The organism is Paenibacillus sp. ov031 (genome assembly GCF_900143165.1).
In the GTDB taxonomy this organism is placed as follows: domain Bacteria; phylum Bacillota; class Bacilli; order Paenibacillales; family Paenibacillaceae; genus Paenibacillus; species Paenibacillus marchantiae.
In genome coordinates, this window is the sequence record NZ_FRDO01000002.1 from 634,386 (window position 1) to 692,056 (window position 57,671).

Here is a 57,671-nt window from a genome sequence, read left to right on the forward strand (position 1 = left end):
ATGTGTATTCCGGTGTTAATCTGGATATGGCTTTCGAAACGCGTAGCGAAGCAGGCGAGTATCTCAAAGAAGAAGGATTCAAACCACAAGCTCAAGCTTAACTCATACAAAAAAACACGAGGCGTGTATGTACGCACTCGTGTTTTTCTGATCTTATCAATCTTTTCTGCCTTTCATTGTAAGCGGTGCATTCTTCATCATGGGGTACGTGCTCAGAAGCAAAGCACCTCCAATGACCCCCAGAGCGGTGAACAATGTCATGCGATTGACTCCCGCAATCCACAACATAAACTCACTAAGATCGCTCAAAGTAAATACCAGCGTGACGATTAAGCTAAATCCAAAGAACAGACTGAAAAAATTGCGCATCCCCAATCTGATCCAACAGACGGTTGAAAAGATGGACAGTCCCAGCACGAGAAAACCAATCATCAGATCGATCCACAAATAGGAGAAAAAATGATATTCGCTTGAGTACAGCATGCCTGGTTGATAAAAGGTTACGCGAAGTGTTCCATATTCAAGGAGAAGATGCGTAATAAAATAGATTATATTCAGGATGGTAATTGTGCCTATGACCATCCAAACCGAAATGATATAGAAGGATTTCATGAACTGAATGCGTGTACTCCCTATACCTATTGCAACTGGAAACAATGTAACGATTCCCGCAATCGCAAAAGCACAGATCCCTCCATACATTGGACCACAAAGTTGTGTAGTATAAGCAATATCGAAGATGAATCCAATGGCCAGATAGACTACAGTAAGCATAAGGGTGATGAAGGAGAAGATCATCAAATACCAGCGCATATCATCCAGAATCAGCCGATTCGTACCTTTCACCGAGTTCATCGCTTAATCCCCTCCTGATTACGCGTCCTGTTAACCAAATAATCCTGTAATGTCGCCTTCTCAATGGAAAGCCCCTGCGTATGAGCGATGTCTTTCCACGTTTTCGAGTATGGCTCATCAATCATCACTTTCAAGGTCGATCCCATCTGGGAAGATTCTATGACCTTCACGTCTGCGGTGACTCGATTGATATCTTCTATTCTCCCTGTTAGAAGAACTCCTTTTTCGCGCATCTCTTCCATCGACTGATTAAACAACACTTCCCCTGCTTGCAGAACGATAAGGGACTCACATAAAGGCTGAATTTCCTCAATATGATGGCTTGATATTAGAATTAGACGCGGGTTATCTTCATAAGTCTCTAGTAAAGCATTGTAGAAATATTTACGTTTCTCAGCATCAAGTCCATTGGTGGGCTCATCAAGAATCGTTACCCTTGCGTTACTGGCAAGACCCAATATCATCTGAGCGGCGGTCTTCATGCCTTTTGAGAATTTGACGATCTTCTTCTTCTCTGGTAATTCGAAGATGTCGATTAGTTGCTCGGCAAGAGCCTGATTCCACTGAGGATGGAAGTATTGACCGAATCGAACCATGTCCTTGATCGTCCAATTTCTACCCAGGGGATGGTTCTCCTGGATATAACACAGGTTCTCCTGCGCAGCCAAGTTATTGTATGGATCCTGGCCCATCACTTGGATGGTTCCAGCATCAGGTCGGTTATGGCCTGCGAGTAGACTCATCAGGGTTGTTTTGCCGGCACCGTTTCTTCCCCACATTGCACTGATGATCGGCTCATTTTCATGCAAAGTAACGTTGTTCAGAACCGGCGTTTTTGTTTTCTGATAGCTGTAGTTCATCTGCTCGATATGAATCATAACTCACTCTCCTTATCCTTCTTGCCGCGGATCAAATCAACAATCATGTCATCATTCATGTGAATCCGTCTGGCCTCTTCAAGTAAAGGTTTGATATATTCTTCGTAAAAATGCTGCTTTCGTTCAACAAGCAATGCTTCCCTGGCTCCCTTTGCAACAAACATTCCAACACCTCGCTGTTTGTAAATGATACCTTTGTCCACGAGCGTTTGAAGCCCTTTGCGTGCTGTGGCTGGATTGATATTGTAAAAGCGAGAGAGCTCATTGGTAGACGGAACCTGTTCCTCTACCTTCAATCTGCCGTCTACAATGTCATCCATAATCATCATGGATATCTGATGAAAAATGGGCTGAGATTCATCCAAATTCGATTTCATGCGATTCCAACTTTCATTCATCGTTAATTAGTTAGTCGGTTAGTTACTCATGTGACTAACTATAGTATACGGAAACCAATATGTAAATAGGCGAACCACTAATTAATCAAATTTTTCATTTTGGCTCGATTGTATTGATTAATAAGACCGTCCAGAACTACAGATTGCTGGATGACTTCAGGATGAAGCAGACTACCGTATTCCGACTGTAAGCGGTGAAGCTGTTGTCTGGCTTCTTCGATCTGTGACATTAACTCCAAGCAATCCATAGTACCCCTCCTTTTTGTCATATTTTAGTTTATTATGCCAATCGATAGGCCGCAAGGGGTACGACATACTTATTCTTCCACCAGACGCAAAAAAAGACGCCTCTGAATGAATATTCAGAAGCGTCCCTTACCAATTTTTTAAGTTCCGAATCCGTGGTCAGCAGTTCTCATAATGCCGGGGTCTGGAACTTCCTTGACTGAGACAGGTTCCGTAGCAGGAGCTACAATGTAAATAATAATACTACATGTAGCTATCAGCAAAGCCAACTTTCTCTTCATTGAGTTTCTGCACCTCACTAATGATCAATTTGTATTGCTGTTTCGCCGTCTCAGTTGCAAACTCCCTATATTGCTCAAACAGTCCGACACCTCTAAGCATACCTCGTCCACTGCTAATTTCAATAGAGAATCGCAAACTATCCAGAACAAATTGTATTCCTGTGAAATACTCGTCTTTCTTTAAATAATACGCAGCGAGATCTGCTAAAAGACGTAGATATCGATCATCTGTAACCTGTCTGCTAACCTTTCCAATTCGGTTGCTCTGTTCCTGGTACGTAAAGTATGATTCATACTGTTCGAGCACATCATCAATATTTTTATCATAGCGATTGGCAGCAGTCACAATATCACAAAGCGCCGGGAAAATTTCATTTTCTTTTGTTGAGATGTAATTCAAATATTCAGGCAATACATCAAACTGTCCGCTCATTAATTGATATATATAACGGTTTCCCTCAGCCCATTCCTGAAACTGATTCATAACTACCATCTCGTCTTGATTAGGGTTCTTCACCCAACTGTTATCCGTGTATAAAGAAACATATTTAAGCGCGCCTTGATAGTCTTTAAGTTGATAGCACGCACTACCTGAAGCCAAATAAGAATACAGAATGTAAAACACAATCGGTCTTTTGGTTTCTTCCTGTTTCCTTCTCCCATTAAGCTCATAATGGATGGTTGCTTTCACCCTAAGCTTCTCGGACAGCTCCTGAACTTTATTCCATCTGTGCAAAGCACCAAAGGCATTAATCAGTTCGTTGAGCGCATCCAGTTGATAGCGTTCATCCAACCGATCCACATAGTATTCGAATTGGGCCGCGATGATTAGATTTCGTTGCTGATCATTGCTCAGCCCCAATCTGAATAGACGATACTGACATAGTGCAAGCCGTTCAGAGTGTTGCATTTTCTCACTCTCGGCTATCGTTTCATATAGTAGAACGGCCGGTTTGAATTTACCAGCATGGTAGAATTCTTCAGCCAGATCAAATAACAAAGGAATATAAGATAGATTATCCATCATCAACCGGATAACATCTTCAATACAATTCAATTTATCCAATTCTGCACATCGATGAAGGAATGGTCCCAGTCTTCGCCAGTCAGGGGCAGCATGGACAAAACACTCATCTATATACAATTCATAGAAGTAACCTTCTTCAAGTCTCATAGCTGAAGTGATTCGATCCAGCTGCTGCATCGCAATCGGACGATTCTTATTCAAAATGTTGCTCAGCGTACCCGAGTTAATTCCTGACGTTTCCGAAAAAAGACTAATGGACATCTGCTCACGCTTCAGATAACTCTCTAAATGATCGCGTATCGTGGTTGTCGGCTCCAAACTAACACCACCCTCCAAAATAAAAAACCATAAACAGGATTAACGGTATGCAAAAGTAATTATATGTAATAATTAAGCAAGGGTCAATAAGATAAATTCAACTAATTTGTATTAATTACAAAATAATCCTTTTGTTAAAATAGAGGCCCTACCCTTATTTTATACCGGGAACGAATAAGCATCAAATAAAGGATAAAATAAAAACACGAGCGCTATATACGCTCGTGTTTTACATGCAATACAGCAGATCATTCTGCTATGTATTGATTGGGGTTTAAGGCAGCACATTGCCAGCTGCACGATAGATTTCGTACCACTCTTGGCGTGTAAGGTGAACATCGCCAGCTTTGATGCAATCCTGCAAACGCTGGATGTTCATTGTACCTGTCACGGGCTGCATTTGCGCCGGGTGACGCAGCAACCAAGCAATTGCGATGGTCGTGTTGCTCACTTCATATTTTGCAGCAATCTCATCGATCTTCGCATTCAGTTCCGGGAACTTATCGCTGCCCAGGAATACGCCTTCGAAGAATCCGTATTGGAACGGGGACCATGGTTGAATCGTGATATCATGCAGGCGGCAATAATCAAGAATACTGCCATCACGGTTAACCGCGGCATCGTTCTCCATATTTACGTTGATTCCACTGTCAATCATCGTGGTATTGGTAATACTCAACTGCAGCTGGTTGGCTACCAGTGGCTGTTTAACGTATTTTTTCAACAGTTCGATCTGGTTCGGATTCTGGTTGGATACCCCGAAGTGACGCACTTTGCCTTCGCGTTCCAGCTGGTCAAAGGCTTCAGCCACTTCTTCCGGTTCAACCAAGGTGTCCGGGCGATGCAGCAACAAAACATCCAGGTAATCGGTTTTCAAGCGCTGCAGAATGCCATCCACCGAATTCAAGATGTGCTCTTTGGAGAAATCAAACATGCCTTTGCGGATACCGCATTTGGATTGAAGGATCATATTTTCACGAACCTGGGGATTCATCTGCACAGCCTCTGCAAAGATCTCCTCACACGCCCCGTTTCCATAAATATCAGCATGATCGAAGAAGTTCGCGCCTGCTTCCATGGCGGAATGAACAAAATGTTCAGCTTCTTTGCTGCTTAATGAATTAATTCGCATGCAGCCAACGGCTACAACCGGTATTTCGAGTGCGCTGCTGCCAAGTTTAATTGTTCTCAAGATGATTTCCCTCCATATTCGAATAGTATCGTACATTCATTCTCATGATCTTTGCCAACTAGTATATACTTGTCTTCCGTCTATGATTGTGACACAGAACTGCAATCGGTTTCAATGGAATTTTAGAATTCTTATATGGAATAATGGAGGTTTTTTTCTGCATCGATCACTCACCTATACTTCTTCCGGGACTATCACTTCAATATGCCGAGGCAATACACTGATTTGAATGGGCAGAGAGGGCCCTTCTTCTCCATCCACATTTGTGCGAATGGCTTCTGTAGAACGGACGTGAACTTCTTTTGCTGTAAAATAATCAACATCCTTATGGTTCTTCAAGTTGCCAAACAACAGGGACGTTCCGAGTGTTACCGTATTAAAGACATTCATGCTACGGATCACAAAACAATGAATTAACCCATCATCCACCGCTGCTTCCGGGGACAATTTCTCAAAACCTCCAACCGAATTGGTCAGTGCCGCGAGAAAAAGTGGAGACTCCCCTTCCCAAAACTGCCCGTCATACTCAATAGTTAGTGGCTTAGCCGGTGTATTCATCAGGTCTTTTAATCCTTCTTTCAAATAAGCGAATGAACCCAGCTTCGACTTCTCTTCCGATGATACCGAAAACAACGCCTCTGCCAATGAACCGGCTGCCACCACGTTGGCAAACAGACGATCATTGATTTTACCGAGATCCACCCTATGGATCTGCTCCGAACGTAACTGCCGAATGGCTTCCTCCGGATCAAGCGAGATATTCAGCGCACGCGCAAAATCATTCACCGTACCCAGCGGCACCACACCCAGTCTGGGACGATGCTCCTGATCCATCATGCCGTTAATCGTCTCATGCAGCGTCCCATCCCCTCCGATGGAAATGACGAGATCACAGCCATCTTTGCAGGCACTCAGACAGTAGTTGGTCGCATCGCCCTCACCAGCCGTCTCATTGACCACCACTTCATACTGCTGTGATTCAAGAATTTCTTGTACCTGGGACACATATTGCTGAGCCTCTTCTTTACCCGACGATGGATTACTAATGATCATGGCTTGGCGCATACCTGCATCTTCTCCTCCAAATGGCTTTCTTACTTCATCTATACCCTTTCTGTTATGGAGTTGAATAGCATCTGGGGGAGTTGTACAATTTTTTTTGAAAAAGATGGCTGGAAGAGTGCAGTATGGGGTTTGTATCATATAGAATAGAAGTAGATGTTCTACCTGTCATGAATTTCTTGTTCCTTTTGCCCTATGATGGGTTAATAACTATAGATGTGTTTTTATTCGTGCCTGCATAAGTTAAACTGATCTATTTACACTTACCACTCCGATGGCAGAACTACCTTCCGATCACTGTTATCCCCGGATTTCTTTGATTCCCTTTTTCTAAAGGGAGAAATCCCGTGATAAAGGTGAAGCGTATGCTTTCGATGTAGCTTTCTTCCAGAAAGCTTTCAGCTTCGCTTCTTCAGGTTATTTCTGCCCTCTCCGTTATCGTGTAAATATTGTACTTACCTTATATATCATCGAAAAAAATCAATCTGTTCGGAGTATTTTAAAATCGGAATCGGAGGGAATTCATGCAATGAGAAGAATGACTCTACTATTTCTAGTATTCATCCTGAGTCTTGGGGCGGCTGGGCAAGCGATGGCCTATACCACGGCAGACTTGGGCGAAGGAATCATCAAAGATCCTGCACTGGAGAACGGACTGAAGCTGATCCTGAACAAACCGGTAGATGCCCCTCTAACCTCCTCCGACCTGGAGCAGTTGCAAGTAGTGGATCTGAGCAATGCAGGCATTCAAAGCCTGTCCGGTCTGGAATACGCCACGAATCTGACTCACCTCCGGTTATATGGCAATGAGATTGAAGACCTAACACCGCTGGCGCATCTGACTCGGCTTCGCGAGGTTGACGTTCGCAATAATTACATTACATCGATTGATGCACTGGCTGATTTGAAAGACCTGGGACGGCTGTATATCAGCAACAATTCCATTTCTTCCATAGAAGTTGTACGTGGATTCACCCGATTACATACGTTTCACGCCAGCGGTAACCAGATTACTAGTCTCTCCGCACTGGCGGATGCAGATGATCTTCAATGGCTTGAAATCTCGAATAATACGATAACGGACCTTACACCACTGGCGGATAAAAGAAAACTGAAACAGCTCAATGTGGCCAACAACCACATTCATACACTGGATGTACTGGCTGATCTGCCGAATACACTTCAGAAGCTGAATGTGGCAGGCAACGAGATCTCCGATCTGATGCCCTTGAAGCATATGACACGCCTGCAGACGCTGGACTTCTCCGGGAATCAGGTTCAGCATCTGGCACCCTTGGAAGACCTGGTAGGGTTGAAAGAACTGAATGCGGAGTCCAATCAGATCTATGATCTGGAGCCGTTACGCCAGCTATCCAAGCTGGAAGTACTGAAACTGTCCAATAACCGGGTGTGGAATCTGTCACCGATTGCCGGTTTTACTTTTACAAGAAACAGCTCTGCAAATACAAATACGATAACGGATATCTCGGCTTCCACTTCCTTATCCTCCGGTACGCAGACCTCGGTCTCTGAACCGGAACCTGCCGGACTTACGGTGCAAAATAATTATCTGGATGTTGCGAACGGTAGTGACACGATGCGCCTGCTAAACCAGATGAATGTGCGGGAGCAGAAGCGTACTCCACAGGGTAATTTCCAGCGGCTTATTGAAGGCTCTACCACAGCCTATGTCGGGGATCGTGCTTACGCACTGGAGGCTGCACCTTTTATCGATGAGGGACGGACCTATGTACCACTCCGTTTTGTCTCCGAACAGTTGAATGCCAGCGTGAACTGGAATCCGGATACACAAGAGGTTCAGATTGCGCAGAATGATACAACGATTCATTGGACGGTGGGCAACAAACAGGTGGTTGTGGACGATACGCTTGCTATAAACGATGCACCCCTGCTGATGAAGGATGGAAAGGCGTTTGTCCCGGTACGTTTTATTTCGGAGCAATTCAATACGACGATTGCGTATATCGGAAGCAGCAAAACGATTCTGATCTTCGAAAACAAAGCGCAGGACGAAAATGTACAACCTTAATTAAGCAAAGCATGATCAAGCACCGCGCACTTATCTCAACTTATCTTAATGCACAATTCAATTCATATGCCCTCCATGTAGATTGTTACATGCACAGCGAAGTCCCCGTCTGAACATCAGCGGGGATTTTTGATGAGCATTAAACTAGATACGATCACGCGGAATGCGATTATTTAATCGAAAAAACGGATGCTGCCCATGGTCTGCCTGTATTCACTGGGACTCATACCAGTCCATCTTCTGAACTGACGACTGAAGTGCGCAAGACTGGAATATCCGAGCATGGTAGCAACCCGAGTGAGGTTAAGATCAGGCTGGTGTATCAGCTGCTTGGCCTCGTGGAGCTTCAGTTCGGACAAATATCTGCGCGGGGAGATGCCGTATACTTTCTGAAACGTCTCCAGAGCATATCCAGGGCTGATTTGAAGCGAGGCCGCAATCTCTTCAATCCGAATCTCCTTATCCCCCAGACCTTCCCGCTGGATATTCCCGGCATTGAAGCGGCTTTTGATTGCCTCAGCAATCAGTGTTGCATAGTGCGCCACAGTAGGCGATACGGCTTCTTGGGAACGGGAGAAGCTTTGCTCTGCCAATATCGCCAAAATCTCCAGCAAACCAGCCTGCATACGGAACAGATCTGATGTTGTATATTCTTCTCTGTGCTGAAGCAGATCCACCCATTTCATCATAACTTCCGTTAATCGCTGATTATCCTCGCCGCCACATGGGAACAACATCTGCACATGTCTACTCATCTCCTGGCGAAACAGAACCTCATCTACATTGAAATGGGCAATAAAGTAGGTCAGCCCCTGCTCCTGATTACATTCATTGGTATGTTTGCATCCAGGCGGGATAAGCAATATATCTCCTGCGTGGAGATCATAACGGATGTTCTCCAGTATCGTCGTCTGCGATCCTTCCAGAATCAGTATCAATTCAAAGGCCAAATGCGATTCCAGCGGCACTTGCCAGCCTCGCTTTACCTTCTGCATGTGAGCACCAAACAGCTTGACGTTCCAGTCCGTCGCAGGCAGCCATCGGCTCTCCGGAGATAGATAAGAACGGTATGGTTCAGGAATGATCATGCATTTCACCACCTTGGATTAGGGCAAATTTTACGCGGTTCAGCGTATCTTCTTTTGCAATGGGACTTGATATACTGACTGTACATCATACCTAAGATTCAAGCGAGGAGGAAATTCCAATGTCCCTGACATTACATGGTTATTCCACTACACCAGATCATGCATGGAAAGAGATCTCTTATACATCTACAAATAAAAACGCTAACTTAAAGCTCACAGGTGAACAGCATCAGCTTGTAGAAGGATTTGGCGGTTGTTTTAATGAGCTTGGTTATATTGCCCTGTCCCACTTGAATGAGGAGCAGCGTCATGACGTATTTCATTCCCTCTTCCACCCGGAAGATGAACATAAATTCAACATCTGTCGCCTGCCCATTGGCGCGAGTGATTATGCAGAGCAATGGTACAGTCACAATGAGGTGGACGGCGATGTGACCATGGAACATTTTTCGATCGAACGTGATTTCAAATATCTGATTCCATACATCAAAGAGGCCCTGAGCTATAATCCGAATCTGCAATTCTTCGCCTCGCCGTGGAGCCCGCCCACCTGGATGAAATCACCGAAAGCCTATAACTATGGAACGCTGCGCTGGGAGAAGGATATCCTGGAAGCTTATGCGCTGTATTTCGTCAAATTCGTACAGGCGTACAAGGACGCTGGCATCACCATCCATCAGGTCCATGTACAAAACGAAGTCATCGCGGATCAGAAATTCCCTTCCTGCATGTGGACAGGAGAGCAGCTGCGTGAGTTTATCGCCGATTACCTGGGTCCTGCCTTTGATCAGCACGGTCTGGATACGGAAATCTGGCTGGGAACGATCAACGCACCTGATCCATGGGAAGAATTGATCAAGAAGAAAACCAATGATTTTGATGAATATGCCGGGCTGGTGCTTAGTGATCCCAAAGCCTACGCCTATATCAAGGGAGTTGGTTATCAGTGGGCAGGCAAAAATGCCATCCAACGTACAGCCGCGAGCTACCCGGAGCTTCGTTACATGCAGACCGAGAATGAGTGCGGTGATGGCAACAACTCTTGGAACTACGCCAAGTATGTATTTAATCTGTACCAGCACTATTTCAGCAATGGAGTGAATGCGTATATTTATTGGAACATGGTTCTGGAGCCGAAAGGCCGCAGCACATGGGGGTGGGAGCAAAACTCCATGATTACGGTAGACCCGGATGCCAAAGGAATCATTCGGAATCCCGAGTATTATGTGATGAAGCATTTTGCTCATGATGTCGTGCCTGGTGCACGAAGAGTAGGACTGTCTGGAGCCTGGAGTGGCAAAGCCGTGGCCTTCCGTAACCCGGACAATAGTCTCGTCATTGTCATCAACAATCCGTTCAAGGACAGCCGTGACCTGCAACTGGCATATGAAGGGCAGACACTCCGGTTCGAGCTGGAGGCTGATTCCTTCAACAGTATTATTATTTCCCAATCCTAATACCCATTCAAACCACGAAATAGCGTCATGTCCCCCTACTTGATGTGGGGGATATGACGCTATATTCTTGTGCAAAGTTATGGAAAGAAATGATTCTGTAAATGATTTTGCCTACCTCGCTTAAGGATTGTTCGCAAGATAATTTCTCAGCCATTGCAGTGCTGGACGCTCTGTACCATTGGTATTCACTAAATGAGAACCGCTCACCCAAGTCTGACCTTGATTAAAGCCCCACAACGTCACACCTTTAACGGCCGAATGCTGCCAGAGGACAGGGAATTTCTGCTGGTAGCGCTGCAGCTGTGTGTTATCATCGCCGGTTATATCCAGTTCGGATACATAGATCGGCAATCCGGTTGCGGCCAGTTTGTTCAATACGGTATTCATTGTGCTGACAGAAACGTTATCCATATTAAAGTAATGACACTGGATGCCGATGCCATCAATCAGGCCTCTGCTCTTCAAGATATTGATGATCTGAACGTATTGATCAGCTGCATTCGGATCGCCAATAATCCCATATTCGTTCAGCAGGAGTTTGGCGTTCGGGAAAGCTTGTCTTGCTTGCTCAAAAGACCAAATAACCCAGTCCCACCCTGTCGCTCCATCCCCGCCTATGGCGTTACGATAGGAAGGTTTGGCATGTAATGGTTCGTTAACTACATCGACAAACGCGGATTTGGAATATCTCTGACCTGCTGCCTTGATCCACTGGATTACTTCAGCTTTCTGATCTGCAGCGGAAAGTCCACTAATCCAACCTGGCTCCTGACTTCCCCAGACAAGCGTGTGAAACTTGAACGGAAATCCATTGTTGTTGGCATAATTGTAGGCAATATCTGCCTGAGACCAGTTCATATTGTTACGCGTGGCTTCGACTGCTCCCCATTTTGTTGAATTCTCCGGCGTTACCTGATTCCAATAGGGACTGAAATTGGAGGGAACACTGCTTGCAATGATATTGCCCAAAAACTTGCTACCTTTGGCCAAACCTGCACTCACACTGCCAACCGCGACTGAGGTAGCGAGCACACCAACCAATGCCAGTGAACCTACAGTCTTAAACCATCTGGACTTGAACATGATCTTCCTCCTTTGAATTTTAGTATTCGACTCATTGGTAAGCGCTTACAAATTTCATTTTACTGGATATATTTGTAATTATCCATGTAGAAAGTATAGCTTGTCCCTCAAAAAGTATAGATGTTGGGCACTAACATGATGACTTAACTAAATGACTTACACTTTATTATATTTACAAATCTATAAATATAGATATAATGTAATTCTGAGAACTTATTATATCGGCCATATATTTTTATATAGGTGAGGAGGCATTTTTTTAGTTTAATATATCTATTTTTCTATATATATAAATATATTTGGAGGTCTAGACTTTAACATGAAATCGAAATCACAACAGGTTAATCCGTTACTCATCCTCATTCTGGCGCTCGGTGTATTCGCCATCATTACTACAGAAGTCGGCATTATCGGAGTACTGCCCCTGATCACGCAGAAATTCAACATCACCGCTGCACAGGCCGGATGGCTGGTAAGTATTTTCGCTCTCGTCGTTGCTGTGTCTGGCCCTTTCCTGACTTTGCTCGTATCTGGTATCAATCGTAAAACCATTTTGTTAACTGCCGTGCTATTGTTCGCCATTTCCAACGTAGTATATGCCTACACAACCCGATTCGACATGATGCTAATCTTTCGGATTATCCCGGCCATTTTCCATCCAGTCTTCTTCTCCGTTGCTCTCGTCACGGGTGCCAAGCTGGTCCCACCGGAAAAAAGCAGTCAGGCCGTTGCCAAAGTCTTTACCGGAATCACTGCCGGCTTTGCATTTGGCGTGCCCCTAACTTCCTATCTTGCGGAACGATTCTCGTTGGAGGCTGCGTTTTGGTTCGGAGCGGTTGTCAGTATCATTGCTTTCATCGGTATATGGATATGGTTGCCCTCGATGCCTGTGCAAGAGAAGATGTCTTATGGCAAACAGATCGGCATTTTGCGGAAACCTGCGCTGTGGCTAAATATTGCTACTGTCATTTTTATTTTTGCAGCGATGTTCTCCGTATATAGTTATTTCGCCGAATATCTGGGGCAAGTCACCCAAATGGGCGGTTCATGGATTAGTGTGATGCTCTTGGCCTTTGGTGTTATTATGATCGCCGGAAATTTGGTATTTGGACAGCTTCTGCATCGGAATATTCCGAGGACCGTTCTCCTCTTCCCGGTGCTATACATGGCGGCTTATTTACTCGTTTTCTATGCAGGTACCTACTTCATTCCGATGATTATCATGGTGTTCGTCTGGGGTGCGATTCACTCTGGCGGTCTGATTGTCAGCCAAACTTGGCTTACGACGGAATCTCAGGAAGCGCCGGAATTCGGAAACAGCCTCTTTGTCTCTTTCTCTAATCTGGGGATTACTCTCGGTACCTCCATTGGCGGCTGGTTCATTGCCCAACTCGGCATCCATCAGGTCATCTGGAGCGGAATCATCTTTGGTTTGCTTGCTTTGGTATCCATCGTTGTCAAAATAAAATTTTTCACCTCTCGTAGCGGTAATTCAATTGAGACGGTATAAGAGTTAAGTGATCCGATCAGGAATGGAGCATTTTACGTTCAAGTATTAACTTCATCTGGGCATCCAGTTGGTAAGGCATAGATATGGGATCGGTAACTGCGAATTCCGTATACTCCGTCATATACACCTGGTTTTGCCTCACTGCAGGCATTTCCTGCCACCAGATGCTGCTCGACATATGTTGATACCGCTCCGAATCCAGTACCGTCAGGAACAAGTGGTCTCCTACATAGGATGCAACTTGCTCCTCTGAGATCATGAGATAAGCCTGACGGTCAATTAATTCCTTCTGTATACGTTCAGGTGCCTGGAGTCCAAGGCCATCATACAGATTGTAGGCTCCTCTGCACCAGTAATTCCCGAACACATAGATTGAGTCATCGCGTATTTCCATCACAGAGAACGTATCCGTACTCTGAATCATACCTTTCAACCGCGATCTCAGGCGCTGTGCCTTGCGCTCATATTGCTTCATTACCTTCTCCGCTTCAAACCCCTTACCAAAGACCTCACCAAGTTTCTGTAACAATACGAATGGCTTGTCGTCGTTCTGTGAAAAAATATATGTCGGCGCTATTGGCGACAACGTATCGTACTCCTCCTGATTTCCAACCAGAATCATCTCTGGCTGCAAATAGGAAATTTCCTGCGGGTCCAGCGGTACGCTGTTGACCTTATGGAAACTCGTACTCAACTTGCTTAGGTAATGCTCATTGGCTAGATTTTTGGCTACCGCTGCTGGGCGGATCCCAAGGGCAAGCAGATGACCGAGGCAACTCATCACACAGATGTTAGATGAACTTTTCCGATGGTTAAGAATGAACTGGCCCGGTGAAATTCCTTCCATCTGTTTAAATCGACGATTGAAATAGTATTCATCCCGATATCCCACCATAGCGGCCACCTCCTTCATACGCTCCCCGCGTAATAGCAGTTGTTTGGCATGTTCCATCCGCAGAGTTGTCATATAATCCGACAGATTCGTTCCTGTCAGCTGCCTGAACCAATGGGTAAACCTCCGCTTGCTAATCCTGGCCTGATCTGCCAACTCATCCACGGTAATTTCCTCGTTGTAACGGCCTTTTAGCTGCGTAATGATCTCGGATATGTTCGCTCTTGTATGCTCACTGGAGACTTCTCCTTCGTGCTCAGGGGTATCTTTCAGTACCATGCTCATCAATCTCTGAAACTGGGTGTGAATGCCGACTCGTTGTTTGCGATCCTGCGCCATACGGCGGTTTTCAATGGCCCGGATTCGCTGCACTATGGATCGAAATCCGGCCGTATCCGTTTCGCGGGTCTCTATAAGGGAAGGGGACATTTGGCGCTCAGGATCATGCAATGTAAATGCGATTAACCACACGGATAACAACGCCTCTTCATTCATCCGAATCTCTACAGTGTGTCCCGCATTGATGACCAGGGGCACCCCATATTGCAGTTCATTTATCTTACCATCGCAAATGAGCAGACCTTCCCCCTCCTCGACCACAATCATGAGGTCGGTGGTTAGCGTTTGTCGTGGAATGCCATCTTTATGCGATAGATGTTGTAGAGCCAACCCGTGAAGTTCGTAATAAATGTCGGGAACAACGTACCGGGTTTTGAGATGAGTCAGATCCACAGCTAGCTCTCCTTTTTTCTGATAACCATTATCAATTAGAATCATCATAACCCAACTCTTCCTTGGTTATCAATGACCGAAACTTGCCCACAACCAGCCTATTAATGCAAAAAAAACGTCCTATTATTCCATTGAATGCACCCTTGAACCGCATTACACTTGGTTTATTGATAATGATTATCAGTAAATGTTTAACCATACAGGGGGATATTCATGATACACAAAATGTCGAGATTCACCACGTTGCTCACCTTATGTTTGATTGTATTGGTTGCAACAGCTTGCGGTAAAACAGCCGATTCAACAAGTAATACAGCACAGACCACCAGCCAAACTGAGGAAAAAGGAACCCAAATGGCGACCGATGCCTATGGTAACCAGGTGGAGATTCCCATAGCGCCCAAACGTATCGTATACACAGACAACACCGTTGGGGATCTATTAATTTTTGGTATCAAGCCTGTAGGTGTGGTACAGCAAGGTCTGCAATACGCGACGTATAAAGACGAACTGAAAGATGTTGCAGATATCGGCTGGCCGCCAAGTCCGGAGAAGATTGTGGAACTTCAGCCCGATCTGATTATTACATCAACTCCCGACCAAAAGCAGAATGAGACGCTCTCCAAGATCGCTCCGGTTATCCTGACCAATGAATGGGACCCTATGCCTGATCGGATCAAGCGACTGGGCGAGTGGCTCGGCAACAAGCAACTGCCTGAAGAATTTCTCGCACGTCATGAAGCTGAGATTGTGAAGATGTGGACCGCATTGCAGCAGGATGGCACCATTCAGAAGGACGAGACGGCATCCGTATTTCAATACATGATTGGCCAGAAAAGATTGAGTGTGTACACGACCAGTTACCTGACCGGTTTTGTCTATAACAAGGATGGATTCAAGCCAACCACAGCGATTCAGAAAATGATTGATAACCCGGATGACTATGGCTATGCCGATATTTCCACCGAACAGCTGCCCGAAATTGCCGGAGACCGGATTTTCATTGTGTATTACAGTGACGAAGAATTGAAGGAAGTTGAGAACATGACCAAGGGTCCCGTATGGAGCCAACTGCCTGCTATCAAAGCCGGTAAAGTATATTTCGTGAATGGTGGGCTAGGTATATCAACAGATCCGCTGGCGAGGGAAGAACTGATCAAACAACTTCCTGTGATGCTTAAAAAATAAAGGGTTTCTGCCCAACGAATCATGGAGGTTAGCGATGAAAGATTCACTTGAACGATATGATGTGACCATCATCGGCGGAGGACCCGCCGGGTTATACACGGCTTTTTATAGCGGAATGAGAGAACTGAAGACCAAGGTCATAGAAGCACAGGATGAACTGGGCGGAAGAGTCCTGACCTATCCTGAGAAAATGATATGGGATGTTGGGGCCATGCCCCCAATTCGTGGGGAACAACTCATTGCCCAGTTGATTGGACAAGCCCGCACATTTGATCCGACGATTGTGCTCGGCCAGCGGATTGTCGGCATGGAGCGTCAGGAAGATGGAACCATCCTGCTCACCGCTGATCATGGTCAGCAACATCTGACCAGGACCGTTATTCTGGCCATTGGCTATGGCGAGCGCCAGAACGTCAAGCTTGAGATTGAAGGAGCAGATCGCTTCGAGGTGACCAACCTGCACTACACGGTTCAGGAGTTGGAACGATTCCGGGATCAGCGGGTACTAATTTCGGGTGGAGGAGATTCCGCTGTGGACTGGGCAAATGAGTTGCAGTCCATTGCCAGCAGCGTAACGATCGTTCATCGCCGGGATCATTTTGGCGGTCTGGAGCGAAGTGTTACGATGATGAAGAACTCCTCCGTCCAGGTTCGGACACCCTATACCATTGAAGCGCTCCACAGCAGCGACGGGACACAAATTGATCGTGTATCCCTCCTCCATACTGAGACGTCAGAGCGAGAGCAGTTGGAGGTTGATGCGGTCATCGTTAATCACGGCATGAAGTGCAACTATGGTTCCATTCGCGATTGGGGTCTGGATCTCGGTGAGTGGAACCTGGAGGTGGGAGCCGAGATGACGACCAACGTTCCCGGTGTATTCGCTGCAGGCGATTTTGTAGCCTATGATAGCAAAGTTGAATTGCTGGCAGGCACTTTTACCAGCGGTATTCTCGCACTAAACAGTGCCAAGCGATATATACAACCAGATGCTTCACTAATGGCCTATGTATCTTCACACAATGAGCTGTTCAAAGAGAAAAACCGGGCTTTGGGTATGGTTGAGGAAGAAGTTTAAACATATAGAGATACGCGTAGAGACCACTCTGATCACTCCCTATGGAATTTCCATGGAATGATCCAGAGTGGTCTCTTTTATTTGTCATTTTGTGGTTTACATTTACCAAATGTTTATCTAGTATTAACTCCAATAACACATATCTTTACATAACACTAGATAACAAGGGAGATTACAACATGCGCAAATTTTCGCCAAAACGTTACGCCGGATGGCCCTTATCATTCCTCTTATGTGCCTCCATCCTCTTCGCACCTTTTGCCTCCACTCCGGCTCAGGCTGCTGAAGCAGACAAGGAAACCAAGATTACGTTGCTGGGAACATCAGACATTCATGGCCGATTTATGCCGTGGGACTATGCCCTGGACGGTCCGAATCCGACAGGCAGCATGACGCAGTTGTACACGATTGTAAAAAAAGTACGTGCTGAGAATCCGAATACGATTCTGCTGGATGCAGGCGACATGATTCAGGACAACTCGGCTGAACTGTTCAACGATCAACCTCAATCTCCCATGATGGTCGCAATGAACGAAATGAAATATGACGCATGGGTTATGGGAAATCATGAATTTAACTTTGGATTGGACGTATTAGAGAAGATTTCCTCACAGTTCAAGGGACAACCCTTGGTAGGTAACATTTTCAAAGAAAACGGCGACCGCTACATGCCTGCTTATACGATTATTGAGAAAGATGGTATCAAGGTTGGTGTCATCGGAATGAACACACCTATGATTACGGAGTTCGAGAAAGGTACGGATCACCTGGACGGCATCATTGTCAAAGACCCGGTGGAGGAGACCAAGAAGGCCATCGCTGAGCTGAAAGGCAAAGTGGACGTCATGGTTGGACTTATGCATATGGGACTCGATAACGAGAACGGGAACCCGGGCACCGGGGTTACGGATATTGCCAATGCCAACCCGGAGCTAGCTGCTATTTTTGCCGGACACATGCATACGCTGATTGAGTCCCAAACGGTTAACGGCGTATTGATCTCCGAGCCGAACAAATATGGTTCACACATTTCACGGATTGACCTCACGTTTGCCAAAGAAGGCGACAAGGTTGTACTGAAAAGCAAGGAAGCACAAGCACTCGCTGTAAAAGCAGCTGATGGCTCTTATGAAGTGTCCGATCCCGGACTGGAAGATACACTGCATCCGTTCCACGAGTTCGCTCGTGCCGATGCCAACATTGAAGTAGCCGAGCTAAAAGGAACCAATCTGGTACCAGCAGATGAGATCAAAGGCATTCCTGCTGTGCAGATTCAGGAGACACCACTCTCTGACTTCTTCACTGAAGTCATGCTGCACTATAGCGATGCCGACGTAGTCGCGCACCAGATCGATAACGATAAGGCCAAGCTGGATGTCGGACCGATCAAGAAAAAGGATATTGCGTTCAACTACCAATTTACCTTTGGTGAAGTAACGGTATATGAAGTGACCGGACGTGATCTGAAGGATTACATGGAATGGTCTGCGGGTTATTTTAACTCCACACGTCCTGGTGATGTGACGATCAGTTTTGACCCGAAACGACGTGCTTCCAAATACAGCACCGACGATTTCTTTGGCGGGGTGACGTATGAAATTGACCTGACCAAGCCTTACGGCAGTCGGATTACGAACCTTAAATACAGCAATGGCACAGTGGTTAAAGAAGATGATACACTCAAGCTCGGCATGAATGCCTACCGGATGGAAGCCCTGATTGCCAAAGGTGGTGCACTGGAAGGACGTAAGTTCAAGCAATTGTGGTCCTCCAAGGATGCTTCGGCATTTGGCGAGATTCAAGGTACGATCCGTAATCTGTCCATTGCTTATCTCAAAGACGTGATGAAAGGCGTTTATGAACCGAAAATCCAGCACAACTGGAAAATCACCGGTGTCGATCTGACAGCACCTGCACGTACAGATATTGTAGAGCTGATTAATGATGGCATCATGTCTGTTCCGACAACGGAAGATGGCAAGTATACCAATATTGCGTCCATTAACATTTTGGATGCGGTGACTGAAGAAGAAATGACTGCACTTGCCGCCAAAGCGAACGTAAGTATCGCGAAATTCTCTGGCGTGAAAACCAAAGGTGAGTTCTATCAAGAGCTGAATAAAGCTCGCAAGGCGTCCACTGGCAGTGCTGAGGAAGAGACTAATACACCTGAGAAGCCGACAACACCAACGGTACCGAAACCAGACACATCGAAACCCGGCAAACCATCTACATCACCAAGTACAAGTAAACCAGGTACAGTCGTTAAAGGTAAACAAGCCAAGGTTACTGCGGCCTACCTGAACATGCGCTCCAGCGCTTCATCCAAAGCCAAAGTAGTTACTGCCGTACCGAAAGGCACCGTCCTTGAAGTAATCAGTACAGATAAGTATGGCTGGGTCAAAGTGAAACTGGATGGACGCGTAGCTTATGTCTACGGAAAATACGTAACTATGCTGAAATAGACTTCCAATTGACGACTTTAGGTAATTAATCTATTCATAAGAAAGACCTCCTCCACAATGCATGTGGAAGAGGTCTTTTACTTTTTTTGGATTTTAGAGCCGTATGTTACGTGTTCACTTACTCCTGCGCTAAGCTTCGCACCCTTTTCACAAACTGCTCCAGCCTGGTACCATTCGTTTGTTTGGTGAATTCAAGCGCCTCGTTCGAGAACCCCTCATAGGCAGAAAGGACATAATCCCCATCGACGATATAGTACATACCATAACGAGAGAAGAAATAACCTCCATGTTGCTCGGACCCTACTCCCTTATTGATCGCTGTAACTATTCTCTGACCAGGCATAAGTTTAGGCTCGAGCGCCGCAAACGCTGCGTTATAGAACAGAAATGTCTCCTTGGCTACATCTCCTCCTACAATCACTTCGTGCACCTTTACTTTGTAAGAGACGAACTCAGCTTCGTAGGGAGTCATTCCCGTATTCTCCTGCTTTTCTGCCATTTTGCTTTCAGGTGTATCTGATTCAGTGGTCAACACCATACTGAGATTCGGCAGGACGTTCACAACCTCTGCCACAACAACTGCATCTGAGAAGTCCATGATCCCTCTAAAGGTCACTTTTTTCATCCATGGAGTCACGAGAGACTGTGGCGATAATGGGTAGTCCTCCCTTAGTTCCTGTAACCGTTCTTGGGAGAGAACATCTAAAAAATCTGATTCATCATCCGAGTTAGAAAAAGGGGCCGAGCAACCCAATAGACCGACTGTTAACGTGATTGCAAACAACCAACACACTACACGAAGTTGTGTCACGCATCCTTCTCCTCCCTAGCGTTTTCTCACCTTATATTAATCCCTCTTGACATCCCAGCTTGCAAGCATGCCTCTCGCCATTTCCATATTGGATTCTTCCCCAGTGATTAACGCAAACTGTGCCACAATTGCCGGGTATGCCGCCCACTGTTCTCGAATATGCTCCAACATCCGAGGCCACACCCTTCCCCCTGCCTTCTCATAGCGATTGAGCAAATCCCGCAAGCCTTCCTCTTCGAAGAGTGCATAATAGATAACAAAATCCTTGCCGGGATCGGCAATCTCCGCCTCAGTCCAATCAATAAGTCCAGTAACACGCTGGGCATCGTCGACGATAATGTGCGGCGGATGCAGATCACCGTGGTTGAACGTGGAGTGCTCAGGCCAATAGCTGTCCGTTGTCAGCCAAGCTTCCCAACGCTTGGCCAGTTGATCTGGCACCTCAAAGCTTTGTTTAATCCCCTCAATATTGGCTGCAAAAGCTTTACGAGCTTCTGTAGGCGTCTTGCTGCGCACTCCGCCCTTTACCGCCTCATCAGGATCAATGTTGTGCAATGCGGCAAGGGTAGCAGCGAGCGAATCGAAGAAATCATCGGATAAGCTTTCCTGTGGAAATCGCCATGCGTACCCTCCCCCTGCCGGATCGACGACCGCAATCGGTTCTCCATCAAGTAAAGGATAAGCGATCAGTTCCGGCGTACAAATTCGCCACTCCGGTACCTCTACCGGAAGATGGCTTTTTGCAACCTCCAGCACCTTGCGCTCATTTTCAGCCCGCTCCCATACATCCTCACGCCGTGGCTGGCGCAGTATCCACTGTTGTCCCTGTTCATCGGTGGCAAACGCTACCCGAAAGTCCATACCGGACTCATTGATTTTCATGGATTCCTCAGCAATATGAAGCCCGTTCTGTGCAGCTAAAGATTTTAGTTCCTTTTGAAATTCAAACTGCTCATTCACGTTCGATTTTGTCATTTCAGGATTTCCCCTTTACCTCAATAAAATAAAAAAACACAGACATCCATGCCTGTGCAGTTCATTTCGGATATTGGGTGTACCTGAATACTCGCAGAAAAATAGTAGTACACTAAAGAACCACTCTAAACGAGTGTTTCTTTAATGACTAGCGGCATACGTGTAAATAGGCAAACCGATCCCGATGAGCTGCACACAGGCAGAAACACAGCAAGCGCAAACAAACGTTTCGCCATACTATCTCCATCGGATAAAATTTGCCACACGTATCCCTCCGTTCCGTAAGTTACCCATATGTTAACATATTCCATTTTTTGATTCCAGCTTAAATGGTGGTTTTTTGTTATTTTTTCAGCGATGTGTAGGAACTTTGTTGACTCAGAAACCGTAATTGTCCCTTTGGATGGAGCCTTCTTCCGAGGAATCCTACAGCCCCGAACGTGCCGTAGAATTATGGGACTGGAGTTCAGAAAGAGTTGGTTTGCATCATACGATTTAAACATCATTGTGAATTACTCCGTTAACCCACCTGCATATAGAGTATAATGAAGAGGTATACGATAAATGTACGGTGCAATGCTTGTATATAAGCATATTGCATAATTCGATTCCAAACGCTCCCGTGTACAAGTCGCTTTAAGGAATTATGCAATATGCTCTTGTATTTAAAACTAACGTAAAAGAGGTTAACGATGAGTAAGCAACAATTTAAAGATTATGGACTTGGCGAAGAAATCGTAAAAGCGCTGGATAGCCTGGGTTATGAAACCCCAACGGAGGTTCAAACCAAAGTTATTCCAGTAGCCCTTGAAAATAAAGATCTTGTGGTCAAATCCCAAACAGGCAGCGGGAAAACAGCCGCCTACGGCATTCCAGTCTGTGAGCTGGTAGATTGGAACGAAAATAAACCGCAGGCTTTGATTCTCACGCCAACCCGCGAGCTGGCTTTGCAAGTGAACGAAGACATTACCAATATCGGACGCTTTAAGCGTATTAAAGCAACCGCATTATACGGTCAGTCCCCTTTTCATGTTCAGAAAGCCGAGTTAAAACAAAGAACACATGTCGCTGTAGGTACACCTGGACGGGTATTGGACCATATCGAACGTGGCACCCTGCCACTGGATCGGATCTCATACCTTGTCATTGACGAAGCCGATGAGATGCTGAATATGGGCTTCATCGAGACGGTACAATCCATTATCCAAGCACTGCCTAGTGAGCGAGTGACGATGTTATTTTCCGCGACGTTCCCTGAAGATGTAGCCAAGCTGTCACGCAAATACATGAACAATCCGGTGGAGATTGAGATCAAGGCAAGTGGTCTTACCACAGCCACGATTGAACATGCCGTGATTCACGTGCCAGAGGTAAACAAAACGGCGCTGCTTCAAGACCTGTTTATTGTTGAAAATCCAGATAGCTGTATCGTGTTCTGCCGTACGCAGGAGAACGTGGATAAACTGTTCCGTGTCATGGCTGACCTCGATTATCCAGCCGATCGCATCCACGGAGGCATGGAACAAGATGAGCGCATCGAAGTAATGAATGCATTCAGAAGAGGACAATTCCGTTATCTGATTGCAACGGATGTTGCCGCACGCGGGATTGATATCACGAATATTACCCATGTCATCAACTACGATATTCCTTTGGAAAAAGAAGGCTATGTGCACCGTACAGGTCGTACGGGGCGCGCTGGTAAAACTGGTAAAGCCTTTACCTTGGTTACCCCGAAGGATGGCAGACGTCTAGCCGAGATCGAATCGTATATCGGATTTGCCATTCCTGTCGTGAAAGCTCCTTCCGAGGAAGCTGTTGACCGTCGTCGGGAAGAGTTCGAGAAGCGTTTGAAGATCGTGCCTGAACGCAAAAAGGACAAGCGTGAACAGTTGAACCAACAGATCATGAAGTTGAACTTCAACGGAGGTAAGAAAAAGAAACTCCGTGCGGTAGACTTTGTAGGCACCATCGCCAAGCTTGAAGGCGTCACTGCAGACGACATCGGGATCATTACGATTCTGGATAATGTGACGGATGTAGAGATCCTGAACGGCAAAGGCCCACTCGTACTGGAGCTCATGCAGAATACAACGATTAAGAAGATTCAGCTCAAGGTTCGCAAAGGTCATAAATAGATTTTGAATCTGTTTAAATAGAGTGTTATTCAAAAAGGGATCGTAGCTTATTTTATAAGTCTACGATCCCTTTTTATATATTGAATGAGGTAAATCACTCGCTATCGCCGCTATATTCAGGATAAAGTTCCATTTGTTCATCAGGGTACACATTGTTCACTTGTACAAGATTCCATTTTTATTACACTAAATATGTAAACGCTTCACAAAGGACCGATATTAGGAGGTGTACGTAATGGGCAACAGGAAAGCAGTCTGGTTTCTGGTCTTCGCGCTCACGCTAACCATGTTTGGTGTTCTTCCAGAACGGACCAGCGCGGCAAGCGTGACCATCACCAACGGTTCCGATTGGCTGGATACCGCAGGCAACCCCATTCAGGCCAATAGCGGAAACATTCTGAAAGTCGGCAGCACGTATTATTGGTACGGAGAGCATGCGGTCAGCGGTAAGTTTGACAGCGTTAATGTCTATACTTCAACCGATCTGAAGAACTGGATGTTCAGCAATGCCATACTGACCAAGGATTCGGCCACCGAGCTAGCCTCCAGCAAAATTGAACGTCCCAAAGTCATCTACAATGCCTCCACGAAACAGTATGTGCTATGGGCGCATTACGAGAACGGTACTGATTACAATCTGGGGCGGGTTGCGGTAGCGACCAGCAGTACACCGAACGGAAAATTCACGTATGAGGGAAGTTTTCGACCTTTGGATTACGAGTCACGCGACATGACTGTTTTCGTAGATACAGACGGTACAGGTTATCTGATCACAGCTTCCCGCAAGAATGGCGGGGCCAATGATACCATGGCTATTTTCAAAATGAACGCCAGCTATACCGGTGTGGAATCCTTTGTGGGTTGGCAATTCGATAATGCCTACCGTGAAGCTCCTGCCGTTGTGAAAAAGGGCAATCGATACTACCTCTTCACCTCCCAGGCTGCTGGCTGGTATCCAAACCAGGGCGCGTATGCAACCGCATCGTCCATGACAGGCACGTGGTCCGCTCTTACACCTTATGGCAATCCATCGGCCTTCGGCTCCCAGATCCATGATATTGCCACCATTACAGGCAGCAACACCACATCCTATATTTATATGGGCGACCGCTGGAATCCACTCAATCTTGGTGAACATAAACATATCTGGCTTCCTTTAACCTTGAACGATTCAAATGGAACCGCCTCACTGGAATGGTACAAAGAGTGGAATATCGATGCTGTAACAGGCACGGTAACGCCACCTTCTCTTGTTAATCACGCCCAAGGCAAAACAGCTACCGCCATCTCCACAGCCTCCGGCTCATCTGCATCCAATGTCAATGACGGCAACTATCAGACTTCTTGGGCAGCATCGTCCAGTACTTGGCCAGCTTGGTGGCAGGTCGATTTCGGTGCACCGAAGACCATCACAGAGATCGATATCTCCTGGTTTATGTATAAAGGATCGGAAGGCTATTATAAGTACAAAATTGAGATCAGCAACGATGGCGTCAACTACTCCACGCTGGATCGAACCAGCAACACCACCTATGGGTTTACGACCGACGCTGTTCATTTTACCGCCCGGTATGTACGTATCAATATGGTCAACGCTGTCCTGTGGAACAATCCGGGTAACTGGTACACCCCAACCCTGCATGAGGTCAAAATGTTAGGCCCAGCAACACCTGATGCGACGAATTACAGCCGTTTCAGCTCCTTCAATTATCCGGATCGGTACATCCGTCATTCCAACTTCACTGCACGGATCGACACCAACGTCTCACCTGTACTGGATTCCCAGTTCCGCGTCGTACCCGGCTTGGCCAGCTCTACAGGTATCTCACTGGAGTCTATCAACTTTCCTGGCTACTTCCTGAAGCGCAACGCCAGCAACAAAATCGTACTTGAGGCATACACGGATACCGCCGCCTATAAAGGAGATGCCACATTCCTGAGCAGCCCCGGCTGGGCTGACAGCTCCAAATTATCCCTCCAGTCGTACAGCCAGCCCGGATATTACATCCGACATTACGACTACGTATTGCAGCTGGATGCCATCAATGCTTCCAGCAGCACAACGGTGAAGGGTGACGCCACGTTTGGGCGAACCGATTTTTAGTTTAGCGATCGGAGATGAGAATGAGCATCCACATCTCGAAAAAAGGCCGCTTCTTCAGAACTCATACTGAAGACGTGGCCTCTTTTGCTGTATAAAATTTATGATTGGTGTGTACCTACTTGAAGGGGCGTATCTAGGTAAAGTATTCCTTAACACTCAGGGGGCAGAGCCTGATGCCGATTCTCGAGGAAATATGCAATGGGGAGTACTCAACGCACAGGACTCACAGACTCTAAATGAATTATTATAGCTTATTGACGATATCCAAGATTTCTTTCATATTGTATGTGTCGTCCTGAATACGCCATTCTCCTTGTTCCTGTAAAAAGGTAATCTCCCCTTCTAACGGAATGGTCTTCGTTTCTTCTCCATCATAATTCGTAAATACTAAATTCAGTGTGTACTCCACAAGCATCCAATCATTTTTACTTTCTTTCATCTTCGCTTTTATATCTTTAGCATGCAGTGACGCATCTTCTTTGTCTGCCACCTGGAATGGTAAACCCATACTATTTCTTTCAAGATTCCGTTCAGTCAGGAAGGGCTTCAAAATCTCTTTCTTGGCTAGCACATTTTCTACGGTTAATAATTCTTTACCCTCCATGTTATCGACTGCAAACTCCGCCTTTTTATAATCCAAGGTCATTTCAAGAGCCTGCTGCTCTTCCTGGGCCGATGCCTTTTGGTTCGTCAATATACTCAACTGACTAGTTGAAGATGGAGCTGACTCTTGAATATTTTCGATTTTTTTGGACTCGTTACACCCCATCATTATGATAGACATCAGAGTAACTGTTCCGATGATATAATTTAATTTACGCAAAATCATCCTCCATCCTGTGCGTTCTTGTTATCGACTACAGCTGAATACATAAGCGGGCGGCAGGTTACGGTACACCCTTGTCATGCTTACGTTTTCGAAAAATTGCTTGAGCAATCCCCGTTTGAGTAACGTGTATTGAAAAGTAATGAACTTGCCATCTTTCTTCAAATATTGCCTTGATTTAGCTAAAATGTCCAGTGATACCTCCGCAGGCAGACTCGCAAAAGGCAGTCCGGATACAATGTAATCAATCTTGTCCAGTCCATATTGTTGCATGTGCTGATCGACATGCACGGCAGAATCGTGAATGATGTGTACATTCGGAAGATGACCGTACTTTTTGCGAAGCAGCCGGCAGAAGCGGGCGTTGTTTTCAATCAGGATCAGAACCGTCCCTGGCTGCATATTCGCAAGCAGCATTTCCGTAAACACCCCCGTGCCCGGCCCATACTCCACAATGCATGATGCACGGTCAAATGCGATGTCTTTCACCATTTTCGCTGCTAGATATTTTGAGCTGGGGGCAATCGCCCCAATCCATCTGGGACCCTGGATGTATTGCTTCAAAAAAGATAACCACTCCATGCTGTCCGACCCCCTAAGTTGATTTCTGAGATCAGTATAGAATTCAAATCTGTAGAAGCAGTCGATGAAACTAAGAAGAATAATGAAGATTTGCGACCTTGGCATGCTATATCATATTCCGGAAGGACAAACCTTGCGAATGCTGCGGGTTAAAAGTGTAGAAACACAAAAAGCCACATTCGATTTCTCGAGTGCAGCTCTAATCCTTTAATCACTTTTTGGAATATACAATTTTCTTGATACTATCGATGGACAAACAAAATTGTTCTGTGAGTTGGTCGATGGACATGCCCGCAGCAAAGAGCTGGCGGATCTCATCGTTCCTTTGCTTCAAAATCATCCGGCTGCCCGAATTCTCGCCCCACTTTTGATGGGTTTCCTTGGGTTTGGGGATGTACACCATTCCACCAGGGATATGACGCTGGATCTCCCTTAGCAATGATTCCGGAAAGATCGTGTCTGCGTTAATATATTTCATATTTGCTCCGCTCCTTAAAAGTTAAGATCTTTAAGGCAGCAGAGTCAACCGATGAACACTTGTTATACGCATTATAGTGGTGTGGCGGAAATAGATTTCAAGCTCTATACAAACAACCGCCGTTGTTCATCGCATGGACTCTGCATAGAGCGGATCGTGAAACTTCTTATAAATTGAATCATGGTAGCCCCCCATTCTAAGTTACTTTCATGGTACTCTTATATGTTCCATATGAGAACACCATATCCTTTTACAACATTCAATACTGATTCAAACTCCGTTCCAGCATCTCTCTCACTTGTTGTTGCAGCTCCAGAGGCTCAATTACCTTCACTTCAGGCCCATAGGAGAGCAGCTTCCGCGCTGTAAAAGGAAACTCCTCAGGCGGGACAAGTCCTCTCCACTCATTCCCTCCAACCGACTTGAACAGTACATCTGATCCTGCCAGTCTCGCCCCAAAATCCGTGAATTGCAGCACCACTTCTACGCTTTTTCTATTTTCCTTATAATTCAGCCACTCTTTCAAACTAGGAACCGACTCGTCGATAGAATCCAGCATAACCAGCTCCTGCATGCGATCCACCCGATACAACAGCACCCGATCCTTCCTCCTGGCCGGCATATACCAATACCCGTGATCGTAATAGATGCCGATGGGGAAGACCTGTACTTTTTTATGTCCCTGCCGGGAATGATATATAAATTCAATCTCTCTTTGATCTACTGCCGCGCCTAATATCTCTGTTGTTACTGCCTCGACCTGTACAGCATGATGTTGAAGGAACGTAACGTGCTGCCTCATCCGTGTAATCAGATCCTGTACATCCTGAGGTAAAGTTGAATAATACTCCACGGCGAGATGCTCACGTATCGATCCATACGGAAAATCCGGGACGTTCTCCAAATATTCAATCATCATAAACAAACCCAAAGCCTCATGCTGTGTAAGTTGAAGAGGTGGCAAAATCCGATTAGGAAGCACTCGGTAACCCCCGTTCACTCCGACCTCCGTATACAAAGGAAAGCCCAACTCCTGCAGATCATTCAGATCTCGCTGGATCGTACGGATCGACACCTGAAAACGCTCCGCCAATTCACGAGCCGTAAATTTCTTTCTCGAATCCATGAGTCGCATCAATGCGAGTTTTCGATTATTCATGTTCACCCCACCTAACTACGTCAACATTTGTCATAGATGGAGTGTATCATACATTTCAGAAGGGAGCGATTGATATGTCTAACAATAAAGTTGTGTTATATATTGCGATGAGTCTGGATGGGTACATTGCAAGACCGGATGGTTCGGTGGATTGGCTGTTTGATGTGGAAGGCGATGGCGCCGATAACGGGTATGGCGAGTTCTATTCAACGATTGGATCGGTGGTTATGGGACGTCTTACGTATGAAGAGGTGCTCAAGCTGTCAGAGGATTTCCCCTATGCGGATCGCCCGACGTATGTACTTTCCCGATCCAAACAAGCCCCTGCACCACATGTACAATTTAAGGACGAGGCTGTGGAGAACCTGATTACCCGATTGAAGCAAGACTCCAGCGGTGACATTTGGATTGTTGGCGGAGGCCAGCTGGTGCAATCCGTTCTGGAACAACAACTGCTCGATGAGGTTGAGATTGCCATTATTCCAAAAATCCTTGGCCAAGGAATCCCCCTATTTCCAACAGGGACGGTACCAACCCATTTCAAAATGATTCATACACAAACGCTGGGGCAGATCATTTCCATCCGCTATCAGGTACAAGGGAAGTAATTTTAGCGTAGTTAACACATCCCTTTCGATGTATAAGGTGTACTAAAAGAAGAGCCAGGCCTCTCTAACTAAGAGAGGTCTGGCTCTTCCGATTTCAAATGTAAATTAAAATTATTTTAAAATTCCCTTTAGATATTCCGCTAACGCATCAGCAGTCCTTCGATGAGATATCTCACCCGGATGACTTCTGGCGCCTACCGTCTCCTCGGTCGTATTGGGAAGCTGTATAACCGAGACTTTCGTATCTCCAGCCTGTTTCGTATAAGCGTCAACAGCACGATAGATCGCTGGCATCATCGGGAATCCAAGCATGCCGTATGCCCATACGAGATGCGCCTCAGGATTGTTTTTTCGAAGTTGAATTAGGAAGCGGGTCACGGCATTCTCAAAAGCAGCCAGATCCTCTTCATGGTAAGTCCCGTCTTCGTTCAGGCGTTGCTTGTAGACCTTTCCAGTAACGGGGTCCTTCCATTCTGGTGTCTGAAAGGCTCCTCCATCATTGCTTCCCAGATTAATCACCACTACATCCGGCTGCCAGGAATTAAAATCATGCTTATCCCCAGCGCCAAGTGCTGCGTTCTTATCTCCGGTCACCAATCCACAGACTTGCTCGTAATAATCAGGGATATTGGCATTCGGATTGTTATCCCAACTCGTCAGCACACCCCAGCCGCTCTGGGAGATGACGCGGTATTCTGCATTCAGCGCTTCTGCTGTCATGGCCGTATAATTATGTATGGCACTAAACCACATCGGAATCCAATCCTCTTCCGCTTTGCCCCCGATCGCACCTTCTCCAGATGTAATACTGTCGCCAATAAATTCAATCTTGTACGGTTTTTCCTCTACAGGCACGAAGACACCATCTGATTTCACCGCATGAATCTGCAAGGAACAGCCCGGATCTCCATTCATGGCCTGTACATCTTTGACGATGCGTACATTTTTCACCACATTCTCGTTCATGCCTCGGAATACACAGATCCAATACCTTCCCGCTATTAACATCTGTCTGCTCACCGGGACACCGTTAATCAGAATGCTGATCCAAGGTTCATACAGGTCATAATCAGACTCGATTTCTACCCACAACTCAGAGCCTTTTACATGAAGTTCAACCGCGCTTCCGGTCCAAAATAAGGTTAAGGGCGACCGTTGTCTTGTCGTTCTGCCATGTACTTTAAGATTGCTGACATCAGACAACGCGTACGTTTGTAATTTCTCATTAGCCTTCACGATGTATTTCCTCCCGCATAATTATTGCCCCAACAGGGCAGTCTCATATGACTAGATTTTGAGAAAATCGTCTACATGCTTCTGGTATTGCTTGTACCAGATTTTCCATTCTGCTTCACGAGATTCCAAGGTACGACCATCCAGTAATGCCTCAATGACGTTCAGGCAGACATGCCACCCCGCTAAATCTTTAGGTGTATGGCTTGTGATGTGATGGATGGTCTCGAGCAGCAGCAGACGACATCCATTCGGCTCTGGATATAGCTCAAACCGAACCCGGTCTTCTGCCCAGGTATATTCGAGAACAGAGCCATGGATAAGCTCGATAATGTTGAGTTCCTTAAAGGTACCATCCGGCATATTAAACTGGATGCTTCCCCCTTCCCGAAGATCCGTTACTTCGAGTTCGGAGAACCATTTTGCAAGCTTTTCGTTTTCCGTCAAAAAGGACCATACATCCTCCACAGTGTGCTTCCAATGACGTTCAAAACAAGCCATGGTGCCGTTCGGTACTCGCTTCAAATCTGCAATCATAATGGTACCTCCTCTATAAGGATTAATCGATATTATGCAAGGCCTTAAGCGCTTCCTCTTTGTTTTTCAAAAAGAAAACATGCTTGCCATGGTTGCACTCATAAATGAAGTCTCTGAGACTTTTGCTGTTGTATCCATCAAAATCTCCGACTATAGCAAGTTTCACCTGGTAATTCACGTATTTCTGCAAAATATCACCTGCAAGTTTGGTCTTCAGTTCGAAGAAATCTTCCGTGAGGTTGGATTTATCAATCAAGATTTTATGTGCGTCATCTGTATAGTTCACGGAGGCCATCAGATCGAGAGCGTCTTGAACATTGTTAATAACGATGTTATTGCTTTCGATGATGGCAACCCTGGAGCTGCCCTGTTGATCAATAGTTATATTCATTTTAACCCACCTTCCTCACAGCTTTTCTTTTATAATATCTCGCAGTTCCATAGTGAAAGCAACGACTTTTTGAGCGTGTTTACATATTCATTTGAACCCTCCGGATGCTATGTGTATTTCCATGATTGTAATTATTTACAACAATTCTTCTGCTATAATGGGAGTGTTTCCTATGAAGCTTAATTTCTTGTGGACTTCTCGCAGAAAGAGGGAGTTATTGATGGACATGAAGTGGTTAGAATGGGCAAAACAAATACAGGCTATCGCCCAAACCGGATTAACCTATACAAAAGATATTTACGATATTGAACGTTATGAAGAATTGAGACGGATTAGTATCGATATCCTAGCCAACTACACTTCGGTTAACAAAGAAAAAATTGAACTCACATTTGCAAGTGATTCCGGTTACGCAACACCTAAAGTCGATATTCGAGGTGTTGTTTTCAGGGGAAGTAAAATACTGTTGGTTCGCGAAAAAATAGATGGAGCGTGGGCTTTACCAGGTGGATGGGGCGACATCGGCCTCTCACCATCAGAGGTAGCCGTGAAAGAAATGAAAGAAGAATCCGGGTTCGATGTCCTGCCGATAAGACTTTTAGCCGTATTGGACAAGAAATTTCATGATCATCCACCCGAACCCTATCATGTATATAAGATGTTTATTCAATGTGAAATTGTAGGAGGAAAAGCTGAAACAGGAGTGGAGACCAGTGCGGTTGAATTTTTCTCGTTGGACGAATTGCCTGAGCTTTCATCGGAAAGAAATACGGTTGAACAAGTTAAAACCATGTTTGAGTTTCTTGACCAGCCCGATAAAAGAGTGATTCTGGATTAAATCCGTAAAAATCCCCCTATAGCGACGATGGATAAACCCATCATACCATTGGTCCACGGTACATCGTCTGCGGAAGGGGATTTGGCTGGATCACCCACGATCTGGATAGAAAGCGTCGTCTGCACCGTCCTCATTAATAAGATTGGCTTTTGGAATGGATACAACAAATGAGGAGCCCTTTTCGCCTTGCGGCGCTGATTTCACGCTAATTCGGCCTTCCAGAGACTGAACGATATCACGTACATGGGACAGGCCAATTCCGGTTGCTGCAATGCCCACTTCATTGAATTTGGTTGTATAACCCGGTTCGAAGATCACGTCTCGCTTTGCCTCGGGTACACCTTTCCCAGAATCGATAACCACAAATTGCACATCGGCTCCCTCTTCCAATACTCGAATCCGAATCGTTCCGTCGTTCTTAATGGCTTCCACGGCATTGGCGATCAGATTATTCATTACAGTTAAGAGAGGAATATAGTAAGGGGAGTCGCAATCATATTGTTGCTCGATATGGATTTCAATCTTTTTGTTCAACATTTCACTATATTTCCGATTTCCCTTGGTCGCAAAGTTCAGTACCTCGGAAAGGCTCATATTCACTGATTTTTCACTATCGTACAATTTCAACAGACCTGCAAGGATACGTTGGGAGTCTTTTTTGACCTCATGAATCTGTTGAGCAATGCCGAGCGTCCGCTGGCTGTATTGGTTCAAGTCCTTCTCTCTGAGATCGCGATAAAGGTCGTAGCTGTCCACGGCAATGCCTTCAATCGTATTCATGGCTTTTTTCAGATAAAAGACTTCACCGTACAGACCTGAGTTAACGCTCAGCATCTGCTCCATCCGCTTCTCCTGCTCAGCATGCAGCAGTCGCATCTGCCTCACCGCAAAGCTGTTATACAGCCCGATGATAAAGTAGCTTCGCAAACCACCGAGCACCAGCAGATAAAGCCATTCTTTCATATAAAAGATATTGGTCCCACTCAACACACCGCGAATGAATAGCTCCACGAGATTCGAGGAAAAATCAATACACGTAATCAATCCACCTAGCACAAGAGGCGGTATCTCATGGAATCTGTTCTTGAGTTTGCTGAGGCCATAGGTGAACACGACATAATACATTCCCGCGCCCAGATTATCCTGCATGCTTTCGATGATCGAGATCGAATTCACATGATTCAGTAAGTCAGCCGATTGAAAAATGAAGTTTGCAATCCCCGCCAAAATCCCCGTCTTCACATAAGACAGATGCGGCATAAGCATCAGCAAAAATAAAAGTATACTTACACCCAGACCAATCCGGAAGTAATCTTCTCGAAAAGGATTTATTTTAAAAAGCGCTCCCACAGCTGTAGCAAAAGCAACTGCAGTCATTTGCACATTTTCATTACGAACCCAATTGCGCATCTTATCCCACCCACCATACATCCGATTAAGTAAAAATACTAACATATGAAGAATCCTTTAGAAATCCTGTAGCTTAAAATAGTTACACATTTTGATTTGGCAAAATTTAATTGTATACTATTAATTACACATCCATTAAGCTCAACCAGATGAACAAAGAGAGGATGATTTCACATGTCGGAAACCAATCAACTGTTCGGACAAGCCCTAGTCAAATCACTAGTCGGAGAACGCGGACATATTCGTATTGCACGCGCTCTACCGGACATTAGCGTAGAACTAGCTAGTCGCAAACATGAACATATGCCATACAGTATCTATCAATTGGTGAAACATATGCATTACTGGCAACAATTTATGTTGGAGCATTTGGAAGGAAGAAAGCCGCAGCTTCCAGCGAATGTGATGGAGAGTTGGCCAGAAGATACGGGTCCTCAGGATGAAGCAGCGTGGGAGGCAGATATTCAGGCCTTCCTGGACGGGGTAGATCGAGCAGTAACGATTGCCGAAACGGTGCAGTTGGATGATTCACTGCCGTATTTCCCCGGCGAAACCAAAGCCGGACTTTTGCGCAACATCGCATCTCATAACTCGTACCATCTGGGCGAGATTGTGCTGCTGCGTCGCTTCTACGGGGCATGGCCACCACCAGGAGGCGGTTTCCCAGAGTAACCCTATTTACATCCGATCAATTGGACGAATTTACAGACACATACATCTAAGCTGTGAAAGGACGATTGTTCCTTTTACAGCTTCTTGTGGTTATAGGCAAGTGACATCCATTGAAGTGCAGATTATAACGCTCATATCCTGCTCCAGGCTCATATATTACTTCAAAGTACGTATATGACTTTGAGGTGCGTACTTCTCATCCTTCTTTTTCTGACCCACAATATGAATAGAAGAAGAGAGGAGCATGTCCATTGAAAACCGAACAATTGGTTACCCGTTACACCGCGCTTGTCATCGGTGCTGGAGGTGTCATTGGAAGAAACCTCATCGATTATCTGATGACACTTCCGCAATGGGATATCATTGGTGTATCTCGCCGCGGAGGAGAAGATGCCCCCAAGTTACGTTATATATCAGCTGATTTACTGAACGAAGCAGACACACAAGACAAACTGAGTCATTTAACGACCGTTACGCATATTTTCTACGCCGCGTATCAGGATCGCCCAACCTGGGCCGAATTGGTACAGCCCAACTTGGCCATGCTCGTCAATGTGGTGAATACCATAGAACCGATCGCTCCAAATCTCCAACATATTAGCCTAATGCAAGGTTATAAAGTGTACGGTGCACATCTGGGTCCATTCAAAACACCTGCCAAAGAAACAGATGCACATCATATGCCCCCTGAATTCAATGTCGATCAGCAAATGTTTCTCGAGAATCGGCAACCCGGAAGTAGCTGGACCTGGTCAGCCATGCGCCCGTCAGTTGTATGTGGATTTGCCCTGGGTAATCCAATGAACCTTGCCATGGTTATTGGCGTTTATGCGTCTATCTCCAAGGAGCTTGGCTTGCCACTTCGATTCCCGGGGAAACCAGGAGCGTATCATTCGCTTCTTGAAATGACTGATGCCACATTGCTGGCTCATGCAACTGTATGGGCAGCAACCGAACCTCGCTGTGCCAATCAGGCATTTAATATCACCAATGGCGATCTGTTTCGCTGGAATGAGCTATGGCCCAGAATCGCTGCATTTTTCGAATTGGAAACCGCACCTCCACTCCCCCTCTCACTTGCAACAGTGATGGCAGATAAAGAAGATCTTTGGAAATCCATGATTGAAAAGTATGGTTTGGTAAACACCCCTTATGATGATGTCTCTTCCTGGGTATTTGGTGACTTTGTCTTCTCGTGGGATTATGACTTCTTCGCAGATGGTTCCAAAGCTCGCCGCTTCGGATTTCATGATTTTATTGACACTGAGGCTATGTTTATGGATATTTTCAGAAATCTACGTGAGCGCAAGATCCTTCCGTAAAGTAAATAAAATGCATAATAAGCCGATTCGTGAATTCCAGAATCGGCTTATATAAGTTCCTCAACGGTCCGTAGTAGTTGGCGGCTTAAACAGAATTTTTCCTCGATCACCATAAACATTCTCCACGTGTATATCGCCCCACCTACACATCAGATGAAGAATCTCTTTAAGACTCCACCCATACTCTGTTAATTCATACTCCACTTTAGGCGGGACCTGGTGATGGGAAATACGGACAATGACCCCCGCCTCCGTTAGTTCACCAAGTTGCTGAGTCAACACTTTCTGGGTGATTGCAGGAATCAGCTTCATCAGCTCACCATTACGTTTCTTGCCAAAGGTAAGATGGAATAGAATAACGGGCTTCCACTTTCCCCCGATCACTTCAAGAAAAGCTTCAACTGCGGTGTTATATACTTTGAGCGGTTCCTCCATATCACCCTCTGTCTCCCTTCCAGGCTATTTTTCAATCTCCCGATTCATCTTCTCAAAAATGTTTACCAATTGGGCACGATCTTCTTCAGTCAGTTTCTGGAATAAATTTTTACGCAGCTTCTGCCCCTCCAATATTGCTCTTTCGAGGACTTCGATCCCTTTGTCAGTAATGTTCAAATATATAATACGGCGGTCAGCTTCATCTACGATCCTGACGGCTAATTTCTTGGCAACCAGCTTATCAGCTAAATAGCTGAGCGTAGGCGGGGTCAGGCCCAATAGCTTGGCAATATCCGAAGGTCGGCTTTTTCCATTTTGATTGAGATGACTGAGTACAAGCACATGAGAGACGCCGAGGTCCTCATTAAACGATTTGTTCCACTGTATAATCAATTTATTGGTGAAATTGTCCATGTTGTGTATGAGCTCAAAAATGTTCTGTTCTTCCATGTGTTCCTCCTCGCAAAAATAAAACAACAGCCCTTATTCAACTTAAGGGCTGTCATCATTTTACACGCTATTGGGCTGAGTATCCACCATCGATAACCAGCTCAGATCCTGTAATGTACGAAGAATCATCCGAAGCCAGGAACAGTGCAGCGTTGGCAATATCGATAGCCTGCCCCAGACGTTGCAGAGGCGTTGCCTGAATGAGTCGGTCAAGCAGTTCCTTCGATGTGTTCAAGGCTTGCGTCATTGGTGTTTCGATGATCCCCGGGAAGAGTGCATTCACCCGAACACCTTGACGACCAAAGGTTGTCGCCGCTGCTTTGGATAATGCGCGTACCGCGCCTTTGGATGCCGAATAGTGGTTAAAGCCTTGTCCAATCAATGCGGTGTATGAAGAAATATTGACGATGGAACCTTTCTTTTGTGCTGCCATATAAGGAGCTACATGCTTCATACCAGCAAATGGGCCAAAGCCATTAATGGAGAGCATTTTCTGCCAATCCTGTGCATCAATCTCCTCAAATGGCTTCTCTGAAGAAATACCTGCATTGTTGACCAGAATATCGATTTTACCAAAACGTTCGTTAACTACTTTGGCTAAAATCTCCCAATCTTCATCGGAGGAAACATTCAACTTCATTCCGTACACATTCTCTTTTTGGCTCGCTTTCTCCAGTGCTTCCTCATTAATGTCTGCGGCAATAACGATGGCGCCTTCCTTTGCAAAGAGATCAACCATGCCTTCACCAATTCCTGATGCTCCACCTGTAATAATAGCTACTTTATTATCTAATCTTCCCATATGAAACGCTCCTAACGTAATTTATTTATACGATGCTGCTTTAGTTGCTAGGCGTATTGTGTGATTTCATAAACTGTTCAAAATCCGGAACGGTTGGGTTGGCAATATAATGGCCGCCTTCAACCTGGATGGTCTGTCCGGTCATGAATTTGGACTCGTCTGAGGCCAGAAATAAGACAGTGTATCCAATATCATCGGGTTCCCCGTGATAAGGCAGCGCGTTATATTTTGCGAACATATCCAATACATCCGGAGGCATATTATTCTGGGCTGCCGGGGTCAAGATCAATCCAGGTGCGACAGCATTGCAACGAATGTTATGCTTGCCATATTGGGTGGCAATATACCTTGTTAGATTCACCACTCCTGCTTTTGAGGCACCGTAAGCAACCCGAACCGCATCGCCTGTAAAGCCAGCCATGGAGGCCGTATTAATGATGGAACCTTCACCCGCTTCAATCATATGAGGGATGGCGAATCTACAGCCGAGCAGCACGCTTTTCAGATTCACGTTCATCAGCCGATCCCACTCGTCCAGATCTACGTTAACCACGTCCAAATCCTTCTTCAGGTTAGTCAGGCCAACGTTGTTGAACAGACTCGTGAGCTTACCATATTGCTGCACCGTAAAATCCACAGCTTCCTTAATCGAAAATTCATCTCCGGCATCAACAAAAACGGCCACTGCCTCTCCGCCTTGAGCCTGAATATCCGCTGCCGCTTCTTTTGCACCATTGACATTGAAATCAGCAATAACGACTTTTGCTCCTTCTCTCGCCATCAATTGGGCTGCGGACAATCCTATTCCAGAAGCGCCTCCAGTTACAAGGGCTACTTTGTCTTTCATTCTCAACATGGTTCTCAAGCTCCTTTCATAAAGAAACCGAAAATAAATAACAGCTCTATTATTTAGATGACTAAATATTAGATGTCTAAATAATAGCAGAGGAATTGTCTTTCTGCAACGCATGCGGCCCTGTATCCTTATATTGGATGCCTTTAGCGAAGCAAGCGAAGTGTTTAATATGGGAATGGAAATACCGGATAAGAATAACCTTATCCGGTTGGCTTAATTTGATCATGTAGTTGACCCATTTTTAATTCAACAATTCAACACAGTCATACACCCACCCGGCACTTAACCAATTGCCCAAGTCGCTGGAGCCGCTGATTGGCGTAATGGTTACCGTGTTGGACCCATTAACAAAATAGGATGCCGGTATATTCCAGGAAAAGGTTGTATTGTTGCCTCGGTAGGTCCCAATCGTAAAGCTACGAGAGTTCGGTTGGGAGGAGGCTGCCGGATTGGTTAACGTCTGACCGTTAATCGTTACGCTGGGTCTTCCATTGTTGTATGCTGCCGTAATACCGATGTTAAGAACATGCGAAGATGCAGCTTGAGAAGAGTTTAGGCTAAAGGTAACGGTTGTGGGCGAGTTTTGTCCCCGGAACTGAATCGCTGGAAACTTGTTGGTTGCACTGCCAGTGGCATAACTGACGGGTCCCCAGCTTGGATTACGGCTATCGGAAGGATGACGGATCGGAATTGTCTGGCCGTTCAGGAACTCTGACGGTGTACCATCCCAATTCCCAATGCGCCAGATGCTGGATGCTTTACTTGGGTCATTGTTAATCGTACGCGTATTCAGCGTTGTCGTTGATCCTCCAGTGACGTTCACACTTTCGGTATAGACGGCCAGTTCCCCCTTATACACCGTCATGGTGTATGTACCTGGAATCATGCTGTATTTGGCAGCTGCCCCGCTCGAAGAGGCATTCACCCAATATTGGGCGTTGCTGTTGGCAAAACCAACTGTATATGCATAACCCGTATCCATACCAGACAGCCCGTTAAGCACGACATTACCTCGGCTGGACACCCAACCTGTCAGGTTCAGACTCGACATCCAGCTAAAATCAGGTACGCTTGGCGTTGCACCGGTGGTGAAAATCAAGGCATACGGCCCATGCAGGCCCATACGCCAATTTTCTGTCTGGGCATGTCCTGAATTCATGTAATTGTAGACCTCCGTATCTCCACCACTCTGGAACTGAATATCACGGAAGAACGGACCTCCCGAGCTCTTCTCTCGGTCGCCATAGGCCATAAACACGCCCACACCATTCCCCGTAACGCCTCGAATGGTCAGATTCTTGGCCTGGTCGTTGCCGTAATACTTCGAGGTACTCTGTCCGTTGGCGTAACCAAAAACATCCTCGCTCTCAATCGCGCCGGTGTTATTCCGATTATTCGAGTTGGCCGGAACCCCTGTTAACACGCTGCCGTTACCCCGGAAAATATAGCGCAATTCACCCACAGACGGTTCTGCTGTGACATACGTTGCCATATAGATAATGTTCTCACCGCCACGTGATGCATAGTAGTGGGTAAGCGTGCTGGTTGAGACGGTGATCAATAGGGTTGATCCCGAAGGAGATGTGTTCCAGGTTACATTGGCAGAGCCCAAACCAGAGCTGATATGGGACCCCTTGCTGGAGCCGTTCAGCTCTGTTCCGTTCATTTTGGCAGATATGATATCGCCATTGGTTTTATTCACCGTGTATACCAGACCTGCTCCTGTGTTCACTTCAATCCTCGACCCGTTATCCGTAACATTGATGGTGGCTGCGTGTCCGGTGGATGTTGGATATAATACCGCTGCTGCCATCATCACCATTAAAAGAAACGAACTGAATCCCTTCTTCACTAAACGTCTGCTCACGAGCTAATCCCTCCCTGGAATCGTTTTTTAACGTTTTCGTAATGGGCCAAAATCAGATATTTAAATATTGTATATGAGATAGCTGAACTAAAAGTACAGCGCTTACATTATAATGTATGACAAACGAGCCTATGTCTCATCTCGGTATTCTTGCTGCATGCGGCATATCCCTGCGGGTCATCTTTCTTCCCTATCGTCCTCTTATAACAACACCTCCTGTATAGGAATAATCTGCAACTAACTTACTGGTAATATCATTAAAATGATACCATTATATTACATAAAGTGGCAATGAAAATAGCTATCAGCCTGCCGTAATCTCTCTCTGTTTTTTGTATCTTATACTCCTTACGGGCAATGTGGAAGATGGCTGAGCTGCCTGAACGCAGCTAAACAATACACCGGCGATCTCACCATCAACATTACGTTCTTCTTCTACCGCATGGAATGAGAGGATTTCAACTGAAAAAGCTGCATCCTTTGTGACGGATGCAGCTCTTCAATATTTTGTATAACAGGAAGCTACAACCTTCTTTACAGTGAACCCTCAAGGTTTGCAGGTTGATTTCCCTCATTCACCAGACCTTGAATAAAGGTCTCAACATTGGGCGCAAGCCAAGTGATCTTGTAGCCTTCTGCTTTATTCACATGGACAACCTCGGGCTCACCGGCATTGCCGGATTCACGATAATCCAGCATCACGACCTCTGAATCGGAAGGGCACTCACACAGAATGACACCGATTTCGGGGTACCCCCCTTGTTCGATGATCACCCGGCTTCCAGCTTCTCCACACAGTGAATGTGCCTTTTCCCGTCCAATACCCAGGATATTCGATATTTCAACTTGAATCTTCCCATCATTCTCCGCCTGACTAACCGGAAAATAACGATAGTGGGGAACACCACCATTATGTAGTTTCATCATGTTCACATAGAATGTCGGCAGCTTGAACACCAATTGATCCTCCACTGCTTCAATTTGCTCTTCAGTAGGTGGGGACAACACATATTGATCGACGTTTGCTGGACTGTCATTCCAGAAGCTCGTCGATTCGGCATGGATACCAGGCGCTGCTTCGATGGTGATTTCAGTCACCGAGTGGACTGTATCCACGGGCTCCTCTACCACTTCTTCTGTAAGCTTGTCTGCTGTTTTATTCCGAATCCATTCCAGGAACTCCTGTGTATCCTCATCTCCCGGCTCCAATCGGTCCGCTGCTTCGAAAGCTTCACGCGCGTTCTCATATTGCTCCAAATAATAATACGCCAGACCAATGCGGTAATGCCAAAGCGGGTCATTTTGTCCCTCTGCTTCAACCGACAGGAATTGCTCCACTGCCTCCTGGTAACGCTCCATATTATTCAAAGCTCTACCCAGATGGTTGACCAGAATATAATTCCGCTCCTCTTCCGGAACCTCTGTAATCGCATCTATAATCTCTTCATAATCATCCTGTTCATGCCAATCCTCTAGCCGTTCCAAGAGTTCATCATTCATTGATCTTGCCTCCCTGTCTTATTCGTTGTAGAAATTATATCATTTAGGCGCTGCCCACTCCAAAAAAGGCGATTTCCACCAACTTAGCTCCAGATGAAATGTTCAACTTTCGGGACGATAGAGTGTCTCTTTTAATATCCTTGTGACGAACGCGGTTTTATTATCACAATAACGATCGATATCGGATCGATACTGCTCTGCTAGCCTGATTTTTAATTGTTGGTATTCATTGCTCGCCGTCTCATTATCTCTTAAATAGTCTCTTAACGCGATATGTTCCAGATACCCTTTTCCATCCTTAGGACAAACATATAAATGATACTTCATATGTTCATCTTGAAATGTCCTTTGAAAGGCTTCTCTTCCCTCAATGCCGAGATTCCCTTGGTATTCGTACCCTTGTAGTGTCAACCGCTTAATAATCTCTGGGAGTACATCATAGCTATCAATGACAACATCCAGATCGATAACGGGTTTAGCTGATAAACCCTCAACCGATGTACTGCCCACATGCTCTACTCTTAGAATTAAGTCACCAATATAACTGATTATCATTTCTTTTATCTGTTCAAAAGCGATTTTCCATTGCGGGTCGTATGGAACGACCTCAATAATAGTTGTTTTTTCGGCCATGATGATCCCCTCCCTAAATCCATGGTATTCATTATCTCCCCTCGTTCATGTTGAATTCACATTTGTGTATTACCGTGCACTAATACTAAAATTGCGTTTACTTGTACCTGCCATTTTTCTACCCACGGCCATTTCAGGCGTTGCAGTACTCATAATGAGTGGTTCCGAACCCGGATTCGGCTTCCGCTTGGCAGGCGTTCTTGCTTTACTTATATTTATTTTGACTACACTTATCGGTACCGTGCCTATTAACAAAGGTGCGCTCGCCTGGAATCCCGATGCACCACCACGCAATTGGAAGCAGTTAGTGAGAAGATGGGAGCGATTAGATGTGGTTCGTTCTTCGGCGGCAATTTTGGCTTTTGTGTTCTTCTTGACGGCAGTGGCGCTGCAGTTAGTCGGGAATTAAAGCGGGCCTAGCTGCCTATTCTTATTTTGTATTCATAACAAGAGAATACTTATTGAAAATCCAGGAGTCCTTCAACTCGTTTACAGCACGTTGGCTGACACGAACGGATGGCTTCTGCTCTTGCATGGCATCTACTCCAGGTGCGGAGAAACGCAGCAGGTTGGTGAATTTTTTAACTCCGCTCGCCACCTCTTCATAAAACGCATAGGTTAACGGCAAATGCTCTCGAATATCTTCGTATATATAGTATTTCCCCTTCTCATCCTCCAAATTGATCTGAAAACCTTTGGGGAGCGACAGGGTAATGCACGGTAATTCATCCTCAGCCCATTGTCCAACATAGGGGAAGTGAATTCCTTCGTTTTTGACGAAAAATCCGGAATTGTGCTGATCCAGCGTAATCAATACTGAATAGGCGAGATATGGGTGATACCCCTCCCTTTTCTCTGCCGCGGTAAAAAAATGATAAAATTGCTCATATCCTTCAAGCACCTGATTCGTATCATATTGAGTCTGATCATAACTAGGACGGATAAACTTTGCTCGTTTCTGCTCAAAAAGTGCCAACAAGCTTTTGAATTCATCCGGTGTTATGAAAAATTTCAGTTTATAAAATCCACTGTGTTTTAATCGATCCAATTAGCTCACCGCCAAATATAGACTTATAAAAACCGATCTCGTTTGCAACGTCAAATCTAGGATGCAGTTTGATACCTACTTCCACAATTTCAACATATTATCCTGCTAAGGAAGCTCTATTCCTCCCTTACCCTAGGATGAGTGTTTGTATCGGAACACAGGACATTCTCCATAAGTAAAAGTAAAAGGGCAAAAACGGTTCGCATTACACGAACCATTTTCGCCCTTTCGAATTTATTAAGAAATGCTATTCTCTTCAACCGAGTCTTCCACTCTCGCTCAGAGCATACACATTCTTTCAACCACTATGTTTACAAACCTTCGATCAGTGCCTTGATTGAGCTGTCACTCTCCAGTGCACGGATGATAATCGTCACGGCTTCAGCCCGTGTAGCTTTGCCACTCGGCGAGAACACGGATGAGGATAGCCCTTGCACCAGATTGGCCGATGAAGCCTGCGCAATTGCCGCCGCTGCCCAGTTACTGCTGTCCACGTCACTGAAGCTGGCCGGAGTGCTAGTCGCAAGTGCGTTCAGATCAAGCACACGAGCAATAATCGTCACCATCTCAGCGCGGGAGATCGTCGCATTAGGTTTGAAGCTACCGTCCGCATAGCCTGTAATGACTCCCTTGTCAGCCAGAGCGCTGATATATCCAGCTGCCCAGCTAGACTTCGTATCTTTGAAGCTAGCCGAAGCCGAATTCTCACCAAGGCCAAATGCCCGGGCAATCATTGCGGTAAATTCAGCTCGGGTGACGGACGCATTAGGCCGGAACGAACCATTCTCGTAACCATCCACCATGCGTAATTTCACGGCAGCACCAATACTTCGGTTGGCCCAGTGACCAGAAATATCGCTGAATGTCTTTTGTTCATTTTTCGTTGCCGCTATGGCTTCATTAACTGTCTTCAGTACCGTTTCCTGGCTCACAACACCTGATTTGAACGGATTAACCTGTGTTGCTGGCGGTACCGTTGGTTCTGTTGTAGGAGGTGTGGTAACCGTACCCGAATCTGTTCCAGAACCTGTTGATGGTGTGGATGGTGTGGATGGTGTTGGTGTAGTGACGGAGCCACCACCTGTACCAGGTGAAGTCGGCGTTGTTGGCGTAGTCCCCGGATTTGTTGTATCCGTAATCGCCAGTGCAATGCGGTTGCTCTCATATTTCACCTGGGCATTATATTTGCTTGGCAGGCCATCCACCTGAACAGAGGCGAACTTTCCGCTTTGCTGATTGGCTCCATGGCTTACAAGCGTAATCTCACCCGCACCAGGTACATAGCTGCTGGCAAAATTCACATGCAGTGCTCCGGCGGAGTTCACCGTACCTTTAACGTCGAGCACGTCATTTGCGGAAGCCACGTTGAGCTCCAGCGTACCGTCAGCAGCCTGCACGAAGTTGCCTTCAATGTTCCATTTGCCAGTTACGCTCTCCGTAACCGTCCCCCCGTTGTTGACCACATCGCCACTACCGAACGCAGTAGCTGTATCACCTTCCAATGTGCCCGCGCTAACCTGAGTACCTCCGGAGTACGTATTAGCCCCCCGCAGTTTCAATGTACCGCTGCCTTCCTTCGTCAGCTTGCCGGTACCGGAGATGTTGTTCCGCCAAACATCCACCGTGTTAAAACCACCCTTGCTGGCATCCATCACTACCGTTACATCACTGTTGAATGCGCCATATCCGTCTGCCGCAGCGAACAGATTGAGGCGTCCCCAGCCTTCGGGATCATCCAATACAGGGTAGCCGGATGTAATTCCGGTTGTCGCCAGTACAGCACGACGCTGATCCGCACTAAGATAAGGCTGTCTGGTCTCAAGCAGCACCTCTGCTCCTTTAGGGACTGGCATAGGCTCCGTTGTGGAACCGACCTGCGGGAAGCCATAAGTCAGACGTTGGGTATACTCGGCCTTGTTTTTCTCGTAGTCGGTAAATCGGTCTTCTGCTGTTCCGGTCTCCTTCAGCAGTACATTATGCGCTTGATCGTAAGCTGCCTGCTTCAGTTCAGCATTCTCCGGATCATTCAGAGCACCTGCTGCGAGGGCAGTTGCAAGTACACGACCGCCCATGACATCCAATGGGGAGTGCATTCCGGCAACAACTCGGTTGTTGCCCATTTCCGAAGCACGGGTTACCAACTCCTGAAAACGTTCAGGCACGGCATAAGCGAATGCAATTGCGGCAAGGTAGGACGCATTGGTATGCCCGCTCGGGAAGCCGCCGTCCGAGGCCGCCTCTGCCTCATCTTTAATTGCTGGTCTCAGCGTTGGCACAACAACCTCATGAGTATTTAACCAGCGGAATGGACGCATATAACTGAAGAAATTTTTGGAAGGGTTGGTTGACGCAGCATTACCGCGCAGGGCTCCGACCAGATCAACCATTTTACCTAGATCGGAATCGGAACTTCCTGCTTTGTTCGTGGTATTACCGTCGTCATACTTCTTCGTTGTGGCATCGTCCGGGATACTCGTAATGGTCGTATATGTGCCCGATTTTTCACGATATACATCAGCCAGTGAACCCAGACCCTCGGTTGCACCGTAAGTTTGATTTGTACGATCGGTATAGTACGCGGCGTCCTCCTCCGCTTGAGTGCGGTTTGCTGCGATATCCGCTACATATTGAATGTTATAGTCCAGTATGTCGGGTTGAACCTTAGTGCCATTGTTCCAGGAAGAACCTGGTGTCCAGAGATCCAGGAACTTGGACAATGTGCCAAGGGCCGGGTTGGTCTCAAGTGTAGTGTTCGATGAGTTATTATTCTTATACGTATCTACAAAATAACCCCAAGCCGGCTCCTGCGGTAATGGAACTTGCGAATCACTTGGTGCCGCAAGCACAGCAGTTGATGCAATTGAATTGGATATGAGCACGACACCCATAGCAGCGGTCAACATTTTCTTTTTGTTTTTGTTGGCTTTCGTTTTCAAATCTTTTCGACTCCCATCGTTTGGTAGTTGGTCTCGAATCGGTCTCAATGTAGCACCCGGCACGTTTAACCAGCAATAAAACAATTTCGCCATTGTATCAATTTCGGAGCAATATCGCCTGTTTTCGACATTTAACATTCCCTTCATATAAATCGTGAACTTTGGTGGAATCAGGTAGTGTATAATCGTCGCCGGGAGGAATGCCTCATGAAAAAATGGAGCTCCGCATGGGCGGGTTTGGCGATTTCGTACGGTTCCATCGTGGTCGTCATTGTGCTGCTTATATGCTCTTTCTTCTATATCTATTTCTCGCGCAGTTACAATGAGGAATTGCAGAACAAGAATCAGCTGATTCTTGAAAATACAACACGAACCATTGAAGGAACGATCCTGCAAAGGGTGCAGCAGATCTACCTGGACTTGTCACTCGACAAGTCTGCGGATATTCGACTGTTCGCGGAACCATCTACTCGAAGCGGGCTAGACAGCGTCATTGACCTCCAGGAGTTACTTAAGTCCAAGGTTGCCGGCAACGCGGACATGATTCAGGCCATACATCTTTATTATCCTGGACAAAACATCATGCTATCGTCGCTATACGGCCTGCGCTATAACGCCGATCAAGGGGAAGGCTCGGCTTATTATTCAGATTGGCTTCAGGATATGCGGGCCAGCAAGCAAAATAGCCTGTGGACGGCTTCACGCCAGGTACCGCAGGACATTTTCTCCAGCGTGCCAGGTGGCACAGCTGACAGTAGCAACGCCCTGTTGACGTACACGCACAGCTATCCTTTTCAGTCCACAGGCGAAACCGGTGATGTCTATATTGCAATAGATGTAAAAGAAAGCGCGATTAGCAGCATTATAGAGAATATGATGCCCTCACAATACAAAAGCACATTTATCGTTAACCATATGGGTAACACCATTAGTAATGCCAATACCGACACGCTGGGGCAGCCAGGCGAATACGGCGCGAGCATCAAGAAAGCACTACAGTCTGGAAACGCGAAGGGCAGCTTTGACGACAAGATCGACAATACATCGGTTGTTGTGTCCTACCAGACCCTGCCTTCGACAGGATGGACTATCTATAGCGCAATGCCGGCCAGCTTCTATTATGAGCAGTCGATCATGGTACAGAAGCTCATCCTCGGCATCTGCATGATCGCCATCGTAATCGGTCTGGCGCTGTCAGCAGTTTTGCTCAGAGCGAATTACAGCCCGATCAAACGCCTCGTCAGCCGGATTAAGGACCTATCCGGACCGGCAACAACGCATATTACGAATGAATACCGGCTGATCGACAGTGCCTTCATGCAATTAAACGATAAGGTGAGCAGCCTTGAGGAAACACTGCTGGCGAACAGTCCGGCAATCAAGCATAACGCTGTACTGAATCTGCTGCATGGCGGCTATAGCCGAGAACAGTGGGCAGAAGAACGGACTGCACTGGGCATCTCACATCCATATCAAGCATACAGCTGCTTGCTTCTGAATACCGGGGTAGCCCATATGGGACTTAGCTCGGAGAATCTGCCATCCGTCATATCGAGATTTATCCATGGGCTGGAGTCGCTACCCTTGCCAGATAGTCACCTGATTGCCGAGGAGCTGCCGGACAAGAAGCTGGCGGTTATTCTGTGTACGGATATAGCGTCTGGACCGCTCCTGGACAAGCTGTCCCAGCTTCTATTGTCAGAGGCACGACAGCAGTTTCAGCTTGATATCCAGCTGTCGTCAGGCTCCTGGGTGCAGGAGCTGGCCGATGTGCACAGAAGCTTCAGCGAGGCCCAGGCGTTGATGAAATACGCTTATTTCCTGCCCAATCTCTATATCCTGAAGGATCGCAGTATTCTCCAGCGGGAGCACAATATGGATGAAATTCCTCAGACCATGCTTGCCAAGTTCAGGGACAAGCTTCATGCCAGGCAGCCGGATGAGGCCGTTGCCGCCGTTGACCAGTTCATTGCCACGATGAGGGAAGGATTATATCCCGCAGACTATTGCCATTTTATGCTGGCGAATGCGGTATTCGTCTACTCGGATGTTGTGAAAAATGCCCGTTACAAGCATCCCATTCAGCTCGGTCATACCGATCTGTATCATGAGTACATCAGTATCGCCAATATCGTGGCATATCGCGACTGGCTCGTGGAGTCGATCAATGTATTTATCGCTGAAACGGAGAAACGGAACAGCGAACGGGCCGTTTCTACCATCGGGCTCGCAAAACAATATATTGAGGAGCATCTGTCCGAAGATCTGTCACTGGAGGCCGTAGGAGCGCAGGTGTTCATCAGTTCCAAATATTTGAGCAAGCTTTTTAAAGAGGAGCTTGGCGTTACCTATACCGACTATGTCACCTCCCGGCGGATGGAACGGGCCAAAGTACTGATTGAGAACAACAACATGACTATTGAACGGATCGCAAGCTCCGTCGGCTACGGAACCACTGCCTATTTCATTAAACGGTTCAAGGAAATGTATGGCTGTACGCCGGGCCATTATTTACGCAAGATTGCTTCGGCAGGAATCGCGGAAGCGGGATCTTAAGGTGAGGAAGGGTTGCGGATGAAAAAAAAGGGATGGCTACGCGCTACAGCGCTTCTCGCAATGCTGATTCCGGTAGGCATGATCAGTATCCTCAGCGGCTGCGATCTGCCACTCGGACAGAAGACCATAACGGATAAGCAAGAAGCCGATTCGGCTTCCCCCAATCCGCGCTACCACATTTCATGGACGATGCATCAGAATTATCCGGTGCCGGAGGATGCGGAGATGCTCAAGTACGTGGAGGACAAATTCGACGTCGATCTCGATGTGTGGAATCTTGTAAATAACAAATATGAATCCCTTCTCGACATGAAGCTGGCCCAGGGTGCCATTCCCGATCTGTTCCGTATCCGCCAGCCGCAGGACCTGCTCAAGTACCAGCAGCAAGGCGTACTGGCCGAGATTCCCGTGGATATGCTCAACACATACGCCCCGAACCTAATGCGGATCATCCGGGAAAATGCGCCTGCTTACGAAAATGCCGGAAGGATTGACGGAGCCTATTATGGTATTCCCGTCATTAATCCGACTAACATCTATCGCACTCCGGTCGTTTTTCGGCAGGACTGGCTGGACAAGCTCGGCCTGCCGGTGCCGCAAACGCTGGCTGATTTTGAGAGGGTAATCTATGCCTTCACCAACGATGATCCTGACGGCAATGGGATCAAGGATACCTATGGCCTGTCCAGCGAAGGCATGAACGTTGTATTTGGCGCCTTTGGGCAAATTGTTTTCGCGGATCAACTCTACTTCAGCATGAAGGATGGAGAGCAGGTCATCGGTGCCCTTCAGCCCGAAATGAAAGAAGCACTGCAATATTTACGCAAATGGTACCGGGACGACGTGATCGATCCCGAGTTTATTACCGGGGAGAATAAGGGCAGCTACAAACACCTATCCCACGCCTTTATTAACGGCAGAATCGGAATGACATCGATGGGCAATTATTATCACTGGATTCAGGATGGTGATTACCTGGGCTGGAGTTATGGTTCGAATGGTCATGCCGTAGAGACTCCGGTGCAATCGACCTTTAACGTGAAGGAGCTGACCGCCAAGAACCCGGAGGCCCGGGTGGTGTTCGGCAGACCTTTTACCGGACCATACGGGCAGCGCGGCTCCAAGGGATACGATATGTTAATGAGCTTCACAGCCATCGGCGCCGACGCTGTTAAGGAACCGGGCAAGCTTGCGACGATCCTTCGAATTCTGGATGATGTCAGCGCAAACCCTGATCCGAACGAGGCAGCTACCATGGCCTTCGGCGTGAAAGGCAAGCACTGGACTTGGACTGATACGTTTCCGCAGAACACGGTCATTCTTCCTCCGTACGATAAGATGTTCAGTTATCAGAACGGAATTGGCGCCAATCTGGGCATGACCGTGCCCCTGAAGCAGACCGGACGACGAGAGCAATGGGCTTCGACCCTCGGCCTGGACCAGGACGGCATTTACAACTCACTTGAGGTAGCAACCCCCTCCCTTGCCAAAAACGGAGCAGAGCTGATCAAGCTGAAGAACAAGGCCTACATCTCCTTCATTACAGGCGAGAGACCACTGAGCGAATTTGATGATTTCGTGGAGGAATTCATGGCCGCAGGCGGCGCGGAAGTACTAAGCGAAGCGAATGAGTGAGTGATGTGAAACGAAACAAGATATAAGGATTTTGAGTTACATGCAGTAAACAAAACGCGAAAAAGGCTTCATATAAACCGAAGCCTTTTCGCGCCGAATAATATACAGTTTTATAATCATGTTGTTTATTTGTTTATTTGAGCAAGTTCACTAAAAAACACCAAGAACATACTAAACAAAATAACCACAAGAATTGTAAAACTAATACTGGCTAACGTTACATATTTTTTTGAACCTTGCGGGTTGATAACTTTTGAAAAAAAATATACAAATACATAACTAAATATAGCAACAACTACAAGAATTAAAGGTGTAGTAGTCATCATTCAAAACCTCTCATTTTAATAAGTAATTTAGCCTTCGAATTCAGATTTCCTGTGAAGTTGGAAACACCTATGTTATCAAAAATTCAGTTCTCAACATATCCTTCTGACATCCTAACTTTACTGTTAATTACATCTATCAGCACTCATAATCGGTCTATTATCCTACAACCATGTCTACGTTTTAATCATTTGATTTCATAATCGCAAGGTCATCCCGCCATTCATGAACCAAAAAAGAGCAGCTCACCGCTGCTCTTTCCTATTTCCGCCCATATTCACATGTGATGGACTTAAGCCAAATATTCCGCCATAATCTGCTCGACATCAAACGGGGTAATTCCTTGATCCACCGAATAGATCGTATCGGCCTGATCCATCGTGTCCACTAGTTCACCTCTGGCCTTGGCATGAAGCATGAACAAGTCGTATAGATCCGGTTTGCGTAGCGTGGTCAGGGCTTTGCCCATCAGGACCATCCCTTTTTGATTACCCTCCACATTATTGTAATATTCCGGGTGCCTAGTCAGCGCCAGATCCGTCCAGATGACCGTACGCTCCACCAAATCCATAATGACGGGAATCGCGATCTGCGTATCTGCTGTGATATCAATCTTGTTTGCCACCGTAGACGGCTCGAAGATCTCACCAGAACCCGGCTTCTTCCGCATCATCCAGCCCACAAAGCATTCCGGCAAATCGCAATATGGATGACTCGTAAAGGAAAGCAGACTCGCCACCACATAACGTCCACCATAATCAACAATTGACGGAATATGCAGGTCAATGAACTCGCTCGCACCATGAGGCGCTGTCACGATATCACCGCTGTGAACAGCCTTGTAGTTGGATGAACGCAGATTCGTATAGGAGATGTGCTCTACATAGTTCCAGTTCTCATCGTACATCACCGCAGACAGATCGATATCCACGCGCCCCGTTGCTTGACCATTCACGTTCCCTTCCTTCCACCAGTTGAAGAAACGAATCGTATCTCCCTCGGCCATCGGCACCCGGCTTCCCCGAACAATCGTATGAAGGGCTTTGCTCGCCGATCTTTGCGAAAAGGGAACCAGATAATCATGGAGCTGTGGGTCGACATATGTCTTCCCAAGTGAAGGAAGGGCGGCGAAACGCTGCACCAGCGCCTGTTCACACATTTGCACAACTTCGTGACATATGTCATCATCCATCTCGGGAAGCTGATTCGGAATGGCGAAAGCCTTCGCTACATTGCCTTTCGGGAAAAATACACGCAGATCCTGCGGTTCATTACGCCGGGCAAAATGCTGCTTTACCTGCAACAAAACCGGGGTCGATATTTGCTCCAGAATTTCTCCGAACGCCAGCAATACATATTCCTTATCCGTTGTAGAGCGCAACATGTGATCCAATCTTCTCGCAAATTCACCAGGGCGCTGCTTCAACAGCTCAATCAAACTCCACACATTATGGTATTGAAAGGCCAGCTCCACACTTCCGTTAAAGGTCGTAAACGGCTTGTTATTACGCAAAATATCAAAAGCTTCCTCGCATCGCGGGTACCGCAGCTTATATTCAGATGGATGCAGAATTTCGCCCAGACGAATCCAGCGATCCTTATATCGAAGCATGTCTTCCGTAATTGAACCGCATTGCTCCAGCAAACCGAGCAACAGGCGTCTCTCACGCCGCTTGAATTTACGGAAAGGCGAAGCTAGAGCCAAGCTGACATCCCCACCCGACCAAGCCACAGCGAGACGAAGCACATCGGTTGCCGTTCTGAAATACGGGCCGATTCGGTCGATATTGGCCTTTTCATACGTTAATAACGAAGCTACTACGAACCCCACATTTTCCTTAAAAGGAATCTCAGATGGCAACAGCGCATCTACTTCATCCGGTTCCGTATGTTCCAGCACCGTATCGATATCTGCTTTGTCCGTCTCCGAGATGGAGCCGTTGGCTTCGATCAGTTGGCGGATGAGCGTCTGGAAGTCAGCCTTGTTGCCGAGGCCAATGACTTTCAGGTTTATTTTATCCAGCAAAGGTACCCTTTCCAGCGGTTCACGAATCGGATATACCAAGGTCAGATAATGAAGGATAGCATTCAGGTAGAGTTCCACCTCATCTTCCTCCATCACCTGCGCCGGGAATCCAGGGTACATCGGTTTGTAGTCCACATGTGCACCGACCATGATTCTCAGATCAGCCACAACCTGGGCCATCAATGCTTCAAATTGTTCCTTGGATAATGTTCGCACGGCCTGCATCAACTCATCCGAGAAGGTGTATCCAAGCGTTTCTATATTTTTAAGGGCAGTCGCCAAATAAACTTTCGGCAGCTGTTTCTCCCCTTGTTCTTGCTCGATCATGAGTTTCTTCGCTCTGCGCAAATAGATGGTATTGTTCATGATAAAAGAGTCCAGGAAAGCCATATCCCTACAATTGGTGGTCTGCTGTAGAAGGAAGGAATATGATAGCCTGGACGCCTCCTCTCTGAATTGAGATCTTCAGGAAAGCGGCGACCCTAAGTTCGCCAATGAAGTTAGAAGGAAGGATCGCCATAGCCTGAAGGCCAAAAGTCCGAAGCTTGTGACCCGAACCTTTGATAAACCCATCATCTCAGATTCCACGATCTCCCAACAGGGCGAAAGTATTACGACTGCCTTAATCGCGAAATAAATTATGTGTTTACAAGATCCTGTTAGCTCGTTGCTGAACACCACCGTTAAGGGGGATTGCTCAGCTATGCGTCGAATAGTTGGAAGAGAGATCTGTAACAGACGTTCAGGAATCTAAAATACGATTAGAGGATGGATAAGAAAATGAAGGCAAAACTTCAAACCCTATATAACGATTATCTCAATATAAAGTGGAAAAGAGGGCTAACGCCTGTCCATTCGGAGCCTTTTGAATATGGTTTATATGAAGACGATAGCGCAGGCTTATTCCTTTCCGGTCATTCTGAAGAAACCTTTACGAACTGGATGAGCGAGCTCCGTCCAGAAGATCCATACTATGGCAGCAAACCAATTGGGAAGCCCGTTCTCGCTGAAGTTTTTAACCAATTGGATGTATACGACGAACTCGTTTTGTATTATCTGCTCTTTACCTTAAATACCACCCTGTCCATTCATACGCATAACTCCTACAGCGCGATGAATGATTTTATGAAAAACTATAGCTTCTTTCAGCTCGCCCAACTGAATGGACTGTCCAGCTTAAAGGATCAACAGAAGCGTGAATTGAGAGACTTTTTCTTCTTTTTTTATCTTTATACGCATCCGGTTAACGAGGAAACCCTTTACGCCTGTTCGTTTAGCGGGAAGGACCTTATACATACCAAAACCGATATCAAGCTGGAGCACTACTTCTCGGCGTTTCACGACTACTACATCGCAAAACTAGATAAATATGGAGAGCAAATCCTCATCTCCCCACATGAAATACAGGCTTGCAAACATCTTACACTGGAGCTGATACGAACCATCGAGGGTAAATCTCCCAAGCTAATCATGCCCATGGAAGAAGGATTAGAGGCTGTAGTAGAATTAATTAATAACGTGGATCAAATGCTGCATATGTACGTGAAAAATAAGACTTTGCTGTTTGATGTCATGAGAGACTTTCTCGCTGACCCCCGTACCAGCCCCTATCGGGATCATTGCTTCACTACGCTGCTTCAGAACTATGTTTCATATATTCTGTGTTTTAACTTTGATGAGATTCATGCGTTGGTGGATGATTTCAGAGACACGCCAGAATGGTGCGGGATCGTCATCAATAAAATCTTTACGGATGCCATCTTTACTCATAAGATTATGAGGAAGAACGCTATTGAGATTACAGATTATCCGGATGTCATGGAGTTCTTTAACGAGGAATCGAGAAAGTTTTATCTGTAATTCGGAATAAAAAAAGAGCTAAGCACGGTTTTTAGCCGGCTTAGCTCTTTATCACCCGCATGGTAAACAGGTTACATACAGCTCGTTACATACGAACGACTGATTTCTCAGCCGTCAGTCCAAGCACCCGAGCGGTTGAAGCATGTACTTGGTTTAGAAGACTAAGATTGTCAACCAGTGATTCGCCATAGGAAGGAACCATTTCCTTGATCTTTGGTTCCCAGGCATCCATATGCTGCGGGAAGCACTTCTGGAGAATCTCCAGCATCACGTGAACAGCGGTTGAAGCCCCCGGTGAAGCTCCGAGCAATGCTGCAATCGAGCCATCCGCCGCAGTAACTACCTCCGTGCCGAATTGAAGGGTTCCTTTGCCGCCTTGAGCCGTGTCCTTAATCACCTGCACACGCTGGCCCGCCAGTACCATATCCCAATCCTCGCTCTTGGCATCTGGAACAAAGTCCCGCAATTCGGCCATGCGTTGTTCCTTGGATAACATGAGTTGTTGGATCAGGTATTTGGTTAGTGAAATTTCTTTGACGCCTGCCGCGAGCATCGTGAGCAAATTGTGCAGCTTCACGGACGTAATCAGATCGGCATTGGAGCCTGTTTTTAAGAATTTTGGCGAGAACCCGGCAAACGGTCCAAATAGCAGCGACTTCTGATTCTCAATAAATCGGGTATCCAAATGCGGAACAGACATTGGCGGAGCACCCACCGAAGCTTTTCCATATACTTTGGCATGATGCTGTTCCACGACTTTCGGATTTTTGCACACCATAAAGATGCCGCTAACCGGGAAACCGCCAATATGTTTACCTTCAGGAATGCCGGATTTTTGCAACAAATGTAAGCTGCCGCCCCCTGCCCCGATAAACACAAATTTCGCCGTATGGCGCTTGACTGCACCACTGCCCAGATCTTTCACTGTTAATTCCCAAGATCCATTGCTTGTGCGTTTCATATTCTTCACGCTATGTTGGTAGTGGATATCCACGTTTTGGCTCTTTAAGTGTTCCATTAGCATACGCGTTAAAGCACCAAAGTTAACGTCCGTACCGGAGTCAATTTTGGTGGCTGCAATCGGTTCATTGCCCGTGCGGTTTTTCATCATCAGCGGAATCCATTCCGCCAGTTTTTTCTTATTATCCGAGAATTCCATGCCAACGAATAACGGATGTTTCGATAACGCTTCAAAGCGTCTTTTTAGAAACAGGACATTCTGCTCTCCATGTACATAACTCAAATGAGGAAGCGGCATAATGAAGTCCCGTGGATTACGAATCAGATTGCTTTTGACGAGATAGGACCAAAATTGCCTTGAGATTTGAAAATGCTCATTCACCTTAATCGCTTTGCTAATATCTACGGATCCGTCTGGTCGTTCAACGGTATAGTTAAGTTCGCACAATGCTGAATGCCCGGTTCCGGCATTATTCCATTCGTTGGAGCTTTCCTCCCCCGCACTGGCGAGCTTCTCAAAAACCTTAATATTCCAGTCTGGTGCCAATTGTTTAAGCAAAGTTCCCAAAGTTGCACTCATAATTCCGGCACCAATCAAGATAACATCTGTACTCGTTTGTCCCTGGCTCATGTCTACCGTCCTTATATCCTATATTTGCCAAAAGGATGTAAGCGTTATCGATTTGGCATTGCAGCAAGCCCCATTCTTGAACAGGCCCGCCCCTTCTCTGAATGAATATAACCTTGATCTAGTGTATCAATAATATGGATCAATTTAAATATGCAATTTGAAGATATTTGCTATTCCATCAGTATACGCTAGTTTATGTCAGATAGATAACCCGGTTATAGGGCTGAAAGATTAATTTGTTCAATAAAAAGAGACAATTCTGGTTGCGTGGCCTGAATTGTCTCTGAAAAGTGAGAGGAATTGATGTTTGGGTTAGTGTTTATCTGTTTGCACACCATAATAGTGTTTTTATTGAGACTCCAGTTCCAGCAAGCTGTTCTCTAGTATTTGAATGTTTTTACTCTCCATTATTTTAGAGTTCAGTACAGCAACAAAATTTATGAATTCTCGGGCATTACTCACGATTTCCTTAGTAAAAGAAGCCATGCTAACATTAGCGCCTTTCCAAGTTGAATATCTAAACTCCTTAAACGGCTCAGTAATAAACAGATCCAGAATGACTTGTCGATCAGTATCTTCAACTAAACTGACTTCTAATTCCTTTTCCTGCGATTTAAACTCAAGCCATAAATTAGCGCTATCCGGGATTCGATATGCAACATAATTATGAACTTTAACCATTTTGGCAATGGTTATTAAGTCAACAAACCATCTAATGAGTCTTTCATTACCAAATGGACAATCTTCGAAGAACATGCCGTACTTATTACCGTTAAAGTCCAATTCAATAATTCCCTCTATATCTTGTTTCGTCTGATCAAATTGTTCCGCGGACATTTGTTTAATTTCATCAAAGTTATCAATTGCTTTGAAAGAAATAGCGAACATATTCATGCACTCCTAATCTAATAAATCACTAATTTTATATATATGAGTTCCATATATAGAATCAACATTACCATTTCTAATGAACACCTTAATCGGCTCATTAAAAACAGTAACGGTATGCAACCCTTCGTTTACTCCTTGTTGTTTCAGCTGACTGACGGCCACCGTTGACGCATCAGTTATTTTTTTATCCGACCACTCTTTATTAAAAAAAGATTTCCTACTTAACATTTCATTAATCTGCTCTTCAGACATTTTCTTTTGGAGATATGGAAGTTGTTGCTTCGTACTATTTACAGAATGTCTATTAATAACATGATCAATTAGATTTTGACTCAAATTAACTTTCTGCTCAACGGCTTTTGGAGATGTTTCAACCA

The 57,671-nt window shown here is 46.0% G+C and carries 52 protein-coding genes (2 of these 52 cut by a window edge); 17 read left to right on the forward strand and 35 right to left on the reverse strand.

Going from position 1 to position 57,671, the window contains the following annotated elements; all coding sequences use genetic code 11:
• Window positions 1–101, forward strand: partial view of a hypothetical protein gene (locus BUA17_RS12965; RefSeq protein WP_072733858.1) — the 3' portion only. It extends 415 nt beyond the left edge of the window; the window shows 101 of its 516 coding nt (coding positions 416–516); its start codon lies beyond the left edge, outside the window; it ends in the stop codon at window positions 99–101.
• Window positions 102–156: 55 nt separating this feature from the next.
• Here BUA17_RS12965 and BUA17_RS12970 read toward each other — a convergent pair whose 3' ends face one another.
• The 7 genes from BUA17_RS12970 to BUA17_RS13000 all read right to left on the reverse strand — a co-directional run bounded on the left by BUA17_RS12970 (window position 157) and on the right by BUA17_RS13000 (window position 6,260).
• Complete coding sequence (locus BUA17_RS12970; protein ID WP_072733859.1) at window positions 157–855, reverse strand: hypothetical protein; 699 nt, start codon at window positions 853–855, stop codon at window positions 157–159.
• Window positions 852–1,733 carry an ATP-binding cassette domain-containing protein gene (locus BUA17_RS12975; protein ID WP_064641593.1) on the reverse strand — a complete coding sequence of 294 codons (882 nt, stop codon included), beginning with the start codon at window positions 1,731–1,733 and terminating at the stop codon, window positions 852–854. Before BUA17_RS12975 ends, BUA17_RS12970 begins: the two co-directional genes overlap by 4 nt.
• Window positions 1,730–2,110: a GntR family transcriptional regulator gene (locus BUA17_RS12980; protein WP_072733965.1), complete on the reverse strand. Its 381-nt coding sequence runs from the start codon at window positions 2,108–2,110 to the stop codon at window positions 1,730–1,732. The genes BUA17_RS12975 and BUA17_RS12980 overlap by 4 nt, the downstream gene beginning before the upstream one ends.
• Before the next feature lie 98 nt (window positions 2,111–2,208).
• Window positions 2,209–2,379 (reverse strand): aspartyl-phosphate phosphatase Spo0E family protein, encoded by a 171-nt coding sequence (locus BUA17_RS12985; protein WP_072733860.1) that lies wholly within the window; start codon window positions 2,377–2,379, stop codon window positions 2,209–2,211.
• Window positions 2,380–2,620: 241 nt separating this feature from the next.
• Complete coding sequence (locus BUA17_RS12990) at window positions 2,621–4,003, reverse strand: transcriptional regulator (RefSeq protein ID WP_072733861.1); 1,383 nt, start codon at window positions 4,001–4,003, stop codon at window positions 2,621–2,623.
• A 274-nt stretch (window positions 4,004–4,277) separates the two neighbouring features.
• Window positions 4,278–5,195 carry an aldo/keto reductase gene (locus BUA17_RS12995; protein WP_063565845.1) on the reverse strand — a complete coding sequence of 306 codons (918 nt, stop codon included), beginning with the start codon at window positions 5,193–5,195 and terminating at the stop codon, window positions 4,278–4,280.
• A gap of 174 nt (window positions 5,196–5,369) precedes the next feature.
• The gene (locus BUA17_RS13000) at window positions 5,370–6,260 is read right to left on the reverse strand and encodes a diacylglycerol/lipid kinase family protein (RefSeq protein WP_072733862.1); all 891 of its coding nucleotides are present in this window, start codon (window positions 6,258–6,260) and stop codon (window positions 5,370–5,372) included.
• A gap of 526 nt (window positions 6,261–6,786) precedes the next feature.
• On the opposite strand from BUA17_RS13000, the gene BUA17_RS13005 reads away from it, so the two are divergent.
• Complete coding sequence (locus BUA17_RS13005; RefSeq protein WP_072733863.1) at window positions 6,787–8,307, forward strand: leucine-rich repeat domain-containing protein; 1,521 nt, start codon at window positions 6,787–6,789, stop codon at window positions 8,305–8,307.
• A gap of 173 nt (window positions 8,308–8,480) precedes the next feature.
• On the opposite strand, the gene BUA17_RS13010 is transcribed toward BUA17_RS13005, so the two are convergent.
• Window positions 8,481–9,395 (reverse strand): AraC family transcriptional regulator, encoded by a 915-nt coding sequence (locus BUA17_RS13010; protein ID WP_072733864.1) that lies wholly within the window; start codon window positions 9,393–9,395, stop codon window positions 8,481–8,483.
• A 119-nt stretch (window positions 9,396–9,514) separates the two neighbouring features.
• Here BUA17_RS13010 and BUA17_RS13015 point away from each other — a divergent pair, with 119 nt between their 5' ends.
• Window positions 9,515–10,852: a glycoside hydrolase family 30 protein gene (locus tag BUA17_RS13015; RefSeq protein ID WP_072733865.1), complete on the forward strand. Its 1,338-nt coding sequence runs from the start codon at window positions 9,515–9,517 to the stop codon at window positions 10,850–10,852.
• Window positions 10,853–10,972: 120 nt separating this feature from the next.
• Here the strand turns inward: BUA17_RS13015 and BUA17_RS13020 are convergent, their stop codons facing one another.
• Window positions 10,973–11,935, reverse strand: coding sequence for an endo-1,4-beta-xylanase (locus BUA17_RS13020; RefSeq protein WP_072733866.1), 963 nt, complete (start codon window positions 11,933–11,935; stop codon window positions 10,973–10,975).
• A gap of 319 nt (window positions 11,936–12,254) precedes the next feature.
• Between BUA17_RS13020 and BUA17_RS13025 the strand changes: the two genes are divergently transcribed.
• Window positions 12,255–13,445 carry an MFS transporter gene (locus tag BUA17_RS13025; protein WP_072733867.1) on the forward strand — a complete coding sequence of 397 codons (1,191 nt, stop codon included), beginning with the start codon at window positions 12,255–12,257 and terminating at the stop codon, window positions 13,443–13,445.
• Window positions 13,446–13,461: 16 nt separating this feature from the next.
• Here the strand turns inward: BUA17_RS13025 and BUA17_RS13030 are convergent, their stop codons facing one another.
• Entirely contained in the window at window positions 13,462–15,117 is a 1,656-nt protein-coding gene (locus BUA17_RS13030) for a helix-turn-helix domain-containing protein (RefSeq protein ID WP_072733868.1), read from the reverse strand.
• 165 nt (window positions 15,118–15,282) lie between these two features.
• On the opposite strand from BUA17_RS13030, the gene BUA17_RS13035 reads away from it, so the two are divergent.
• From BUA17_RS13035 to BUA17_RS13045, 3 genes are all read left to right on the forward strand, one after another.
• Window positions 15,283–16,257: an ABC transporter substrate-binding protein gene (locus BUA17_RS13035; protein WP_063565837.1), complete on the forward strand. Its 975-nt coding sequence runs from the start codon at window positions 15,283–15,285 to the stop codon at window positions 16,255–16,257.
• Window positions 16,258–16,291: 34 nt separating this feature from the next.
• On the forward strand, window positions 16,292–17,335 hold the full coding sequence (locus tag BUA17_RS13040; RefSeq protein ID WP_072733869.1) for an NAD(P)/FAD-dependent oxidoreductase: 1,044 nt from the start codon (window positions 16,292–16,294) through the stop codon (window positions 17,333–17,335).
• Window positions 17,336–17,514: 179 nt separating this feature from the next.
• Entirely contained in the window at window positions 17,515–19,800 is a 2,286-nt protein-coding gene (locus BUA17_RS13045) for a 5'-nucleotidase C-terminal domain-containing protein (RefSeq protein ID WP_072733870.1), read from the forward strand.
• Window positions 19,801–19,918: 118 nt separating this feature from the next.
• On the opposite strand, the gene BUA17_RS13050 is transcribed toward BUA17_RS13045, so the two are convergent.
• The 3 genes from BUA17_RS13050 to BUA17_RS31200 form a co-directional block, all read right to left on the reverse strand.
• Window positions 19,919–20,611: a hypothetical protein gene (locus tag BUA17_RS13050; RefSeq protein WP_072733871.1), complete on the reverse strand. Its 693-nt coding sequence runs from the start codon at window positions 20,609–20,611 to the stop codon at window positions 19,919–19,921.
• Window positions 20,612–20,647: 36 nt separating this feature from the next.
• Entirely contained in the window at window positions 20,648–21,586 is a 939-nt protein-coding gene (locus BUA17_RS13055; RefSeq protein ID WP_072733872.1) for a macrolide 2'-phosphotransferase, read from the reverse strand.
• Between the two features lie 125 nt (window positions 21,587–21,711).
• Window positions 21,712–21,852: a hypothetical protein gene (locus BUA17_RS31200; RefSeq protein WP_157258564.1), complete on the reverse strand. Its 141-nt coding sequence runs from the start codon at window positions 21,850–21,852 to the stop codon at window positions 21,712–21,714.
• Window positions 21,853–22,278: 426 nt separating this feature from the next.
• Here BUA17_RS31200 and BUA17_RS13065 point away from each other — a divergent pair, with 426 nt between their 5' ends.
• Entirely contained in the window at window positions 22,279–23,724 is a 1,446-nt protein-coding gene (locus BUA17_RS13065; protein WP_072733874.1) for a DEAD/DEAH box helicase, read from the forward strand.
• A 286-nt stretch (window positions 23,725–24,010) separates the two neighbouring features.
• On the forward strand, window positions 24,011–25,828 hold the full coding sequence (locus BUA17_RS13070; protein WP_244552143.1) for an AbfB domain-containing protein: 1,818 nt from the start codon (window positions 24,011–24,013) through the stop codon (window positions 25,826–25,828).
• Window positions 25,829–26,072: 244 nt separating this feature from the next.
• Here BUA17_RS13070 and BUA17_RS13075 read toward each other — a convergent pair whose 3' ends face one another.
• The 4 genes from BUA17_RS13075 to BUA17_RS13090 form a co-directional block, all read right to left on the reverse strand.
• Complete coding sequence (locus BUA17_RS13075; RefSeq protein ID WP_072733876.1) at window positions 26,073–26,651, reverse strand: hypothetical protein; 579 nt, start codon at window positions 26,649–26,651, stop codon at window positions 26,073–26,075.
• Between the two features lie 27 nt (window positions 26,652–26,678).
• Window positions 26,679–27,236 (reverse strand): class I SAM-dependent methyltransferase, encoded by a 558-nt coding sequence (locus tag BUA17_RS13080; RefSeq protein WP_072733877.1) that lies wholly within the window; start codon window positions 27,234–27,236, stop codon window positions 26,679–26,681.
• Window positions 27,237–27,447: 211 nt separating this feature from the next.
• The gene (locus BUA17_RS13085; RefSeq protein ID WP_072733878.1) at window positions 27,448–27,714 is read right to left on the reverse strand and encodes a CD3324 family protein; all 267 of its coding nucleotides are present in this window, start codon (window positions 27,712–27,714) and stop codon (window positions 27,448–27,450) included.
• Between the two features lie 259 nt (window positions 27,715–27,973).
• Window positions 27,974–28,873: a helix-turn-helix transcriptional regulator gene (locus BUA17_RS13090; protein ID WP_072733879.1), complete on the reverse strand. Its 900-nt coding sequence runs from the start codon at window positions 28,871–28,873 to the stop codon at window positions 27,974–27,976.
• Between the two features lie 68 nt (window positions 28,874–28,941).
• Here BUA17_RS13090 and BUA17_RS13095 point away from each other — a divergent pair, with 68 nt between their 5' ends.
• The gene (locus tag BUA17_RS13095; protein WP_072733966.1) at window positions 28,942–29,481 is read left to right on the forward strand and encodes a dihydrofolate reductase family protein; all 540 of its coding nucleotides are present in this window, start codon (window positions 28,942–28,944) and stop codon (window positions 29,479–29,481) included.
• Between the two features lie 111 nt (window positions 29,482–29,592).
• On the opposite strand, the gene BUA17_RS13100 is transcribed toward BUA17_RS13095, so the two are convergent.
• From BUA17_RS13100 to BUA17_RS13110, 3 genes are read right to left on the reverse strand one after another with little or no spacing between them, the layout of a single operon-like run.
• Entirely contained in the window at window positions 29,593–30,717 is a 1,125-nt protein-coding gene (locus BUA17_RS13100) for an SGNH/GDSL hydrolase family protein (protein ID WP_072733880.1), read from the reverse strand.
• Between the two features lie 51 nt (window positions 30,718–30,768).
• Window positions 30,769–31,251 carry an SRPBCC family protein gene (locus tag BUA17_RS13105; protein ID WP_072733881.1) on the reverse strand — a complete coding sequence of 161 codons (483 nt, stop codon included), beginning with the start codon at window positions 31,249–31,251 and terminating at the stop codon, window positions 30,769–30,771.
• 22 nt (window positions 31,252–31,273) lie between these two features.
• Complete coding sequence (locus BUA17_RS13110; protein ID WP_072733882.1) at window positions 31,274–31,642, reverse strand: DUF4180 domain-containing protein; 369 nt, start codon at window positions 31,640–31,642, stop codon at window positions 31,274–31,276.
• A 220-nt stretch (window positions 31,643–31,862) separates the two neighbouring features.
• Between BUA17_RS13110 and BUA17_RS13115 the strand changes: the two genes are divergently transcribed.
• Window positions 31,863–32,480: an NUDIX hydrolase gene (locus tag BUA17_RS13115; protein ID WP_072733967.1), complete on the forward strand. Its 618-nt coding sequence runs from the start codon at window positions 31,863–31,865 to the stop codon at window positions 32,478–32,480.
• 90 nt (window positions 32,481–32,570) lie between these two features.
• On the opposite strand, the gene BUA17_RS13120 is transcribed toward BUA17_RS13115, so the two are convergent.
• Window positions 32,571–33,935: an ATP-binding protein gene (locus BUA17_RS13120; protein WP_244552136.1), complete on the reverse strand. Its 1,365-nt coding sequence runs from the start codon at window positions 33,933–33,935 to the stop codon at window positions 32,571–32,573.
• A gap of 129 nt (window positions 33,936–34,064) precedes the next feature.
• Between BUA17_RS13120 and BUA17_RS13125 the strand changes: the two genes are divergently transcribed.
• Together BUA17_RS13125 and BUA17_RS13130 are read left to right on the forward strand one after the other, a co-directional pair.
• Window positions 34,065–34,562: a DinB family protein gene (locus BUA17_RS13125; protein WP_072733884.1), complete on the forward strand. Its 498-nt coding sequence runs from the start codon at window positions 34,065–34,067 to the stop codon at window positions 34,560–34,562.
• 251 nt (window positions 34,563–34,813) lie between these two features.
• Window positions 34,814–35,884 (forward strand): SDR family oxidoreductase, encoded by a 1,071-nt coding sequence (locus tag BUA17_RS13130; protein ID WP_072733885.1) that lies wholly within the window; start codon window positions 34,814–34,816, stop codon window positions 35,882–35,884.
• A 60-nt stretch (window positions 35,885–35,944) separates the two neighbouring features.
• On the opposite strand, the gene BUA17_RS13135 is transcribed toward BUA17_RS13130, so the two are convergent.
• The 7 genes from BUA17_RS13135 to BUA17_RS13165 form a co-directional block, all read right to left on the reverse strand.
• On the reverse strand, window positions 35,945–36,319 hold the full coding sequence (locus BUA17_RS13135; RefSeq protein ID WP_063565814.1) for a winged helix-turn-helix transcriptional regulator: 375 nt from the start codon (window positions 36,317–36,319) through the stop codon (window positions 35,945–35,947).
• Between the two features lie 24 nt (window positions 36,320–36,343).
• A complete protein-coding gene (locus tag BUA17_RS13140; RefSeq protein WP_072733886.1) occupies window positions 36,344–36,769 on the reverse strand; it encodes a MarR family winged helix-turn-helix transcriptional regulator in 426 nt (141 codons plus the stop codon).
• A gap of 67 nt (window positions 36,770–36,836) precedes the next feature.
• Entirely contained in the window at window positions 36,837–37,571 is a 735-nt protein-coding gene (locus BUA17_RS13145; RefSeq protein ID WP_063565812.1) for an SDR family NAD(P)-dependent oxidoreductase, read from the reverse strand.
• A gap of 40 nt (window positions 37,572–37,611) precedes the next feature.
• Window positions 37,612–38,427: an SDR family NAD(P)-dependent oxidoreductase gene (locus BUA17_RS13150; protein ID WP_063565811.1), complete on the reverse strand. Its 816-nt coding sequence runs from the start codon at window positions 38,425–38,427 to the stop codon at window positions 37,612–37,614.
• Between the two features lie 241 nt (window positions 38,428–38,668).
• Window positions 38,669–40,294: a rhamnogalacturonan lyase B N-terminal domain-containing protein gene (locus BUA17_RS13155; RefSeq protein ID WP_072733887.1), complete on the reverse strand. Its 1,626-nt coding sequence runs from the start codon at window positions 40,292–40,294 to the stop codon at window positions 38,669–38,671.
• A 534-nt stretch (window positions 40,295–40,828) separates the two neighbouring features.
• Window positions 40,829–41,794 carry an SMI1/KNR4 family protein gene (locus tag BUA17_RS13160; RefSeq protein WP_072733888.1) on the reverse strand — a complete coding sequence of 322 codons (966 nt, stop codon included), beginning with the start codon at window positions 41,792–41,794 and terminating at the stop codon, window positions 40,829–40,831.
• 102 nt (window positions 41,795–41,896) lie between these two features.
• Entirely contained in the window at window positions 41,897–42,427 is a 531-nt protein-coding gene (locus BUA17_RS13165; RefSeq protein ID WP_072733889.1) for a GrpB family protein, read from the reverse strand.
• A 1-nt stretch (window position 42,428) separates the two neighbouring features.
• On the opposite strand from BUA17_RS13165, the gene BUA17_RS13170 reads away from it, so the two are divergent.
• A complete protein-coding gene (locus tag BUA17_RS13170; RefSeq protein WP_170867837.1) occupies window positions 42,429–42,836 on the forward strand; it encodes an anthrone oxygenase family protein in 408 nt (135 codons plus the stop codon).
• Between the two features lie 21 nt (window positions 42,837–42,857).
• On the opposite strand, the gene BUA17_RS13175 is transcribed toward BUA17_RS13170, so the two are convergent.
• Window positions 42,858–43,475, reverse strand: a complete 618-nt coding sequence (locus tag BUA17_RS13175) for a hypothetical protein (protein ID WP_072733891.1) — start codon at window positions 43,473–43,475, stop codon at window positions 42,858–42,860.
• A gap of 311 nt (window positions 43,476–43,786) precedes the next feature.
• A complete protein-coding gene (locus BUA17_RS13180) occupies window positions 43,787–46,378 on the reverse strand; it encodes an S-layer homology domain-containing protein (RefSeq protein WP_083584706.1) in 2,592 nt (863 codons plus the stop codon).
• Window positions 46,379–46,618: 240 nt separating this feature from the next.
• On the opposite strand from BUA17_RS13180, the gene BUA17_RS13185 reads away from it, so the two are divergent.
• Together BUA17_RS13185 and BUA17_RS13190 are read left to right on the forward strand one after the other, a co-directional pair.
• Complete coding sequence (locus BUA17_RS13185; RefSeq protein ID WP_072733893.1) at window positions 46,619–48,967, forward strand: AraC family transcriptional regulator; 2,349 nt, start codon at window positions 46,619–46,621, stop codon at window positions 48,965–48,967.
• An 18-nt stretch (window positions 48,968–48,985) separates the two neighbouring features.
• Window positions 48,986–50,602 (forward strand): type 2 periplasmic-binding domain-containing protein, encoded by a 1,617-nt coding sequence (locus BUA17_RS13190; RefSeq protein WP_072733894.1) that lies wholly within the window; start codon window positions 48,986–48,988, stop codon window positions 50,600–50,602.
• A gap of 125 nt (window positions 50,603–50,727) precedes the next feature.
• Here BUA17_RS13190 and BUA17_RS13195 read toward each other — a convergent pair whose 3' ends face one another.
• Window positions 50,728–50,928, reverse strand: a complete 201-nt coding sequence (locus BUA17_RS13195) for a hypothetical protein (RefSeq protein WP_072733895.1) — start codon at window positions 50,926–50,928, stop codon at window positions 50,728–50,730.
• A 290-nt stretch (window positions 50,929–51,218) separates the two neighbouring features.
• A complete protein-coding gene (locus tag BUA17_RS13200; RefSeq protein ID WP_072733968.1) occupies window positions 51,219–53,318 on the reverse strand; it encodes a TerD family protein in 2,100 nt (699 codons plus the stop codon).
• A 414-nt stretch (window positions 53,319–53,732) separates the two neighbouring features.
• Between BUA17_RS13200 and BUA17_RS13205 the strand changes: the two genes are divergently transcribed.
• Window positions 53,733–54,812 (forward strand): hypothetical protein, encoded by a 1,080-nt coding sequence (locus BUA17_RS13205; protein ID WP_072733896.1) that lies wholly within the window; start codon window positions 53,733–53,735, stop codon window positions 54,810–54,812.
• Between the two features lie 85 nt (window positions 54,813–54,897).
• Here BUA17_RS13205 and BUA17_RS13210 read toward each other — a convergent pair whose 3' ends face one another.
• The 3 genes from BUA17_RS13210 to BUA17_RS13220 all read right to left on the reverse strand — a co-directional run.
• A complete protein-coding gene (locus BUA17_RS13210) occupies window positions 54,898–56,403 on the reverse strand; it encodes a malate:quinone oxidoreductase (protein ID WP_072733897.1) in 1,506 nt (501 codons plus the stop codon).
• Window positions 56,404–56,751: 348 nt separating this feature from the next.
• Window positions 56,752–57,291, reverse strand: coding sequence for a hypothetical protein (locus tag BUA17_RS13215; RefSeq protein WP_072733898.1), 540 nt, complete (start codon window positions 57,289–57,291; stop codon window positions 56,752–56,754).
• A 12-nt stretch (window positions 57,292–57,303) separates the two neighbouring features.
• On the reverse strand, window positions 57,304–57,671 hold the 3' portion of the coding sequence (locus BUA17_RS13220; protein ID WP_072733899.1) for a WXG100 family type VII secretion target. 784 nt of this gene lie beyond the right edge of the window; 368 of the gene's 1,152 nt are visible here — the last part of the coding sequence; the start codon falls outside the window, past its right edge; it ends in the stop codon at window positions 57,304–57,306.

Excerpts from the sequence above, each read along its gene's own strand:
- BUA17_RS12970 (WP_072733859.1), bottom strand. The coding sequence starts at position 855 with ATGAACTCGGTGAAAGGTACGAATCGGCTGATTCTGGATGATATGCGC.
- BUA17_RS12975 (WP_064641593.1), bottom strand. The coding sequence starts at position 1,733 with ATGATTCATATCGAGCAGATGAACTACAGCTATCAGAAAACAAAAACG.
- BUA17_RS12980 (WP_072733965.1), bottom strand. The coding sequence starts at position 2,110 with ATGAAATCGAATTTGGATGAATCTCAGCCCATTTTTCATCAGATATCC.
- BUA17_RS12985 (WP_072733860.1), bottom strand. The coding sequence starts at position 2,379 with ATGGATTGCTTGGAGTTAATGTCACAGATCGAAGAAGCCAGACAACAG.
- BUA17_RS13000 (WP_072733862.1), bottom strand. The coding sequence starts at position 6,260 with ATGCGCCAAGCCATGATCATTAGTAATCCATCGTCGGGTAAAGAAGAG.
- BUA17_RS13005 (WP_072733863.1), top strand. The coding sequence starts at position 6,787 with ATGAGAAGAATGACTCTACTATTTCTAGTATTCATCCTGAGTCTTGGG.
- BUA17_RS13010 (WP_072733864.1), bottom strand. The coding sequence starts at position 9,395 with ATGATCATTCCTGAACCATACCGTTCTTATCTATCTCCGGAGAGCCGA.
- BUA17_RS13015 (WP_072733865.1), top strand. The coding sequence starts at position 9,515 with ATGTCCCTGACATTACATGGTTATTCCACTACACCAGATCATGCATGG.
- BUA17_RS13020 (WP_072733866.1), bottom strand. The coding sequence starts at position 11,935 with ATGTTCAAGTCCAGATGGTTTAAGACTGTAGGTTCACTGGCATTGGTT.
- BUA17_RS13025 (WP_072733867.1), top strand. The coding sequence starts at position 12,255 with ATGAAATCGAAATCACAACAGGTTAATCCGTTACTCATCCTCATTCTG.
- BUA17_RS13030 (WP_072733868.1), bottom strand. The coding sequence starts at position 15,117 with ATGATGATTCTAATTGATAATGGTTATCAGAAAAAAGGAGAGCTAGCT.
- BUA17_RS13035 (WP_063565837.1), top strand. The coding sequence starts at position 15,283 with ATGATACACAAAATGTCGAGATTCACCACGTTGCTCACCTTATGTTTG.
- BUA17_RS13040 (WP_072733869.1), top strand. The coding sequence starts at position 16,292 with ATGAAAGATTCACTTGAACGATATGATGTGACCATCATCGGCGGAGGA.
- BUA17_RS13045 (WP_072733870.1), top strand. The coding sequence starts at position 17,515 with ATGCGCAAATTTTCGCCAAAACGTTACGCCGGATGGCCCTTATCATTC.
- BUA17_RS13055 (WP_072733872.1), bottom strand. The coding sequence starts at position 21,586 with ATGACAAAATCGAACGTGAATGAGCAGTTTGAATTTCAAAAGGAACTA.
- BUA17_RS13065 (WP_072733874.1), top strand. The coding sequence starts at position 22,279 with ATGAGTAAGCAACAATTTAAAGATTATGGACTTGGCGAAGAAATCGTA.
- BUA17_RS13070 (WP_244552143.1), top strand. The coding sequence starts at position 24,011 with ATGTTTGGTGTTCTTCCAGAACGGACCAGCGCGGCAAGCGTGACCATC.
- BUA17_RS13080 (WP_072733877.1), bottom strand. The coding sequence starts at position 27,236 with ATGGAGTGGTTATCTTTTTTGAAGCAATACATCCAGGGTCCCAGATGG.
- BUA17_RS13085 (WP_072733878.1), bottom strand. The coding sequence starts at position 27,714 with ATGAAATATATTAACGCAGACACGATCTTTCCGGAATCATTGCTAAGG.
- BUA17_RS13090 (WP_072733879.1), bottom strand. The coding sequence starts at position 28,873 with ATGAATAATCGAAAACTCGCATTGATGCGACTCATGGATTCGAGAAAG.
- BUA17_RS13105 (WP_072733881.1), bottom strand. The coding sequence starts at position 31,251 with ATGATTGCAGATTTGAAGCGAGTACCGAACGGCACCATGGCTTGTTTT.
- BUA17_RS13110 (WP_072733882.1), bottom strand. The coding sequence starts at position 31,642 with ATGAATATAACTATTGATCAACAGGGCAGCTCCAGGGTTGCCATCATC.
- BUA17_RS13115 (WP_072733967.1), top strand. The coding sequence starts at position 31,863 with ATGGACATGAAGTGGTTAGAATGGGCAAAACAAATACAGGCTATCGCC.
- BUA17_RS13120 (WP_244552136.1), bottom strand. The coding sequence starts at position 33,935 with ATGTTAGTATTTTTACTTAATCGGATGTATGGTGGGTGGGATAAGATG.
- BUA17_RS13125 (WP_072733884.1), top strand. The coding sequence starts at position 34,065 with ATGTCGGAAACCAATCAACTGTTCGGACAAGCCCTAGTCAAATCACTA.
- BUA17_RS13135 (WP_063565814.1), bottom strand. The coding sequence starts at position 36,319 with ATGGAGGAACCGCTCAAAGTATATAACACCGCAGTTGAAGCTTTTCTT.
- BUA17_RS13140 (WP_072733886.1), bottom strand. The coding sequence starts at position 36,769 with ATGGAAGAACAGAACATTTTTGAGCTCATACACAACATGGACAATTTC.
- BUA17_RS13145 (WP_063565812.1), bottom strand. The coding sequence starts at position 37,571 with ATGGGAAGATTAGATAATAAAGTAGCTATTATTACAGGTGGAGCATCA.
- BUA17_RS13150 (WP_063565811.1), bottom strand. The coding sequence starts at position 38,427 with ATGTTGAGAATGAAAGACAAAGTAGCCCTTGTAACTGGAGGCGCTTCT.
- BUA17_RS13160 (WP_072733888.1), bottom strand. The coding sequence starts at position 41,794 with ATGAATGATGAACTCTTGGAACGGCTAGAGGATTGGCATGAACAGGAT.
- BUA17_RS13165 (WP_072733889.1), bottom strand. The coding sequence starts at position 42,427 with ATGGCCGAAAAAACAACTATTATTGAGGTCGTTCCATACGACCCGCAA.
- BUA17_RS13170 (WP_170867837.1), top strand. The coding sequence starts at position 42,429 with ATGATCCCCTCCCTAAATCCATGGTATTCATTATCTCCCCTCGTTCAT.
- BUA17_RS13180 (WP_083584706.1), bottom strand. The coding sequence starts at position 46,378 with ATGTTGACCGCTGCTATGGGTGTCGTGCTCATATCCAATTCAATTGCA.
- BUA17_RS13185 (WP_072733893.1), top strand. The coding sequence starts at position 46,619 with ATGAAAAAATGGAGCTCCGCATGGGCGGGTTTGGCGATTTCGTACGGT.
- BUA17_RS13190 (WP_072733894.1), top strand. The coding sequence starts at position 48,986 with ATGAAAAAAAAGGGATGGCTACGCGCTACAGCGCTTCTCGCAATGCTG.
- BUA17_RS13195 (WP_072733895.1), bottom strand. The coding sequence starts at position 50,928 with ATGATGACTACTACACCTTTAATTCTTGTAGTTGTTGCTATATTTAGT.
- BUA17_RS13200 (WP_072733968.1), bottom strand. The coding sequence starts at position 53,318 with ATGAACAATACCATCTATTTGCGCAGAGCGAAGAAACTCATGATCGAG.
- BUA17_RS13205 (WP_072733896.1), top strand. The coding sequence starts at position 53,733 with ATGAAGGCAAAACTTCAAACCCTATATAACGATTATCTCAATATAAAG.
- BUA17_RS13210 (WP_072733897.1), bottom strand. The coding sequence starts at position 56,403 with ATGAGCCAGGGACAAACGAGTACAGATGTTATCTTGATTGGTGCCGGA.
- BUA17_RS13215 (WP_072733898.1), bottom strand. The coding sequence starts at position 57,291 with ATGTTCGCTATTTCTTTCAAAGCAATTGATAACTTTGATGAAATTAAA.